Source organism: Arthrobacter sp. NPDC055585 (assembly GCF_053619115.1).
On record NZ_JBSHIT010000001.1, the window covers coordinates 124,080 to 181,750 of the forward strand.

Sequence of the window (57,671 nt, forward strand, 5' to 3'; positions counted from 1 at the left end):
GTTCGGATAGAACGCACGGAAGACGAACCCGGGAACTTCGTTTTTCTGGAGCTGCAAAACCGGCTCCCAGGCCCGGATTGAGAGGTCCAGCAGCGCATCCCGGTACACCGGGTCATAGGGTGCGATCCGGGGCTGGCTTGCCCTTGTTTCCACGCGATCATCCTCTCCGTGTACGCCCCGGAACACCTGCCCCGGGCAAGAACGACACTTTAGCCAAGTGGGCTAGGAGCCGAGAAGGTGCCCGGTGGGGCGGGCGGGACCGGCCGCGGCACATCCTGTGTCGCAGTAACGTCCCTCTGAGCACTTCTGGGGATCCTGTGCTGCAATAACGCTGCTATCCGACCCTCTAAACGACCGTATTGCGACACAGGATGAATGGGCACACCTCTGAAGGACGGTATTGCCACACAGGACGTCCGCCCGTTCGCCGGGTTCACATGGCCAAGCACCGTTCGACCTGCGCTGATGCCCCGCAGGCCGGTCAGACCCGCGCCAGCACCAGCCAGCCACGGGCTGGCGCGTACGGCAGCTCCCGGATCTCGACCCTGGTGAACCCGGCCTCCGCGAGGGTGGACCGCAGCCCAGACCGGGACCGGAACCGCAGGGTGCTCGTGGACTCCACCCGTTCGCCGTCGGCGCGGAAAACCGTGGGCGACTCGAACGTCACCAGCTCACCGTCGACGCCGGTCACCTGAACCCAGTGTCCAGGTCGCTGCGGCCGCCTTCGAGGGCGTCATACACGCGCGCGCACCTGGGGTGGGAGAAGATCGCGTCCGGCATGTCCTGACCCTACATCGCGCCTACTCCTTGAAGATCGCGTCCAGCACCTGGTGCGCCCACTGCAGCATCTCGGCGTCCTGCAGGTCCCGGCCACCGATCTTCGCCGTCTTCGGCTTGGGAATCAGGATCGCGTTCAGCGCCGGCTTCACCTGCGAACCCGGGTACATCCGCTGCAGGCGCATCACACGGGATTCGGGCAGGTCACCCGGTGAGAACTTGATGAAGTTGCCTTGGAGTGCGACGTCGGTCAGCCCCGCAGCGCGGGCATCCACCCGGAACCGGGCGACGTCGATCAGGTTCCTGACCTCCTGCGGCGGCTCGCCGTAGCGGTCCACCAGCTCTGCGAGGACTTCGTCGATCGCCTCGTTCGTGAGCGCAGAGGCGAGCTTGCGGTAGGCCTCCAGCCGCAGCCGCTCCCCCGGCACGTAGTCGTGCGGCAGGTGCGCGTTGACCGGCAGCTCGATCTTCATCTCGGCTGCCTTCTCCTCGGCCTCGCCGCGGAAGTCCGCCACTGCCTCACCCACCAGCCGGATGTACAGGTCAAAGCCGACGCCGGCAATATGGCCCGACTGCTCTCCGCCCAGCAGGTTGCCTGCACCGCGGATCTCGAGGTCCTTCATGGCCAGCTGCATGCCGGCGCCGAGCTCGTTGTGGGCGGCGACGGCCTTCAGCCGCTCCAGCGCCACCTCGCCCAGCGGCTTCTCCGACGGGTACAGGAAGTAGGCGTACGCCCGTTCCCGGCCACGGCCCACCCGCCCGCGCAGCTGGTGCAGCTGGGACAGGCCAAAGTGGTCCGCCCGGTCCACAATCAGGGTGTTGGCGTTGGAGATGTCCAGGCCGGTTTCGATGATGGTGGTGCACACCAGCACGTCGAAGCGCTTCTCCCAGAAGTCCACGATGATCTGCTCAAGCTTCGCCTCGCTCATCTGCCCGTGCGCGACGGCGATGCGGGCTTCCGGGACCAGCTCCTGCAGGTGCGCGGCGGTCCGGTCGATCGAGGACACCCGGTTGTGCACAAAGAAGACCTGGCCCTCGCGCATCAGTTCGCGGCGGATGGCGGCCGAGGCCTGCTTGTCCGTGTACGGGCCCACGTAGGTCAGCACCGGGTGCCGCTCCTCCGGCGGAGTGGCCAGCGTTGAGGTTTCCCGGATGCCCGTCAGGGACATCTCAAGGGTTCGCGGAATCGGGGTGGCACTCATCGCCAGCACGTCCACGTTGGTGCGCAGCTTCTTCAGCGCTTCCTTGTGCTCGACGCCGAATCGCTGCTCCTCGTCCACGATCACCAGACCGAGGTCCTTGAACTGGACCTCCTGCGAGAGCAGCCGGTGCGTGCCGATGATGACGTCCACGGACCCGTTCAGCACACCCTCGATCACTTCCTTGGCCTGCTTGGCGGTCTGGAAGCGGGAGAGCGTGGCAACGCGGACCGGGAAGCCGGAGAACCGTTCTGAGAAGGTTTCCATGTGCTGCTGGGCCAGCAGCGTCGTCGGCACCAGCACCGCCACCTGCTTGCCGTCCTGCACGGCCTTGAACGCGGCCCGCACCGCGATCTCGGTCTTGCCGTAGCCGACGTCGCCGGAGACCAGGCGGTCCATCGGAACTTCACGCTCCATGTCCGCTTTGACCTCGTTGATGGTGGTCAGCTGGTCCGGGGTCTCCACGTACGGGAACGCTTCTTCCAGCTCACGCTGCCACGGGGTGTCCTGCCCGAAGGCGTGGCCCTTGGACGCCATTCGTGCGGAGTAGAGCCGGATCAGTTCCCCGGCGATTTCCTTGACGGCCTTGCGTGCCTTGGACTTGGTCTTCGCCCAGTCGGAGCCGCCCATCTTGGACAGCACCGGAGTTTCCCCGCCCACATAGCGGGTGATCTGGTCCAGCTGGTCCGTGGGCACGAACAGCCGGTCCCCCGGCGCCCCGCGCTTGGACGGCGCGTACTCGAGCACCAGGTACTCGCGCACGGTCTTGTTCACCCCGGCGCCGGTGGCACGCTGCAGCAGTTCCTTGAACCGGCCCACACCGTGCTGTTCGTGCACCACGTAGTCGCCTTCCTGCAGCTGCAGGGGGTCGACGGCGTTGCGCCGGCGGGAAGGCATCTTGCGCATGTCCCGGGTGGAGTAGGTGCTCGCCCGGCCCAGCAGGTCCGCCTCGGTCAGCAGGCCCATCTTCAGGTTGTCGAAGACGAAGCCGCGCCCGGCGCTGGCGGTGGTGATTTCGATGATCCCCGGCTGCGGTTCGGAGTCCAGGGACTCCACGCGGGCGGCGGGAATGTCATTGTCGTGGAACAGTTCGGCCAGCCGGGAGGCCGGGCCGGGCCCTACGGTGACGACGACGAGGCGCCACTGGTCCTTGATGCGGGAGCCGATGAAGTCCATCATCTCCGCGACGTCGCCCTTGTAGCCGCGCGGTTCGCGGGCGTTGATCGTCAGGGTGTCGATGTCCAGGACGGTTTCGTCGTCCGGATTGAAGGAGGTGATGGCCCACCACGCGACGTCGTTGGCCAGCGCCGCGGAGCGCGTGTCCGTCAGGGAACGGAAGCTGGCAGCTTCCAGGTCCGCGCTGAGGCCGGCGGAGAGATCGACCGGCGCCGCACCGCCGTCGGACGCTGTGGCCCACGCAGCGGCAAGGAATTCCTCGTTGGTGGATTCGAGGTCGTGGGCGCGGGCCCGGACCTTCTCGGGTTCGATGACTACGGAAATGGAGCCGGCCGGGAGCTGGCTCATCAGCGGAACCATTTCATCCACCAGCACCGGGGCCAGGGATTCCATGCCTTCCACGGCGATGCCGCCGGCGATCTTCTCGAGCATGTCCGCGGCGGCGGGCATCTGGCTCTGCAGTTTCGCGGCCCGGCTCATCACGTCCGGGGTGATCAGCAGTTCGCGGCACGGCGGGGCGTAGAGCTCTTTGGGGTGGACCACGTGCTCGCCGGTGAGCGTGCGCTGGTCGGCGACGGCGAACCAGCGCATCGAGTCAACCTCGTCGCCGAAGAAGTCGATGCGGATGGGGTGGTCGTCGGTGGGCGGAAAGACGTCCAGGATGCCGCCTCGCACGGCGAACTCGCCGCGGTGGGAGACCATGTCCACGCGGGCGTAGGCGGCGTCGGCGAGCGCCTTGACGACGGCGTCGAACGGGCGTTCATCCCCTACCGCCAGGGATACCGGCTGCAGGTCGCCCAGGCCCTTGACCAGCGGCTGCACGACGGCGCGGACCGGCGCGACGACGATTTGAATGGGATCGTTTTCCGGATGCGCGAGCCGGCGCAGGACGGAGAGCCGGCGGCCGACGGTGTCCGAGCGGGGTGATAGCCGCTCGTGCGGCAGGGTCTCCCAGCTGGGGAACTCCTCGATGCCGGCCAGCGGCAGGTAGCTGCGCAGCGCCGCGGCGAGGTCCTCGGCTTCACGCCCGGTGGCAGTGACGGCCAGGACCACCGGCGGGTTGCCCGCAGTGTCCCCCGCAGCGCCGTCGTGCGCTTCGGCCAGCCCGTCCACCATTTCCGCCAGCAGCGCAGCCCGCATGCCCTGCGGCGCACCGATCTCCAGGTCCTGGCTGCGCTGGGCCGGACCCCGCGCGGCGTGTGCCTTCAGGCGTGAGTAGGACTTGTCCTCGGTGAGGGCGGCGCGCAGACCGTTCAGGCTCATTGCGGGGGTATCTCCTTCAGGGCAGGCAACGCAAGAACCCGAAGCTGGCAATCAACCCCGGGTAGGTAATTCCAGCCTACCCGCTGCCCGGTTCCCCGCACGGGGCATACCGCTGAGGGCGAATTCCTCCCCCTCGAGATGACAGAAACTGCACGTTAGAGGGGGTCATACGTGCAGTTTCTGCCATTTCGGGGACGAGCGGACGCCGGGCAAAGGAAAAGACCGCCCGCAGTTTCCTGCGGACGGCCTTCCCTAGTGGGTGCGAGAGTTGCTCTTAGCGCAGGGCCTCGTGGCCCTTATAGGCGGGACCGGAGCTTGCCGGAGCCGACGGCAGGGCACGGGCCGAGGAGACCCCGGCTCCGCCGCGGATATCCGCATCAGTCTGGGCGAAGGTCAGCGTGGTGTGGGCCACCGCGTCCGACATCTCCTCCAGGGCCTGCTTGCTGATGTTCCCCAGGTCGTCACAAGCTGCGTGGTAGCAGGGGTCGTAGGGCTCGCCGGCCGTTCCGCCGAAGAGCGCTGCTTCCTCTTCCGTCTTGATGCCTTCCGCACCGGTGAAGAGACCGCCGGCGGGGATGCCCCGGTCAATGAACGCGAAGTAGTCTGACCGGCCGTCGAACTCAGTAGGGGCCGTTGTCAGTCCCTGCGAGACGAAGTAGTCCTCAAAGACCCCTTCAATGACGTCCGAGCCGACGGGACCGGTATCCCCGAAGGCGTCGCCATCACCGTCATAGACAAACCGGACAAAGTTCGTGGAACCGAGCATGTCGAAGTTCAAGTTAAGGAGGGTGTTCGCAGCGCCCGCGTCATCCAGCTGGTCAACATAGTGCTGCGAGCCCAGGAGCCCGTCTTCCTCTGCACCCCAGAAGGCGAACCGGATCTGGTTCTCCAGTTTGAACTTGCCTGTCTTGCCGAGCTGGATGGCCGTTTCGAGGACGGCTGCGGTTCCACTGCCGTTGTCATTGATGCCCGGGCCTTCCGCGACGGAGTCAAGGTGCGCGCCGACGACAACCTGGCGGGTCGGTTCTCCCTTGGGGGTGTCGGCAATGACGTTGAATGTCTCTGTCTCCCGGACCTCGGAGTCGACGACCAGACGCAGGATGGCCCCTTCCGTTGCGGCCAGTGACTCGCCGAGGGCAAACGTGGCGCCGACGGCGGGGATCGCTGCCCGCTCGTCGCCCACCGTTCCGTTGATGAGGCCGAAGCGGTCTCCGGGTTCGGTCGAGTCGCCCTGGTTGAAAACAATCGCCGCAGAGGCTCCCGCAGCGGCCGCGTTGGCAACCTTTTCCCCGAAGGAACAGCCACCTCCGCGCTGCATCAGCGCGATGTTCCCGGCAGTGAAGTCCGCGAAATCCTCAGCCTGGCAGCCCGACGTCGCCGCCCGGTCGCCCTCGAGGTTGATGTCTACGGCGGACACCTCAGCGGTGACATCGCCGGCGCCGGAGTTGCTCATGGTCGAGTAATCAGTTCCGGCCACGTACTCGGCGGCATTCGGAGAGATCTGTTCCAGCGACTCGGAGTTGAGGACGAACTGCTCGTAGGTGAACGGCTGGCGGAACGGCTCGTAGCCGGCCTTGCGCAGCTGGCGTTCCACATACTGTGCACCGGCTTCATAGCCGGGTGTTCCGGCGGCACGGTTTCCGCCATTCCGGTCCGCTGCATCCTGGAGGCCCTCCAAATGACGGTAGACGCCGTTGAGGGTCACCTTGTCCCGCAGCTTTTCGGAATCGGACTTTCCCGGCTTGCCGGGATGCCCCGGCTTTCCCGGACCGTGGCCCGGCTTCCCGGGCTTGTCGGGTTTTCCGGGCTTGTCCGGCTTGCCGTTGCCGTGTCCGGGCTGGTTCTTCCCTGGCCCCTGGTGCTGACCGCCCTTGCCGCCGGAGTTCAGCTCCGCGGAAAAGGCAGCCGGCGCACCGGCTGAGAGCGTGAGGACAACGGTGGCGGCCAGGGCAGCCCCGCGCATGGATTTACTGAGTTTCATCGTTCTCCTACTAAGAGTGCGAGTGAATGAATGGCCTGCTGCGCGCCGCCCCCGTGGCACAAGCCGTGCCGCGATGCTACGGCAGTGTTTTGGCCTCCTAACAGAGCGCCGGCGGAACTGTGCCCGATTTCCGCAGGCCCCCTTTCCAAAGCCTGCGGATTCGGCTAGGTTTCCCGCCCGTGTGAGGGCACCGACTGTGGCTTTTCACCGCCCCGACTGCCACGCTTGGATGGCACGTGCATCACTGGAACCGCCTCATCCCAGCGCATCGGAGGCCTGCCCCATGGGACGTTCACCGGGACTCACCAGCAAAACCCTGTTCCTGCTCGCAGCACTGACCGCGGTCTCGCTTTTCTTCGCAGCCTGTTCGAACGCCGGAAACCAGGAAGACACGGCGAACAACGCCACTTCCTCTGCCGGGACCCTGCCCAGTGACTGCGAATCCGGACCCGAGGCGACGTCGTCGTCCTGCCAGGCTGCCGGACCGGGCCGTACCGTCGCCGCCGACCGGTGCCCGGACACGTCCCCGACGCCGCTGGACGGCGGGGTGATCGAGGGCGCCTTCGGGCCGTGGTGCGAGAATGCGATTGCGACGTCGTATCCCACCGAAGACAGGGAGTCCCTGATCCCGGAGGGGGCCGAGACGGAGCTGACCATTTCCGGAACGGACATGGACACCACCGTGGAAATGCAGGTCCAGGACTTCCCGGCGGGCACCACGTACCAGGGTATGCTGCACGAGGGCCCGTGCGCCGAGAACCCCGGGGATCTTGGGCCGGCGTACATCCACCAAGGCAGCGGGGACAACCCCAATGCCAACGTGGTGCTGGACTTCACCACCGAATCCGACGGCTCGGCAACCACCACAGTCACTGTGCCGTTTGTAGTGCCGGACAACGCTTCGGGCGACTCCGTCGTGCTGCAGGACGCAGACATGCAGATCGTCGGGTGCGTGCGAATTCCCTGACCTTGGCCGCACGAGGCGACTTTGGGGACTGCACCGGTAGAGCGACTAGGATGTTTGGCGGGTCCGGTACTGAAACACCGGTCCTGCCGCTCATTTCCCTACCGGAGGACCCCATGGCCCTGTCTGCTTCGACCACCCTGCCCTACGACGCCGCCACGCTGACCAAAACCTTCACCGATGAGGGTTTTGTCCGCAGCATCAGCGAGCACGTTGGCGGCTCCCTGGTTTCCCTGACGGTCGACGGCGACACCTCCGGCCCCTTCACGCTCACCGCGGTGCGCCAGCTGCCCACCGACCGCCTGCCGGACATGGCCAAGAAGCTCGTGGGCTCCTCGCTGACCGTCACCCAGAAGGAAGCCTGGGATGCCCCGGCTGCCGACGGCTCGCGGACTGCGTCCGTTGACCTCTCAGTAGGCGGCGTGCCGCTGAAGGTCAGCGCCGTGCAGCGCCTGGTTGTGCTGGCTGAAGGCACCCGCGTCGACGTAGAAGGAACCGTTACCTCTTCCATTCCTTTCCTCGGGGACAAGATCGCCAAGGCTGCTGAGCCGATGATCGGCAAGGCCCTCACCATCCAGGCGGCCCAGGCCGGCAAGTGGATCGAAAACAACTAGCCGCCGCCCCTCAGTAGCAGGAGTATTTCCGTGGACCTTCCCACCCCGCTTGCCCTTGTCCTGGTGATCGCCGGTCTCTGGTCGATCATCGTCTGGCCCGTCTTCCTCAAGCGCGTCCTGAAGGACCCGCAGGCACGTGATGCCAACGGCGCCCCCACCCGGTTCCTGACCACCAACCTGATGATGATCAGCACTGCGATGATCTTCGCGCTGGCCACCGCGGTGATCGGTGTCCGGGGCCTTATCGGCTAGTTTTTCGGTGCTGTGGTCCGGTCCCCGGACCGCAGCGCCGGTAAGGTAGGAGAGGTGAGCCGGGAAGTCTGGTCGGCAGGAAATCTGCCGTACCCGCTTACCTTTTAGGAGCCTTAAATTCATGGCCTCAAACGAGCCAAACCCGCAGCCATCAGGATCCACCAAAGTCTTTTTTGGCCGCTCCAGCTACAACGAACACCTGCGCATCGGAGCCATCCTCCGCAAGGAAACCGTGGGCGGCGTCCTGCTGCTCATCGCCACCGTGGCAGCCCTGATCTGGGCCAACTCCCCGGCGTCGGAAAGCTACTTCGCCATCCGGGATTTCACGTTCGGCTACGAACCCTGGCACCTTGAACTCAGCGTCGGTGCCTGGGCCGCGGACGGGCTGCTGGCCATCTTCTTCTTCCTGGTGGGCCTGGAGCTCAAAAAGGAATTCGTTGCCGGTGACCTCCGGCAGATCAGCAAGGCGATTGTGCCGGTGGCCGCTGCCTTCGGCGGCGTCATCATCCCTGCCCTGATTTACGTGGGCATACAGATGGCTACCGGATCCGACGGCATACGCGGCTGGGCCATTCCGACCGCGACGGACATCGCCTTTGCGCTGGCTGTGCTGGCCGTGATCAGTTCCCATCTGCCCACCGCGCTGCGCATCTTCCTGCTGACGCTTGCCGTGGTGGACGACCTGATCGCCATCACCATCATTGCGCTGTTCTACTCCGAAGACGTGAGCCCGCTGATGCTCGGCCTGATGCTCATTCCGCTGGCCGCCTTCACGCTGCTGGTCCAGCGCGGACAGCGGTTCTTCGGCGCCCGGCGCTGGGCATTCTGGGTGTTCCTCGCACCACTGGCGATTGCCGTCTGGATCCTGATGCATGCCTCGGGTGTGCACGCGACCGTGGCTGGCGTGCTGCTTGGCTTTGCGGTCCCGGTGCTGCGCCGCGACCCGTCCGGAGGAACGCTCCCCCACAGCGAGGACAAGCCCGGCCTGGCCGAGCTTTTTGAACACCGCTTCCGTCCCATCTCCACGGGCTTTGCCGTTCCCCTGTTCGCGTTCTTCTCTGCCGGCGTTGCGTTTGGCGGCATCGAGGGCCTCGGCCGGGCACTAACCGACCCGGTAGCCGTGGGCATTGTTGCTGCCCTGGTGCTGGGCAAGCCGATCGGCGTGCTGCTGACCACCTGGGTGCTGACCTTCTTCACGAAGGCCACGCTGGACAAGGCCGTGAAATGGGTGGACCTGACCGGCATCGGCATCCTTGCCGGCATTGGCTTCACGGTCTCCCTGCTGGTCAACGACCTCAGCTTCGGACTGGGCTCTGCTCATCACGAGGACGCGAAGATCGCCATCCTTACTGCATCAGTCCTCGCCGCTGTCCTGGCGTCCATCCTGCTGACCATCCGCAACCGCCATTATGCGGTTCTGGAGAAGGCTGAGCGGGTCGATGCGGACAACGACGGCATCCCCGATGTGTTCCAGGACGGCAAGGGCCCGCAGGGGCTGTAGTCTCTCTCTTCCCTGGTGGATTCGCGCTGACCACGGGTCAATGCGTCCCGTTGGGACAGTTGAACCAGTCCCCGTTTTCCTTGTACTGAAAACCGCCGACGGTGAGGGCTGCGGAGGGGGCTCCCGCCGCAGTTACCGCTCCCCCAAGCCGTGTGGGTGCCGAGACCGCGGAGGTGAGCCAGGCGTTCCGGACAGAGACATCGAACTTCGTGTTGTTGCCCTGGGCTTCAGCCAGGAACGCCTCAACTCCGGGGAACGCTGCCAGGCGGACGGTGCCGGAGCTCCCGGGCACCGCGTAGCTGAGCGAACCGGTCACCCGCTGCCCGTTTTTGCTCAGGAGAATGATCTCCACAATCGTCGAGGTCCCCGTGGGAGCTCCCGCAGCTGCCCAGGAGATTGTGGTTTCCCGACCCCCGTTGCTCCCCCCGCCGGGACCCCGGGAACAGGTCAGTGCGGTTGGCAGAACCGGGAGGGCCGGCGCGGCAGTAGGCGTGGGTGTTGGTGTGGGCGCCGAAGGCGTGGGCGTGGGCGTCGGCCCCGGCGGCGTCGGCGTGGGCGTGGACGTGGGTTCTGGAGACGGAACGGACGGCACCGGTTTGCCGGCCGTCACGGTAATGACGGCAGTCCCTTCCTGGTTCCAAAGCGCCCAGGCTGCGGGCGCACCGAGTCCCGCGATAACAGTCACGGCGAAGGCCGCTGCAGCAATCCGGGACCCCGGCAGCTGCCGGAACTTTTCCAGCACACCGGCGTCTTTGCGGGCATTACGGTGTTCTTTGGTCATGGCTCCCCCAACCTCTTTCGGACGGCAGCCTGGTAAGAGCTGCCGTAGTGAGTGTCGACGCATTGCTGGTCTGGGGGAACCTCAGCGTCTACCGGCGTACCCTCAGGCAGCACCGAAGAATAATAGCGAAACCAGCCCCGCTCCGGGCACTTACCTAAACGTTTCACCGGTAACTTCGCATCCGTGGTCATACATGTTGCCCATCCGGTACGTGACGTAGGCGGGGTCACCGGCCGAGGTGCCGTTCATGGGCTGGACCCGAACGACGTATTTTCCGGTGGTATCTGCTATCGGAAACCGGAAGGACGCCGAGGTGGATGCAGTCACGACGTCGGCGCCATGGGTGCGGGAGGAACCTGCCGCCGGCCGGATACTCACCCGATACGACGTTGCCCCGGGCACGGGGGTCCAGGCCAGCGGCAGCTCAGCCGTGGGACTGGTGTTGTTCAACGCGGCCAGACGGCAGGTCAGGGCAGTGAACGGCAGTGGTGACAGGACTACGCTCCGCTCGGTGTCCCTGGGGTCAAAACAGTTGTTGGTTTCATAGGCACCATGCTGGAACGTCAGGTACAACGGATCACCGCCGGTTGTTCCCTTCATAGGCATTACACGGATGACATACCTGGTGTAGAAGGGTGCCTCCTGCACCGCACGGTCATCCGGGAAGACGAAGGTCGCGTGCGGAGAACCTACGGTCTGGCTCGGCCCGGGATACGTGTATCCGGCGGACAGAGACTGCACACTTACCACGTAGCTCGTTGCGGTAGACAGGTTGGGCCAGGAGACCCTCAGGCCAATGGACTTTGGTTCCTGGACCTGCACCCGGCCGCAGGTAATCCCCGACGGCTTGCCTGCCCACGCGGTTTGGATGTTCGGTGTGACGGCCCCCGGTGCTCCGGGAGCCGGTGTCGGTGCAGTTGTCGGGGCGGGCGTCGGAGTCGGTGTGCTTTGAGGCGCACCAGCCACCACTGTCACCTTTGCGTCGCCCCGCTGGCTCCAGAAGGCGTAGGCAGCCGACCCGCCGGCCGCCAGAGCGATGGTCAGCACGAACGCAACCGTCGCCGTGCGCGAGCCGGGCAGTGCCCGCAGACGGGCGAGGGGGCCCCCGTTCCTGCCGGAGCTGCGGTCACGCTCGTCGTTCATGAGGTCCTTCGGGTAGTGCTGATCCTCCGGTATGCGGTGCCGGCAAACGCGGCAGTTACCGCAATCAGCAGGGCCCCCACCAGGGTTCGGGTGATGGGTTCCACTGTACTTTCAATGAACGACGCCGGGACCGGCACCGTCACCTCGCCGATCCGCTTGGGCAGGACCCCCGGGACACCGGGCGCCGGAAGCGCTGCCGGTCCGTTGAAGGCGGGCCGCATGGCGGGGGCACCAGCGACGACGGCGACGGCAGAGTTCCGGTCAACCCGCGGACCCGGAGCAGCCTGGCTGACGGGCATGGCTGCCGGGTTGCCGGGAACAGGGCTTACGCCGCTGCACGCTGACCTGCCGCCGGGACCGGCGGAGTCCAGCAGCAGCCGAAAATCGAATTCTGCCTGCTTGTTTCGTGTCTGGTTGCCGGCTTCGAGCACCAGCCCGGCCGTGAAACTCAGCTTGACGGCCTCGCCCGGTTCGAGCGGTTCACGGACTCCCAGGTCCAGGCAGGAGCCGGCGTCGCCAAGGGGCTGCTGTCCTGAGAGGGAAACTCCGTCGACGGCGCGTTCCAGCACCAGTGCCCCGGAAAGCTCCGGGTCCATGGCGGTGGTGACAGCTGCTACGGACAGGTGGGCCCGCTCCCGCCCGGCGTTCCGGACCCAGAGTGTTCCATCGGATGATCCACCCGGTATGTACCGGAGAGCGCTGTCAAAAACAGTGCCGGCGGCGGTGGACCCGAAGTTGCTGCCGTCCAGGCTTAGTTGCAGAAACTGATCGTCGGCGGCTGCGGCAGGTGCCCCGGTAAACGCGGCGGCAGTGAGAAGTGCGGTTGCGGCTGCCGCGCCGGCAGCCCTGGCCCGGAGGCGGCTGCGGGCTACGGAACCAGGATTCATCAGACCCGGACGCCTTGGCCTGCGGCCGCAGTTGTCGCCAGATGATGGCCGTGTTCGCAGTCGTCGCAGTCGAAGAGGACCAGGTCATGGGCGTCAACCAGACCGGCATCGGAATGCGCGGCGCGGTGCCGCGGGCTGTGGCCGGTTGGAACGGTGATGACCGGGCTGAAGCTGTCCGGAGTATCCAGGACTTCCGGCGTCCCGGGGGTCTCGGGGAATTCCGATGACGACGCCGGGGTCTCCCCGCGGCGGCGCTTGGCCTGCAGGGTTCCGCGAACCATCGCTACAACGCCGTAGCCGAGCAGCCCGACGGCAGCCCACTGGACGATCTCGCCTCGGTCGCTGTTGCCCAGGCTGTTGGCCACGAATCCCACGTAGGGAACGGCGTACCAGAGCTTCCCTCGGATCTGGACTTCCTGGACCGGGAACTCGTCCGCAACTGAGTTGTTGTCACCCTGGGTGGTGAAGGAGCGTTCGCCGTTCTGGCCGGCGCTGATGCCGATGATGCGGTGCGTGATAACCGTGGGCTTGCCGGATTCAATCTGGAAGGTGATCACGTCACCCACTTGGAGTGTGTCGACAGGCGTGGGCTTCACAACCAGGAACGTGCCCGGAGCGTATTTGGGTGCCATGGAGCTGGTCAGCACGGAGTAGGTCTGGGAACCGGTCAGGAGAGGCACGACGACGAGCACCAGGGCGGCCAGAGCTGCGAAGCACAGTGCCACGAAGCTGGCGGCGCTGCCGGCCATCTTCAGGACCCGGACCATGGGGGCGTCGGTGCTGTTTCCAGTTGACATCAGCGTTCCTTACCTATCTGTACGACTTCAAGCGGGACGGTCAGAGCTACTTGCTGACCTTGAATACTGGCCGTTTCGGCCAGGCTGATCTGGAAGCAGAACACGCCGGCCCCGCCTTTGGGGATATCGGCAGTGTCCGCTGTGGAGGCCTTGTACGCTGCGGCGGTGCAGGCCGCCGGGTCGGTTCCGGGAACAATCCGGTGTTCGACTCTCCAGGGGCCGGAGGTGATCGGGGTGCCGGCCGAGGCCCGAATCGTGAACTGGCCGCCTGCATTGGATTTATTCGCCAGTTGCACTCCGGTGAAGGCCGAGGCGCCGGCGTTGACCGTACCTGCGTTGAGTGGCACCGTGCCTTTGGCACCGCTGTCCAATGTCATAAGTGAGGTACCGGCCGAACTCGTCATCTCTACGTCGAAGCTGGCTGCCTGGATGGTGCCGGCGTTTGCGGAAACGGCTTTGTTCCAAAGTGCGTAGCTCCCCTGGACGGTCAGAAGCCCGAGTACGACGGCGGCGAGGACGAGTCCTGCTGCTTTCAGTACTCGAGTGCTTTTCATGAAATGACTCTCCGGGGAACAGGCTGTGCGCGGAGCGTGTGCGCCACGCACAGCCAGGGGTTAGAACAGGATGGAGCGGCGGGATCAAGACCGCTTGTTCGGGTCCATCTGCGAGAGCTTGTAGACGATGTTGGCCAGGTTCGCCGTCGCATTGACACTGCTCTGATTTGCAGCGTCGAAGGCGAACGTAGCGGATGCGGTCACCTTGCCTTTTTTGGCATTGTCGGGGGTCAGCACGCCGTCTTTGAGAACAACGCCACCCGCGTCCGTGAACTTGGGACCTTCAACCCTGACGTCACCGTTGGCGAAGGTGCTGGCAGGCACGCCGTCAATTCCCAGCGTGGCCTTCATCTGGTCACCGACGAGCGTCACATCCAGCTGCTGGGTGTAGGTGAGCGTCTCACCCGGAACGATCTTGTACGTCGTGATGTCCACCACGGTGCCGCTGATGTTGCTGGTCCAAGTGCCCTTCGCGGGTTCTTTCAGATCCAGGGTGCCGGCAGCGATGGTTCCGGCCTGTGCATTGGCGGTGTCATTCCATACAGCAAGCGTTCCGCCGCCGCCGAGGAGCAGTGCCACGCCTACGCCGGTTGCCAGTGCGCCTTTAGCCATCTTGTTCATTGTGTTCCCCTTGTTCCTGATTCCAACGCCCGGTCGGGCGGTTGAGACTTTTCGGCCCGGGAAGGTTTTCCCTGCCGCTGAGGAATACTTTGCTGGGCCGAACTCAAGGAATTTGGCGGTCTAGCCACAGGGTTCCGAAAACATTCGGTCAAAGCTCAAGGCCCCCGCAAGCGCCCCTCAACATCGGCGCAATCCGAAGCTCAAGTCCATCCCAAACCACGGATTCCGTATCCAGAAAGCCTCTGCAGTACGTCACCATGCGGAATTTTCTTCCCTCAGCACCCTTTTCCCGGCAGAATGGCAAGCACCCATATACATGCGTAAGGAGTACGGACGTGAGCACCGCTTCCACTACATCGGCGAAGTCCTACCGGGTCATCAACCCGGCAACAGGCGAACCCGGCGAAGAGTTCCCCCTGGCCACCGATGCCGAAATCCAGGACGCACTGGCGGCGTCGCAGGCTGCCTTCGATTCCTGGCGCGAAGTTCCCATCGAGGAACGCAGCAAGATCGTCACCCGCATCGCGGAGCTGTTCACCGAGCGCAAGGATGAGCTCGCTGCAATCATCACCGAGGAAATGGGCAAGCCCCTGCCGGAGTCCGCAGGCGAGGCCGAGTACTGCACGGAAATCTTCGAATACTTCGCCACCGAGGGCCCCTCGCTGGCCGCGGACCAGGAGATCAAGGCGATCGGCGGCGGCCGCGCCGTCATCCAGAAGCTTCCCGTAGGCCCGCTGCTGGGCATCATGCCGTGGAACTACCCCTATTACCAGGTGGCCCGCTTCGCAGCTCCCAACCTGATGCTGGGTAACACCATCGTCCTTAAGCACGCCGAGTCCTGCCCCAAGTCGGCCCTGGCGATCCAGCAGATCATGGACGACGCCGGTGTGCCCGCAGGCGTGTACCAGAATGTCTTCGCCAGCCACGGCCAGATCGCTGACATCATTGCCGATCCCCGGATCCAGGGCGTCTCCCTCACCGGCTCCGAGCGTGCCGGTGCCATCATCGGCGAGCTGGCCGGCAAGAACCTCAAGAAGGTAGTGCTGGAGCTCGGCGGATCCGACCCCTACGTGGTGCTGGACACCGACGACGTCAAGGAAGCAGCTGCCAACGCCTGGGCCACCCGCCTGGAGAACACCGGCCAGGCCTGCAACTCCAACAAGCGCATGATCGTCGCCGAGGACATCTACGACGACTTCGTCGCCGAGCTGACGAGCCTGGCCAAGGACCTCAAGCCCGGCGATCCGGCCGAGGCAGCTGAGGGCACCTACGGGCCGCTCTCCTCCCGCTCCGCAGCAGAGGGCCTGGCCGAGCAGATCCAGGACGCCGTCTCCAAGGGCGCCACCCTGCACGCCGGCGGCACCCTGCAGGACGGCCCCGGCTCCTACCTCGCCCCGGCTGTGCTCACCGGCATCACCCCGGAAATGCGCGCCTACCGCGAAGAGCTCTTCGGCCCGGTGGCCGTGGTCTACAAGGTCGGCAGCGACGAGGAAGCCATCAAGCTCGCCAACGATTCCGACTACGGCCTGGGCGGCGTCGTCTTCTCCACCGATGAGGAGCGCGCCCGCAAGGTTGCCCAGCAGCTTGAGGTGGGTATGGCCAACGTCAACGGCGTGGGCGAAGGCGCCGGCATCCCGTTCGGCGGCGTCAAGCGCTCCGGCTACGGCCGTGAGCTGGGCCCGCTGGGCATGGACGAGTTCGTCAACAAGCGCCTGTTCTACATCGCTGACTAAGTAACTGCAGCAGCGGACGACGCCGGCACCCGCCCTGGGTGCCGGCGTCGTCCGCGTTGTTACGGGGCTGAAATCGAAATTTCCGTGATCTTGAGCCTGCGCCGGGTCAGTTCCTGAGCTTGGCCTGTCAGTGTCTACGTATTGATCGGCCCCGGCTCCTCCACAAAGGGAGCGCACCCCCAGGAGGACCAGCTTGTCTCCCCACCCCAGCACACCGGCAGGACGCGCCAACCGCGCCTGCGGTGCTGCTCCCGTTTCCCGTTGCGCGGCATGATCGCGTTGGATAACCGCCCCGCCACCCGGAGACTTGTTTCCGTGCGCGCGCTGCGGGACCTGAGCGACCAGCTCGGCCCCGGAACCTGCCAGCAGTTTGTAGGCGACTATATCCAGCTCTGGGACAGCCGCTATTCCCGTCTGGTTTCCGCCCTTCACACCACGGACTTTCCGGCAGCGATGGATGTGGTGCTGAGCATCAAGACTGCCAGCCAGATGGCCGGCGCCGAGCGCCTCGCCCGGCTCGCGGCTGATGCCCAGGCTCTGGTCCGCAAACAGGACCGTTCCGGCCTGGCTGCTCTGCTGGAACCGCTCGAACAGTGCGGCCAGGAGACCATGGACGAACTGCGGCAAACCCTGCACGTTCTGTAATCTTCCGGCACATCGGCAGGCCTTCAGCCCATTTGGTTTAACCTGAAATAAACCAGCTCGCGGGAAGAGGACCGATGTCGGTGAGAACGTGGCATATTCCCCCGTCGCTGGATTTCCACCGAAGGTTCGGCCGGCTCTCGCCCCGCCGTCAGGTGCTGTGCGCCCAGCTTCCCCTGGTGGCGACGCTCGGCGTCATCGCCCTCGCCTGGACTGTCCTGTTTCCCCAGCTTTTCCACTCCCCCGGTGTCCTCGCCGGGCTGGGCATCGTCGCTGCCGCCACCGCTGTGGCCGGATGCGTGCCGTGGGGACAGCTGCCGCCCTGGTGCACCTGGGCCGTACCCCTGCTGGACCTGCTGGGCATCGGGTTCCTCTACTCGGGCGGACAGGGGCTGATCACGGGGGTGTCCCTGGTACAGCTCTTTCCGGTGATCTGGCTTGCCTGGTCCAATGTGGCTCCGCGCGCCGCCGTCGTTCTTACCGTGCTGGGTTCTCTGGTGATTGTCTGGGGACCGGTCTTTGCCTCAGACGGACCGGTGGAACTCGAATCACTCGCCGCTCCCATCCTTGTGCCTCCGATTCTCGGTGCCGTGGCCTACGGCTGCGCCGCCCTGCGGCTTGAACTGAATACGTGGCGGGAATCTTTGCTGGCCAAGGACGCTGAGCTCGAGGCCGCGCTGGAGGACAGCAAGCACCGCGCCCAACTGCTGGACGGGGTGCTGAACGCGATCGGCGTCGGCGTGCTGGTGGTGGACGCAGAAGGCCGGGACGTTCACCGCAACACCGCCCAAATAGTCCTGGACGACGCCGGGATGCGGGCGCGGGACATGGCCGGCCGGATCGTGAAAATCTTTGAGTCCGACGGCGTGACGCCGGTGCCGCCGGAGGAACTGCCCGTACGGCGCGCGCTCAAGGGTTCTTTCAAGGACCTGCAGATCTGGGCCGGCGGCCCTGAGGGCGGGATGGCACTGAGCATCTCAGCCAGGACGCTGCGTGCGGACGACGGCCGGGTCACGGGCTCGGTAATCGCTTCCACGAACGTCACCGCCATGGTTAAGGCCCTGCGCAGCAAGGACGACTTCGTCTCCAGCGTCTCCCACGAGCTGCGCACTCCCCTCACCTCCATCCTCGGCTACCTGGAGATGGCCTTGGACTCGTTGTCAGACCCGCAGGCCCCGGCCGAGCGGATTGCAGGCCATCTTCAGGTGGCCCAGCGCAACGGCGACCGGCTCCTGCAGCTGGTCTCGGATCTGCTGGCCACGGCCGGCGGCTCCGGAACCATCACTCCCGTCCCGCTGCTGCTGGCCGGACTCGTGGCGGACCGTCTGCAGGCCGCCGGGCCACGCGCCCGCGCCGGGCAGGTAACGCTGGTTAACGCCGTGCCGCCGGGTCTTACCGCGTACGCGGATCCCAACCGGCTCTGCCAGGTGCTGGATAACCTGCTCTCCAACGCGGTGAAGTACACACCCGACGGCGGCACGGTCACGGTGAGCGGCGAGATCGCCGGGAACCGGACCGTCTTCACCGTCCAGGACACCGGCTTGGGTATGACTGAGGAGGAACAGGCCGGGATGTTCACCCGGTTCTTCCGGACCGAGGCCGTGCGCCGGGCAGGCATTCCCGGAGCCGGGCTGGGCATGGCCATCAGCAAGGGCATTGTGGAAGCACACGGCGGAGAAATTACGGTGCGGAGCACACCAGGGGAAGGAACAGTCTTTTCTGTTTCGCTGCCGTCAGGCACCGATACAGATGCTGTCAACGAGTCCGGCCGTGCCCTGGCCGGCGGCGCGTAGCATTTCCCCCCGGACCGTGCCGGGGCTGGCCGGAAGCCTAGACCGTGACGTCGCCGGCCGGAGCCAGCCGGTAGCCCACGCCGCGGACCGTTTCCAGCCAGCGCGGGGAGCGGGAGTCATCCCCGAGCTTGCGGCGCAGGTTGCCCACGTGGACTTCTACGGTGCGCTCGTCTGCCTCAGAGATGTAGGACCCGGTGTGGTATTCCTCCCCGCGGAGCCGGCGGACCAGGTCGGTCTTGCTGCGCACACGGCGGCCGGACTCGAGCAGCGCCTGCAGCAGGTCGAACTCGGTGCGGGTGAGGTCAACGTGGCGTCCAGCCAGCATGGTGGTGCGGGTTCCGGCGTCGAGCACCAGTCCGTTGTGGCGGAAGACGTCCGATCCTTCCGGAGGAACCGGGGTGGCTGCCGGAACAGCCGACTGCGAGCCGGAGACCGGGGCAACGTGCTGGGCCGCCGGAGCGGAAGGGATGGCAGGCTCCCCGGCGCCGGGTGCGGCAGCGCCTTCCTTTCGTGGACGGCGCATCATGGCGGAGATCCGGGCGCGCAGTTCGCGCGGACGGAAAGGCTTGGTTACGTAGTCGTCGGCACCGGCCTCCAGGCCCATCAGGGTGTCGAGTTCCTCGGCGCGGGCTGTGAGCATCACGATGTAGGCGTCGCTGAACAGGCGCAGCTGGCGGATGACCTCAAAACCGTCGATGTCCGGCAGGCCCAGGTCCAGGGTGACCACGGCGGGATTGTGCCTGCGCACTGCCTCCACACCCTCCGACCCCGTGGGGCTGGCATGGACTTCAAAACCGGACTGCTGAAGCACCGCATGCAATAGATCGCGGATGTCTTTGTCGTCCTCAATAATGACCGCTACACGCTGCGTTTCCATACTGATGCGGTTATTCCTGTCCTGCGAGACCGAAGATAAAGCGAGACCTGCTTGTACCCTTTTGGGCATCTTACAGCCTTGGGCGATAAGCTGAAGACCCCATTAAGTTCCAACTGCAAGGTAGCGGGCCCATGTCCAGCTTTAAGGGCAGGGCCCTTTCCATGCTTGGTATCCAGAAGGATTTCCACGAGCTCAGCCTCCGCCTTCGTGTGGCGCTGAGCCAGCTGCCCCTGTTCACCGCTGTTGTGCTGCTGCTGCCGCTGGTGCTGGCCATAAAACCGTCAGCATTCACGGACCCCGTGTTCCTCACCGGGCTGGTTCTCATCGGCATTCTCTCCGCCCTTTCCGTAGGTGTGCGGTGGGACAGATATTCGCAGCCTGCGTACTGGGTCATTCCAATACTTGATTTTGCGGCGATCGCTTTTCTCTACAACGCAGTGCGTCCCGAAGTCACGGGTACGGTGCTGTTGTCCGTTTTCCCGGTTTTCTGGCTGGCCTGGTCCGGACATGCGCCGCGGACGGCGGCGGTTCTGACGGTGCTCGGTTCGCTGATGATCGTCTGGTCCCCGCCGGCACTGGCCGGCAGCACCAGGCCGGGAGATTATTTCTCGGTGCTGATGATCGCGGGCGTAAACCTGCTGGTACACAAGGCTGCCTCCGTCATGACGCTCTCCGCAGACGGACAGAAGCGGGCACTGGAGGAGAAGGACAGGGCGCTAAAGCACAGTCTGCAGGACAGCCGCCGGCGGGCGCAGCTGCTCGACGCGGTGCTGGAAGCGATCGACGTCGGCGTGATCGTCCTGGCCAAGGACGGGCACGTGATGCTCATGAACTCCCGGCAGCTGGCCACCCATTCACTGGCCCTGCCGCCTGAGGGCGGTGATACCGAACCGGACCTTCTCATCTTCCAGGAGGACGGCTGCACACCCGTTCCGCCGGAAGAGCGGCCGCTGGCCCGGGCCATGCGACGGGAAGCCTTCTCCGACTGTCTGGTCTCCGTTGGCCGCGGCCCCGGCCAGCGCGCAATGGCGGTCTCTGCCCGGCCGCTGCTGGACGAGCGCGGGGACTTCAACGGCTCTGTGGTGGCTTACAGCGACGTGACGGACATGCTCCGTGCGCTGCGGGCCAAGAACGATTTCGTGGCCAGTGTCTCCCACGAGCTGCGCACTCCCCTCACATCGATCATCGGTTACCTGGACCTCGCCCTCGACACCGGCGACGGCCAGCTGCAGCCCCAGCTGCACAGTTCCCTCTCCGTAGCGCTGCGGAACGCCGAACGTCTGCTGGTGATTGTTTCTGACCTTTTGACGACGGCGTCGGGCTCAGTGCATCTGGAGCGTACACAGCTGTGTCTCGGGGAGCTGGCAGCGTCCGCTGCCGAGGCTGCCCGGAAGCGTGCCGCCGCCGCCGGCATCGAACTGCGCACCGACATCCCGGAGCCGGTGCCGGGGTCCTTTGACCCGGTGCGCGTTCAGCAGGTACTGGACAACCTGCTCTCGAATGCCATCAAGTATTCGCCCGGCGGCGGAACGGTGACTGTCCGCGTCCGTGGCAGCCGGGAGCTGGCGGTCCTGGAGATCGAAGACCAGGGCATGGGTATGACGGAAACGGAGCAGGCCGAAGCGTTCAACCGGTTCTTCCGTTCCTCCGCGGTGAAAAAGGCTGCCATTCCCGGCGTCGGGCTCGGCCTTGGCATCACCCGGGACATCGTGGAGGCACACGGCGGGCGGATCACCGTCTCCTCCCGGCCCGGCGCCGGCAGTGTGTTCCGTGTTGAGCTGCCCCGTGAGTCCATCGCCCTCGGATCGGCGACGGCAGGGTAATCTCGTCCTCGGTGCGCTGTGCACCGGTGTTTGCGGCGGTTGCCGCCGAACCAACCGAGGTCCGAAGACATGATGCACCACGCACCGTTCCGCACGATTCGTTCGAACTGCCGGCACCGGTGAAGCCCAACGCCAGTCCGTTTGTCCGACGGCGTTTCTTTCCGGCTGCGCTCTTCGCCTTTTACCTGGCAGCCCTGGCCGTCATCGCGCTCTGGCCTTCCCCAATCGATTCAGGTGCAGCCGGCAGTTCGCTGCGCACCGTGCTGGACTGGCTCAGGGACCACGGAGCGCCGGGCTGGTTCAATTACGGCTTCGTTGAGTTCAGTGCCAACGTTGTGCTGTTTGTGCCGTTTGGGCTGATGGCCTCCGCCTCGCTTAACCGCCGCTGGGTGTGGACTGTGCCGGTTGCAGGCTTCTGCATCTCCGGTGCAATTGAGTTAGGCCAGTTCCTTCTCCGGCCGGAGCGCTTTGCAACACTAAGCGATTTGGTGGCGAACACGCTGGGGGCTGCGGCCGGAGCTGCCCTCTACGCCGGATACCGGATTGGTGTCAGCAAAACCGAAAACTACCGTAGACAACACTGATATGCGCATCTATGGTGACCCCCAAGGGGGGAACCATGCATATTTCGGTAGTAGGCTGTGGCTACCTTGGAGCCGTTCACGCGGCTTCAATGGCAAAGCTCGGCCACCACGTAGTGGGAATTGATGTCGATCAATCCAAAGTGGAGGAACTGGCCTCCGGCCGGCCTCCTTTCTTCGAGCCGGGCCTACCGGAACTCCTGGCAGAGACGCTGTCATCCGGTCGTCTGACGTTCAGCACCGAACTGTCGGCGGCCAAAGGGTGCTCAGTTCACTTCGTCTGCGTAGGGACTCCGCAGCTGAAGGGTGAATATGCAGCTGATCTCCGGCACGTCGACTCTGCATTCCGCTCTTTGACCCCCTTCCTGGCGCCGGGGGACGTGGTCGTGGGGAAGTCGACGGTGCCTGTAGGCACGGCTGCGCGTCTGGCCGAGGAACTTGCCGAAGCCGGCACCGGTGCCGTGCTGGCGTGGAATCCCGAGTTCCTCCGTGAGGGCCATGCCATCACGGACACACTGACGCCTGACCGGCTGGTCTACGGTATTTCGCAGGGAGAAATGCATAGTCAAACAGTGGCGGCCCTGGACGAGGTGTACGCTGTCCCGCTCAGGAACGGCACTCCAAGGCTCGTGGTTGACTACGCCACCGCAGAACTCGTCAAGACAGCCGCGAACTCATTCCTGGCCACAAAAATCAGTTTTATCAATGCCATGGCTGAAGTATGTGATGCCGCCGGAGGTGACGTTACGGCTCTGGCTGACGCGATCGGGCTGGATGACCGCATCGGACGAAAGTTCCTCAATGCAGGAGTTGGATTTGGGGGCGGCTGTCTGCCCAAAGACATCCGTGCTTTTATGGCCCGTGCCGGAGAGCTTGGCGCGGACCAGGCACTGACGTTCCTGCGCGAGGTGGACGCCATCAACATGCGGCGCCGCACCCGTGTAGTTGAAATGACGCGCGAAATCTGCGGAGGATCTCTCCTAGGCAAACGAATAACCATTCTTGGTGCTGCGTTCAAGCCGGACAGCGATGATGTGCGGGATTCCCCGGCGCTGAGTGCCGCGGCGCAGATGCAACTTCAGGGCGCAACTGTCACAGTCACTGATCCCGAAGCGTTGACCAATGCCAAGGGGAGGTTTCCCGAGCTGGGCTACGAGCCGGTCACCGAAAACGCGATCCAGGACGCGCACGCCCTCGTTCTTCTTACGGAATGGCGGCAGTACCGCGAGCTGGAACCCAAAACGGTTTCCGGCTGGGTGGCGGAGAGGAACATTGTCGACGGACGAAATGTCCTGGACCCGGCGGAATGGAGAGCTGCGGGCTGGACGTACCGGGGCATGGGGCGGCCCTAGCGGAGGAATCCGGCCAGTACCTTGCATATACCGAGTATGCGCCCGGCTACTCCTGTGCCGCCTGCACAGCTTCTTCGAGGGCAACCCAGGCGAGCATGGCGCATTTGACCCGCGCAGGATAGCGGGACACCCCGGAGAACGCAGCGGCGTCGCCAAGTACCTCTTCATCGGCTTCGACGGTTCCGCGCGAGCGCATCACTTCCCGGAAGTTCTCCACCAGGCTCAGCGCCTCTTCCCGGGGCATCCCGGCCATCAGGTCCGTGAGCACCGAGGCGGACGCCATCGAGATGGAACAGCCCTGCCCCTCCCAGCTGATCCCGTCAACCCGAGTGCCGTTCCCGGCGCCGTCGCCCAGCACCGCGCGCAGAGTAATCTCATCCCCGCAGGTGGGGTTCAGCTGGTGGGACTCCCCCGCTGCGGCGCCCTCGGGTGCGTCCTGCAGGCCCTCGCCGTGCCGGGTCTTGGCGTGGTCCAGGATGATCTGCTGGTACAGCTGTTCCAAATCCGAGCTCATGGCTACTTCACTCCAAAGAACGGACGCACGCCGGCTACCGCGTCCAGGAACGCGTCGACGTCGTCAGTGGTGTTGTACAGATAAGTGCTTGCACGGGTGGTGGACACCAGGCCCAGCCGTCGGTGCAGCGGCTGCGCACAGTGATGGCCCACCCGCACCGCGATTCCCTTGTCATCCAGGAACTGCCCCACGTCGTGGGAATGCACGCCCGCGACGTCGAACGCTGCCAGTCCGATGCGCTCCACGCCCGACGGCGGACCCACCACGCGGATGCCCTCGATGGCTTCCAGCCCGGAGACCAGGCGCTGGCCCAGTTCCATTTCCCAGGCGTGGATCCGGTCCATGCCGGTTTCCTGCAGGTAGTTGGCGGCTGTGCCCAGGGCCATGGCCTGGGAGATCCGCTGCGTGCCGGCCTCAAAGCGCTGCGGGGCAGGCAGGTACTCGGCACCGTCCATGGTGACAGTGGTGATCATTGAACCGCCGGTCAGGAACGGCGGCATGGCGTTGAGCAGCTCGGATTTGCCGTACAGCACGCCGATCCCGGTGGGGCCCAGCATTTTGTGGCCGGAAAACGCAGCGAAGTCCACGTCCAGTGCCTTTACGTCCACTGGCAGGTGCGGCACTGACTGGCAGGCGTCGAGCACCACCAGCGCGCCGTGGCGCCGTGCCATGGCCACCAGTTCCTGCACGGGGTTGATGGTGCCCAGCACATTGGAAGCATGGGTAAAAGACAGGATCCGGGTCCGCGGACCGATGATCTTCTCAGCCTCGTCCAGCCGCAGCGCACCGGCGTCGTCCACCGGAATCCAGCGCAGCACCGCGCCGGTGCGGGCCGCGAGCTCCTGCCACGGAATCAGGTTGGCGTGGTGCTCCATCTCGGTGACCACAATTTCGTCGCCCTCAGCCAGAGCGAACCGCCGGGCTGCTGCCCCGCCGCGGCCGGCGGTGGCATTTGAGAAGGAATAGGTCAGCAGGTTCAGGGCCTCGGTGGCGTTGGAGGTCCAGACGATCTCCTCCGGCCGCGCGCCCACAAAACCGGCCAGCGTGGTGCGTGCTTCCTCAAAGACGTCGGTGGCGGCCACCGCCAAGGTGTGCGCACCGCGGTGCACGGCAGAGTTGCGCTGTTCGTAGAACTCCTGCTCGGCCTCGATCACGCTCAGCGGGTTCTGCGACGTTGCACCGGAATCCAGATACACCAGCGGAGCGCCGTTGACCTGCTGGTCCAGGATCGGGAAGTCGTTGCGGATCCGCAGCACCTCGGCGTTATCAATGGGCCCGGCGGCCGGGCGCAGCGTTGCGGGGGTAGTCACCACGGGCACGTCTGTTACTCCTTGGACTGGGAACGCCCTGCGCAGGCATTAGGCAAGACAAATCTTCCCTAATCATCCCACGCAGCGGTTACTAAGGCATCTGAGTCTGGCCTAAGTTTGAGTTCTCCCTGCGCGAAATGCCCCTGCTCAGCTATTAAAAGCCAGTGCCGCAGGCCTGGCCGGATCTGCCTCCGGCCCCGTAGTGGTGCGCACTCCCCACAGACGCAGCCGTTCGGCGGCGGTCTGCGGCGGCACTGCTGTTGTCCTCCGGCGCTCCCCCTCGGCAACGGCTAGTGCCACCACTGTCCATAGCAGGATCGCGGCAACGGATCTCGTCGCCAGCGCACTGTAGGTCTGGGGAATGGCAATGGCCAGAAGTGCCGCCACTGCGTATCCGCTGGTAAAGGTGAAGCGCAGGCTGCGCGTTGCCAGCACCAGGAGGAGGCCGAAGTAGATTGCGCTGAAGAAAATCCCGAAGTCCACCGCATACATCAAAAACGAATTCTCAAGGCTTGTTCCCAGCCCCACTTCTTCGGCTAGACGGTAACTCGAGTTGATTCCCCCTCCGGTAAACAGAAAGTCCGGCCATTCACGCAAAAACGCGTCCATGGCCAGGGCCCTGGCCTGTGCAGAGCCGGTGTCATCCTCCAAGCGTGCAAGCACACCCGCAGCCAGCGGGCTGGAGATCACCCACGCCGCGAACGCGGCCAGCACCGCACCCAGCGCCACGGTTGAGAAGAAACCCCGACGGCGGCCCAGAAGCACATAAAGGACAACGATGACCATCACCGCCAGACCGACCCGGGACTGGGACGCAAGCACACCGGCTGAGAGAAGTCCCAGCAGCACGGCCTGCAGCCAGGTACGCCGCAGACCTGCAACCAACGGAGCGATTACGCATGCTGCGAGTGACAGCGCCAACGGCTGGTCCAACGTCCCCATCCACCGCCCGCGCTCAGGCTTAAACCAGTAACGAGTGGAAAACCCGGACTCGTAGAACAGTACTTTTCCACTGACCACCTGCGCCAAAGCCACCAGGCAGACCAAGGCACCAAGCAGCAGCAGGCCATTGCGCAGCTGCCGGATCATTTCCGGATGGCGTGCGGCGTTGGCGACGATGTAAAGAAAAAACAATCCCGGTGTCAAGATCTGGTCCATCAGGAGCACCATTCCCCCGCCGGACCCTGCCAGCTGGGTACTGGCCGCTGCCGCCGCCATCACCATAGCCCAGGCAACGACAGCATATATGTGGCGTGCGATGGCGTCTCCGAGCACAGTTGGCGCGGAGAGCACCTGGACTGCAAACACGGCAAACACAAGCCAGCTGGCCGCGTGGAAGGAAACCGCACCTGAGTTCTGGCCGGTCAGCAGGTAGCTGCCGACAGCGGGAACAGCGAACCATAGGGCAAGCACCGCGAAGGCGGCAATTGCCGGACGCCTGCGCAGAAAAACCGCCAACAGGAGGCACGCTCCGATCCACCCGATTAGCTGCATGAACTGCGCCTCAGACAGTCCGGCATCGCGCCGGACTCATCCGCGCACATCGGCGGGCTGGCTGTCCCTGCTGCCGGCAGGATCACCAGTGTTGCCGTCTGACTTCGCTGCTCTGCCGGCGGGGGTGGAGCCCACGGTCCGCGAACGGCGGAAGCGATGGTCCTCGCGCACACCGGTCAGCACCGTGCCAAGCACCGTGCAGCGGACAGAACCGAGCCGGCGCAGCGCCGTCGACACATCCGCTGCGGAGGTACGTCCCCGCGCCAGGACCAGGACAGTGCCCTCAGCTTCCGCGCAGACGATCAGGGCGTCACTGCCCTGCAGCACGGCAGCGGTGTCCAGGACTACGACGTCATAGGAAGAGCGCAGTTCTGCCAGCAGCGCCGGCATCCGCCCTCCGGAGAGCAGCTGGGAAGGCTGGCGTACCGATGTACCGGCCACCAGGATGTCAAGCTGCCCTGCAGTCTGGATGGCAGCAGCCGGCAGCGCTGTCCCCTCAAGGATGCCGGCGAGTCCCGGCCCGCTTTGCACACCGGCAGCCTCCGCGAGCACGGGATTGCGCAGATCCGCTTCGATAAGCAGCACCCGGGCAGGGGTCTCCGCGTAGGACTGGGCCAGACGTACAGCTGCGGAGGTCTTGCCGGCGCCCGGATTCGCGGCGGTAACGGCAATCGTCCTCGGCGGCGTACCCGGAAGATGAACCAGGCTGGTGCGCAGTATCCGCATCGCTTCTGCCACAGCCGCACCCCCGGAGGACCTGCCCTGCCCTCCGAATGCACCGGCCAGCTGATTCCCCGGGACTGAGGCCAGGTTCGCCAGACCGCTGGCAGCTTCGAGTTCAGATACCGAACGAATGGAGGTATCTGTGCGGACCCGTAGAAGCACCATCAGCGCGCCGGCACCCAGACCCAGAACGGCACCGATGGCTAGGTTCAGCTGGGGACGAGGCCGCACCGGCCGATCAGAGGTTGTGGGGCCGGATACAACGTTCAACACCGTTTCCGATGTGGAACCGCTTTCAAGGTCATTAACCATGTCCCCGAACGTTTCCGCTATTTGAGTAGCGATTTCGTCGGCAGTCGACTGATCCGGTTCCATGACATTCACTGTCAAGGTCAGTGTTTCCGGATCCCCGTATCCTGAAATGCTGTTTTTCACTGCAACCGGATCAAGATCCTCCTGGCTCGCGGCGGTAATGCGCTCGGCGAACTGGTCGCTTTTCAAGAGCACGGCGTAGGCCGTGATTCGTCCCCGCACCAGTTCATCTGACTGAAGCGCACTCTGCCGCTCGGTGCTCGGCGCCACGACGTAGAACTGCACTGTGCTCCGATACACCGGATCACTCGATGATGTCACCGCCCATGCCCCGGCGATTCCCGCGGCCAGGAAAAGCAGGAGCAGCCACCAGTGTCTGAGAAACGCGCGCAGGTATTCGCTGAATGTCACGGTTGAGACCCCATCTTTCACTACTTTTTCACTGCTTGAATACACCGCCGGAGAATGTGTCCGGACTCCCCAATACCGAACGGCTCTCTCTAATTAGTGACTCTTCCTACCACGGCGTACTACGTGTCAGAACCGTCTTGCTTACTCCACTTTTCTCGTGCTCCACTTGCCCGGAAACTGGGCAATTCCCCACTCTGGACGCCCGGGGCCCGGCTGCGTATCCTTGCGCTGAAAATTACTCCCAGGTCTCCGGGAACTACTCCGCTGCTCAGGTCTCGAACGTGCGGCTGCGATTTTTTTAGGGGGAATTACGCATTGCCGAATTTATCCATTCTGATGGCCCACCCAAGCGCAGACATGTACGGCAGTGACCGCATGTTCCTGGCTGCGGCGTCAGGCCTGTCAGGCCTTGGACACCACGTCACCGTCTCCCTGCCGGCTCCGGGGCCGCTCGCCGATGAACTCAAGGGCAGAGGGATCGACGTCGATCTGTGTCCCACAGCCGTGCTGCGCAGGAGTGCCCTCTCACCCAGCGGTGTGCTTCAGCTGACATGGTCTTCCGGGCAAGGGCTCGCCCGAGGTTCCCGGCTGCTGGCCCGTCTCCGCCCGGATGTGGTCTATAATTCGACGGTCACGATACCGCTGTGGAGCATACTCGGGCGGATACACCGGATCCCGGTGCTAACCCACGTTCATGAAGCCGAGGGTTCAGCCCACCCGGCGCTTAGAACCGCCCTGGCCATGCCTTTGTTCGCTGCCAGCGCGGTGATTGCCAATAGCCGCTACGCTGCTGAGGTTCAGGAACGCAGCTTTCCTCCGCTCCGGGGGCGGATGCGGGTAGTGTTCAACGGCGTCGACGGGCCTCCGGAACCAAAGTCCGCCCGTGCTGAAATCTGCGGCCCTGTGCGTCTGCTTTACATCGGCCGGCTCTCCGAACGCAAAGGAGTGGACGTAGCGGTTAGGGCCGTGGAACTGCTTCACCACCGCGGAATCGCGGCATCGCTGGCAATAGTGGGGAGCGTTTACCGGGACGATGAGCCTTACGAGCAGGCGCTGCGCACCGCTGCGCGTGAAAGCGGGCTGGAAAGCAGTGTTGTCTTTCATGGATACCAGTCCTCCGTTTGGCCGTTCCTCGAAGAGGCGGACATCGTTCTCGTCCCGTCGCGAAGGGACGAATCGTTCGGAAACACTGCGGTGGAGGCCATGCTGGCCGCCCGGCCTGCAGTTGTCAGCGACACGTCGGGACTCCGCGAAGCAGCCGGCGGCTATCAGTCTGTGAAGCTGGTTCCAGCAGGAGACGCCGCGCAGCTGGCCGGCGCAGTGGAATTGATACTCGGGGACTGGACCGGTTTCCGGGATGCAGCCGTGGCTGATTCCGCCGCTGCCGCAAACCGGCACAGTCCAGGGTCGTACCACGATGCGCTCTCCGCAGAACTTCTTAGAACTGCTCAGGGACTAACGTCACCGGGACTCAGGGTGTGAGGAACTTTCCCAGCACCTCCCGAAACAACCGGGTTTCCCGCGGAGAGGACACGCCTGCGGGCGCAGACGACCCAGTTGCCGACGGCGGTTTCGTGCAGCCAGACACATCATCCGCAGGTCCGCGCCACCGGCTTGAGCCTGAGGCACAGCCCCGCCCCCCGGAACCAGAAAACGCGGGTGAGCTGTCCGCCGCCGCTGTTGGAGACCGCACGGCCAGCGGCGTTCGCTGGAGCATGCTCTCCGTATTGGCCAAGCAAGGCTTTCAGCTCCTTTGCGCAGTGGTGCTCGCCCGGCTGCTGGGTCCGGAGAGCTACGGGATCATTAGTGTCACCAGCATCTTCGTCGTCTTTGTGACACTCCTGCTGGACCAGGGGCTCTCCGCCGCCCTCATCCAGCGGCCAGGCCTGTCCAACCGTGCTGCCGGGGCCACCTTTACGGTGAACCTGATTCTGGCCGTGCTGGTGGGCGGGCTTACCTGGCTGAGCTCCGAGGCCCTTGCCGACTTCTTCAGGGTCCAGGAGCTGGAGCTCGTCCTCAAAATACTGGCTCTGGCCATTCCACTGAAAGCCCTGAGCATTACCCCGCGGGCCATGCTGGCGCGGGATCTGCGGTTCCGTGGCATATCCACCGCAGAAATAGGCGCAGCCGTCGCGGGCAGCGCCGCAGGCATTACGGCTGCACTTCTGGGCGCCACCTATTTCTCGGTGCTTTACCAGGTAATCGTTACGGACCTGGTTACAGCCGCCGTCCTGTTGGCTGCCACACGCGGCCCTCGGCCCAATCTTCATTTCGGTGAGGTGCGGGCCCTGCTTCCCTTCAGCCTGCGTGTCTTCGCCACCAACGGGCTGGCCTACTTCTCCAGGAACATCGACAACATACTCGTGGGCCGGGTCCTCGGGGTAACTTCCCTCTCGCTGTACGGCATGGCCTACCGGGTCCTAGTGGTCCCGGTCCAGCTCATAGGCCAAACCGTGAACCGAGTCATGTTTCCTGCCTTTTCCCGCCTCGCGGCGGACCCGGAGCTGGTGGCCGGCAAACTCAGATCAGCCATGGCTTTCCTCGCACTGTGCGTGGTTCCGCTGATGGCATTCACTGCTTGTGCCGCGCCCGTACTAGTGGATCTGGTGCTTGGCGAGTCGTGGAGTGCTGCGGCACCGCTCATGAGTGTGCTGGCAATCGGCGGCGCCCGGGAAACCGTCTTCTACCTGGCATCTTCCCTCATGAAAGGGATGGGGCGGGCCGGGCTGAACCTCAAGTATGAGGTCGTGGCCACCGCTGCCCAAGTGGGAGGGATTCTTGTTGGACTTCAGTACGGTCTGCTGGGCGTGGCTTTGGGTTACACCATCGCGGGCTTCGTCCTAACGCCCGTACTGCTGGTGCTGCAGTCCCGTCTCTGCCCGCTTTCCGTCCGCGCTCAGCTGAGGGCTCTGTGGCCCCCGATCCATGCCAGTATCTGGGGCAGTGCAGCGTACCTGCTGCTGGACCGGACGGACCTGTCCTCCGTTGCGGCGTTGCCAATCGGACTCGCGGTCTTCCTCTGCGCCGCTGCGGCCACGCTTTTCCTTTTCCACCGCAGGACACTTGCTGCGTTCCCTTCCCAGCTTGCCCGGTTCGTCCGTCCGGGCAAGCGCACAGAACCCGGAGCCCAATGATGACTATTCACCGTGAACCACCTGCCGAGGCATTTCCGGCATCCGCCGTCCCAGCCGCCCTGACCGCACCGTTGGTGATCGCCATGCTGACATACAAGCGGCCTGATGACTTGGCGCAGGCTTTACCGCCCCTGCTCGCCCAGGCAGCTCGGGCGTCCCTGCCTGCGCAGGTCCTCGTGGTGGACAACGATCCTGACGGTGGTGCACGCACCGCCGTCAGTGACATCGGACACCCCGCTCTGGTGTACATTCACGAGCCTCGTCCCGGCATAGCAGCAGCTCGAAACAGGGCCCTGGCAGAGGCATCCGATTCCGCTTCCCTTCTTGTATTCATAGACGACGATGAAGTTCCTTCGCAGGACTGGCTGCAGCAGTTGGTTGATCTCCAAAGCGCCAGCGGCGCCGCTGCCGTGGTTGGGCCGGTCATCTCTGAGTATGCTCAGGCGCCGGAGTCCTGGATCACAGCGGGGGCCTTTTTCAACCGCCGGCGACTGCCAACCGGTACGCGGCTAAGTGTCGCCGCAACTAACAACCTGCTCCTGGACTTACGCCAGATCCGCTCACTTGGCCTCTCATTCGATGAACGGTTTGGCCTGAGCGGCGGATCCGACACACTCTTCACACGCCAGCTGGCACAATCCGGCGCCGTCATGCTCTGGTGTGACGAAGCAACCGTCGTGGACCGGGTGCCGGTCTCACGTCTAACCCGCTCATGGGTGCTCCGACGGGCCTTTCGCAGCGGCAACGGGCATTCACGTGTGCGTCTGGCTACCACGCCGAACAGGACGCGGCGCGTGGTTCTCCGAATCCAGCTCTGCGGACCCGCCCTGGTGCGGTGTGCAGGCGGAGCAGTGCGCTGCGCAGCCGGAACCCTGACCCGGTCCGAGGTGCACCAGGCCCGGGGAGCGCGGACTGCCGCGCGCGGGGCGGGAATGCTGACCGGCGCATTCGGCTACATCTACAGCGAATACAAGCGCTCATAGTGCATACCCGGATACGGGAGTTTTGAATCAGATAACAATTCAATTACGCTGGGGCCCGCATGCCGATCCCGACCCGCTCCGAGCGGCCGGGACAGACGTGCGCTGGGGGGTACAGGCACACACCCGGTCTGCCGCTTGATGGGTGCGTGCATGCAAGCACCCATTCCAACAAAGGCATCCATGACCATCTCGATTCAGCAGCACAAGACACAAAAACTCTCCCGATGGCCTCTGAAAACCGGTTTTCCTTCGGCTGCGGCGATCATTTGCGCGGTGGTACTCACTGCATTCAGCGCGCCGCAAGCTGCCAGCGGTCTATCGGTGGCACCCAAGGATACGACGCTGTCCGGAGCAGCGATGACCGTCTCTGAATCCGGCACCGCGCTGCAGAGCCGAGCTGTCCCTGCACCCGGAACATACAAGCCCTCGGCTGCAACGACAGGTGTTATTCCTGGTACAAAGCTGGCCAAATACAACACGGCAGGTGCGGACCTTGTGATCACCAAGGACAACACCGTACTGGAGAACCTGGAAATCTACGGTGACGTGAAAGTCCGGGCAAACAACGTAACTATCCGCAACAGCGTGCTGCGTGGTGGAGCACATGCCCCAGGCAACGCGACTGCCATCGTTGATGCAACCAGTGCCAAGGTAAAGAACCTCAAAGTGGTTGACAGCACCATCAAACCCCAGCGTCCCCACGCGTATCGCGACGGCATCACAGGCCACGACTATACTGCGGTGCGCAATAACATCTCCGGCACCAACGACGGTCTGGGAATCTTTAACCGTCCCGGCGGACCTGTCGCTGCGAACGTAGTCGCCGAAGGGAACTACATCCATTCCCTTACATACTTCGACTACTCTCCAGTGCACCGGGACGGCACCCATAATGACGGCATCCAGGTGCAGGGCGGCCAGAATATCCGAATCAAGGGAAATACCGTGGTCGCGAACGTGGTTATAGGTAAAGGCAGTGGCCCCGGGGTCTACACCCCGCACGGCGGACTCGGAATCATGCTTCAGCAGAATACCTCTCCCCTGGCGAACGTGGTGGTCGAACGAAACTACGTCGATGACGGTACGAGCAGCATCAACATTGACCGCGGCAAGCACCCGGTCATAACTGTCACCGTGAAGGAGAACCTGCTTGGCCGGAACCAGTACAAGTTCAATGGCAAGGGCATAAGTCCAATTCGGATCATCGACCGCAAAGCCAGCACTGTTCACGGACTCTCTACAAACAAGTGGGAACATTCCGGTCAACGCCTCGACCAGACATCTCCGTCCGGAATCATCTACAACAAATAGGCGTTCCGCCAGGAGCCGTTTCGGACTTAAGTGAAGCCCGGCAGCTCGAGCTGCCGGGCTTCACTGCAACACAAATCGGCCGTTACGGCACGGCAACCGTCAGGTTGTCGAAGCGGATTCTCACGGGAACGTTCGTGGAGCTGCCGGACACGTAACTGGTCAAAGCTATCGACCCTGCCGCCAACGGGGCGGAGGAATCAGCCGCTGTGGATGTCCAAGTCTCCGGCTCCGCCGAGCCTGCCGGCCAGACCTTAGCCGACACCAGCGCCGGGGCCGACTCCCTTACTTGGAACCGGATCGACAGCGCCGTGCCGGGCACTGCCGTCAGGCCCGATACCGAACGGGAAGCCAAACGGGTAGCGGTGCCGCCGGTTACCCGGTTCAGGTCCAGTACCACCCGGCCGGACGAGGAAACTTTCGCCACGGCCTGGTATTCGCCTGTGCCGGATAACCGGGCTGACGCGGTTAGATATACCCCGCTGCCGTCCGCGAGATTGTCCAGCATGCTGTCAAAGCGCATGTCCGTATCCGTCAGAGCCACGGCAGGCAGCTGCGCCGTCAGTCCCAGCCCTGGACGGTCCAGCAGCATACTGCCGGTTCCATCCACCGCCCAGTGCGCCGGGCTGCCCGTATGGCGCCAGTCCCCTCCCGTCCCCGCAGCACCCCAGTTGCCCGTGCCGGATCGATCGAAATTGTCCAAGACACGGCTGGGGCCGGGTTCAGGCGGGTCGGGGTCTTCCGGAGCGGGGACTGTTTCACCGGCGACTTGGATCCTGACTATGTCGCTCTTCACCTGGTTGCCCAGCGGATCACGAATATGGATCCGATACGTGTGCTCACCAGCAGGCAGTCCGGAGTCAACGAACTCCAGTGTGGGTCGCTGGTAGAAGCGGGAGGAGTGTCGGACTGTATGCACCGGCGCAGCCCGGCTGTCCCGGATCACCTCGTAGGTGAGCACCTCGTTGTCCCTGTCATGGTTGGCCTGCCATCTTACCCGAACGGTCCCAGGGGCTGTATTCAGCAGGGCAGGGTTCGCCCTCGCACCGGATACGCGCGGCCCGTCTTTGTTAGGCGCCAGCTGCCGGACGGCAAACCGCACCAGGCCCTGCTGCGGCTTGTTGTTAACGTTTCGAAACTCCCCGGCCATGGCGACGTAACTGGAATTCCCGGCGACGGCCCACGGGCCCTGGCTTTGACCCGTGGCTGTTCCCGTGTCCAGGTCCGGGAACCAGTTCAGCAGGCTTGGTGACGGTACTCCCGTGAATGAGGGATATCCGTGTATGTCCTTGGTCATCGTTCCTGTTGCGGCCTTGCTGAATGCAACCGCACGGTACCAGGTCCGCGGCTCGGTCTGGGGAAAGCCGCCGATGTTCCCGCAGTAATGCGGATGACCAGCCAGATAGACGGCTGTCGAAGATGCCCAGATTCCGTAGCTGTCTCCATGACAATCCTCAACCCACTTAAGACTGCCGTCTGACCAGTTACCTGAAAAGGAGCCCTCAAGGTTTCCGCCGGTCCCGAAGATGTAGCCGGTGCCGTAAAAGTTCACGCCGTCAGAGGAGAGGGAAAGGATGGCGGAGTCTTTGCCGGCGTTGCGCACGGTGTTGTTCACGCCAAGCGACATGGATGCCCCCGTGGTGGCGTTGACCCTCCCCAGGCCATAACCCGGGCGGTTCGAACCATTGAGCGTGGAGAACGCTCCGCCGACGACGACCGCGGAATTGTTCGGGGCGAGAACCAACGCGTTGACCCGGTTGTTCGCTTTGGGATTCCACGGCAGCAATGCACCGTCTGAAGCACGGAATGCGGCCAGCCGGTCCCGGGACGCAGAACCAACCGCGATAAAGCTGCCTCCGGCGTAGACGGTATCCGCGGTGGCGGCGAGCGCCCGAACAGATCCACCCGGCTTGGGGTTGAAAGCCTGGATGATGGAGCCATTCCCGGTGTTGAGGGCAACGATGCGCGAACGTGCCGTTCCGTTAACCGAGGTAAAGTCACCGCCAACATAGATTCGGGATCCATCCGGGGAAGCAGCGATGCTCAGGGCCTGGCCGTTCAGGCTGGGAGCGAATGAACTCAGCAGAACCCCGGTGGAAAGCTGATAGGCCAGAATGTTGTTTCGGGTGACTGTCTGGGCACCGGGGGCGGCATTGGCGGGCCTCGCCCTGGTGAACTTGCCCACTACGTAAACAACGTCACCGACGATCACCTGCTGCCACGCAACTCCGTCCAGCTGGGCGGTGGGCAGCGGATCGGAAGACACTGTTACCGGCGTGGCGGGGTCCCCCGGATTGAGCGGAGCAGTATCCGCCGATGCTGTACCGGTTTGCAGGCCAATGCCTGACAACACCAGTCCGGCTGCGCACATCAGTGCAAAGGCCCGGCGCTTGTGCCGTCGCGGGAGACGCCGGAGCCCCCGGCCTGTATCCATCACTGTCGGGCTGCTGAAGGCTGCGGCTCTAGAACTCATGCTGACCCCTTTTCGGGTGCTGTCTCGCTGCGTTCCTTCTCCGTGCTGAACACCTGTTCAGGCCCGGGGTGGAACCAGCGGCCGCCGTTGCCCCTCAGCTGCAGTTCTGCGGCTTCGTCCTTGGGGAGACCTTTCGGTTAGCTCACCGCCCCTTCCATGGCTCGGACATCCTCTTCCCTGTACAGGCGCCGAATCCACTCGTTGTTGCGTCCCTGCATCACGTTCGATGACTGCAGCGAAACTGCCTGGCTCCCCGGCACAACGGGAAAGTGCCTGGGTGTCCCGGTTACCTGCCGCACCGCAAAGTGGTTCCGAAGTGCCTGCCAGTGCAGCCAAATGTCATCCGCCGTCGGACTGAGCTCCCGGAAACCCGCCCCTGCCTCTGCCAGCTTCTGGATAAAACCGGGCGGGTAAAGAACGCCGGATACGCCCAAAGCCAACTGGTCGCGGCGCGGTTCCGGGGTGCGGGACGGCAACCAGTTTTCATACGGAGCCACGAGCCCGTCCTTCGTCTGAATGCGGTTAGCCCAGTGGCAGCTGACAGCATCCGGGTACTTTGCATATGAGCTGCAAAGCGCCGCGAGCCAGGACCGGGGATACAGAATGTCATCGTCCGCGGTTACCAGCGCCGTCGTGTGCTGTTCCATGGAAACGGCATAAGGGTAGTACTTGGTGTGTGGCCCGAATCCCTCCGTAACCTCGATTTCCAGCCCCCTGCGCTGCAGCCGGACGAGGGCGGCGGTTGGGGCAGCAGCAAATGCCGGGTCTTCCACCCAGAGAATAAGGCGCTGCGGTTTCACCTGGCCCCGGGCAATTGACTCAATAGTGAGGTGGACAGAGTTCAGCCGGGTCCCATAGCTGGTGAGGGACACGTTCACTGGAGCGCTGCCCAGCACCGGGACGGAGGAGATCCTATTGCGCAGCGACAGCAGCGGAGCAGCTGCCCGGGCTGCGCCTCGGCGCACCTGACGCCGCGCCAGCCGGACCCAGGGCCGAACCGTCTCCAACGCCGTGGTCCGCTGACCCGATGCCCTTGGCCGCTGCCCGCTGCCGCTTTGCCCGGCTGGGGCGTGTCTGGCCGTGCTTTGCGCCTGTATCACAGTGCCTTCACCTCGAACCTGTCCCAGGAGATGGTCACGGGAACGTTACCCGCCGATCCGGAAATGTACACGAGCAACCCGGATGCTCCCGCGGCCTGGAGGGAAGGAGTTGTGTCAACGGTGCTCACCTGCCAGTCCGCTGGCTCCGCCGTTCCCTCTTTCCAGGCCTTGGCCTTCAGCATGGTCCCTCCGTCTCCGGTGCTGACGGCGGAGAGCTTCAAGTGAAGCTGCTCCGATGGCGCCAGATTGAGTCCGCGAATGAACTGGCTTGCCAGCTGGGTGTTACTACCCTCGGAGGTACGCGTCAGGTCGAGCGTGACTGCCCCGCTCGCTGCAATTTTCGCCACAGCCCGGTAGTCATTCCGGTCATCGACCCTTCGGCCCACGAGGGATAGCTGTGCTCCTCCCCCGGTGGGAATCTTATCCAGAGAGACGCTCGTACTGCTTTCCGTATCAATCCCGGTTCCGGCTGGCAGGAAGGCATTTAGCCCGCTGCCGGCTCTGGGTACCTGCATCCGGGCGGCGCCCTGAGACACCGAAAAGTTGGCTGCTGCTCCGGCAAGAGACCAGGCGCCGCCCAACTCGGCGTCGCCCAGTCCGGAAGCTACCTCTCTGTCGAATCCGTCAAGAGCCAGCGCCCCTCCGGTTTCGACGGGTGCAACACTCACGCCGGAAACGATCTGGCTGGTTGCCCCGCCGTCGTCGGTGACCGTCAGTGCAACCGGATACGTTCCTGCCCCGGTGAAGGTGTGCGTCGCCTGCATTCCGTCACCGGAAGCGCCGTCGCCAAAGTCCCATGCATAGCGCGCGAGGGTGCCGTCCGGGTCCGACGATTCAGACGCGTCGACGCTTACCGTGAGTCCGGAGACACTGGTTTTGAAACGGGCCACTGGCGCAGCGTTCGGCAGTTCCACGCCGGGCACACGTGCTGCCAGATCATCAAACCGTGCCACCACCGGTGCATTCGTTGCTGATCCTGCCAGGTACGTCTGCAGTCCAACGCCACCGGGCATCTGGAGCGGCGCTGAAGCATCCTCTGACTGCAGCTGCCAGTCAGGCTCAGCGGTTCCCGCCTTCCATGCCTTGCCGGCGATATACGCCGGTGCTGTGCCGGTGACCGAGACACGCAGGTTGAGAACCTCTCCGGCGGCCAGGCGGACACCCGACAACGTCCGGGTTGCCAGTGTGGTCTCTGTGCCGCTGACGGTCCGTGTCAGTGAAAGAACCAGGTTGCTCCCCTCCGCTGCTTTCACCTTGACGCGATAGTCGCCTGCTCCTGGCACTGACCGGCCCACGAGTGAAAGGAAGATGCCTCCGCCGTTTGCAGCCTTATCCAGGGAAACCGAGACTCGCGCATCGGTATCGGTGGACAAGCGGTTCAGCAGAAGCGCACTGGGGCCGGCTCCCGCACGAGGCAGCGTGATCCCTGCTGCGCCGTCTCTTACCGAGAAGGAGGAAGCCGCTCCGGCGAGGGTCCAGTCACCACCCTCATCGGCGGTGCCGAGCCCGCCGGAGACCACCCGCTCAAAGGTGTCAGTTGCAGCGAACGGTTCAGCAGGTACGTCCTCAACCGTGACTTCAGACTCGGCAGTTCCTTGAGCTCCTCCATTGTCCGTGACCGTGAGAACAGTACGGTACGTTCCAGCTGCCTGGTAGGAATGCTGCACTGTTTCTCCGAGCGCTGTGTTCCCGTCCCCAAAGTCCCAGGCATGCTCGACGATGCTGCCGTCAGTATCATCCGATTCTGACCCGTCAAAGCTGACGGAGAGCCCTTCAACCGAGTTCTTGATGACCGCCGCTGGTGGAAGGTTGGCGATGATGCCCCTCCCGGCGTCAAAGTGCCGCGTCACCGTTTCGGCACTCAGCTGGGCGGGGTAAACAGCTACCTCATCGATTTGCCCGGTGAAGTAGCGGTTGGTCGGGCGGCTGCTCCAGTTTTGGAGGTTGTCTCCGCCGACCCGCCAATAGCCGTCGTAGGCCTCCCCGTAGGTGGTGTCTGCCCTTGATGCCGCCAGCTTGCCATCCACGTAGAGCCGCATTCCCCCGTCACCAAGGGTGGCTACAACGTGGTGCCAGGCGCCGTCGTTAAGCGCTGCTGCCGTGTTCACGGTTCGGCGAACGCCGCCGGGGCTGACTCCAAAATAGAGTTTGCCTGCGTTGTCCATGTAAACGTGCCGGTCATAATTGCTGGACAGTGTCTCTGCCATATTGCCAAAGCCGACGATTTTTCCGCCGGTCCGGCTTGTGGTCTTGAACCAGGCTTCGGCGCTGAACGTATTCGGCCGCTTCACCAGCGTGGGGTTGGCAAGAATGCCGGCTGTGGTGCCCGAAAGAGTAACCGCACTGTTTGCATCCTGTTTGACGGCTCCCTCCGTACCGAATTTCACTCCGGTTCCGGCCTTCAAATCATCTTTCCCAGCCAGATCGAAGCCCGTACGGGATCCGGCTCCCTCGCCCAGCCGCCAGTAATTCATTGGCTTATCGGCAAGAATCGTCCGCTCGTAGCCGCTCGCTTCAGGGACCGTAGCCGGCGCCGTGATATCCACCATGTCCGACCGGACAATGTTGCCATGCGGGTCCTGGGCCGTGACGCGGTACCGGTAGGTGCGTCCTGGCCTCACACCGGTATCGATGTACGTCATGGACGGGCGTTCCCAGAATGTGGATTCCTGACTGGTGCGGTATATCTCCACGGAGTCACGCAACACCGTGTAGGTCAGGTTCTTATTGTCCTGGTCCCAGTTGGCCTGCCACCTCACTCGCACTGTTCCGGGTGCGGTGGAGACCACGGTGGGGTTGAAGTTGGCGCCGGTGACGCGGGGGCCCCGCAGGTTGGGCGCATTCTCCTTCTTCGCGAAACGCACCAGTCCCTGCTGACGGGTTCCGTTGACGGAGGGGAATTCGCCGCCCATTACTATGTAATCGCTGTTTCCGGCAACGGACCACGGCCCTTGGTTCTGTCCCGTATAGGTACCGTCCAGCAGGGACGGGAACCAGTTCAGCAGCGAGGGTGCCGGCATTCCGGTGTAGCTGGTGTAACCGTGCGGGTCGGCGGTCAGCGTCTGGGTGGCTTTTTTGCCGAACGCAATTGCTCGGTTGAAAGTCCAGGGGTTCTCCTGGGGGAACCCCCCGATGTTGCCGCAGTAGTGGGCGTGCCCGGCGGAGTAGACAACGCTGGCATCCGCGTAGACGGAGTATGTATCGCCGTGGCAGTCCTCGATCCACTCGGTGCCGAAGTCGGACCACCGAACAGCAAAGATGCCCTCAAGCGTACTGGTACGGCCAAACGTGTAACCCGAGCCGTAGACGTTGGTTCCATCAGAGAAAAGACTGGTGATGGAACCATGGGTGCTGCCGTTCCGCACCACGTCATTGATGGGGAACGGAAGGCTGGCCCCGGTGGCCGTGTCCACTGCACCCAGGCCGAAACCCGGCCGGTTGGACCCGTTCAGCGTTGTGAAGGCGCCGCCGACCACAATCTTGGAGCCGTCCGGCGAAACTGACAGCGCATTGACCCGGCCTCCGCTGGCTGCCGGCGCCCAGTCAAGCAATGTGGCGTCCGCTGCCTTGAAGGCCGCCAGGCGGCTTCGCGGTGCGCTACCAACTGCACTGAAGAGTCCTCCGAGGTAAACGGTATCTCCGACCGCGGCGATGGCCCGGACACTGGCATCCATTTTGGGAGCGAAGCTGGGAATCAATGCCCCAGTGGACGCGTTGAGTGCGGCGACCCGCCATACCCGCGCACCATTGACCGAGGTGAAGCTGCCTCCCACATAGATGCGTTTGCCGTCCGGAGACGCGGTGATGGCGACCGCTTCGGCGTTCAGGTTCGGCGCGAACGATTCGATGAGCTGACCGGTCCGGATGTCGTAGGCCAGAATGTTGTTGCGCACCACTGTGCCGGTACCCGGCGCTGCTCCCGCCGGACGAGCGGTGGTGAAGCTGCCCGCTGCGTAGACCGTGTTGCCTACCACCACCTGCTGCCAGACGACGCCGTCTATCTGGACAGTAGGAAGTGCATCAGCGGTGACCGTTACCGGCGTTCGGGGATCCGCCGGGTTAACCGGCGCCGAATCGGCAGCTGCTCCGGGGATTCCAACCAGCATCCCCGACGCCGCAAGCGTGGCAGCGGCAGCCAGGGAAACCACTTTTCTCATTATTCCGGCGGGCCTGCGCCGCAGCGCCGTCCCTCGTGCTGTGTCCATCAGGTTCCTCAGGGTTTCGGCACTGCTCCGGAGAACGCCGCCATTGGCACGTCCACGGAGTAGTTCAGGTAAATAAAGACTTGATCCCGGCTTTCAACCGGGATCAGGAATACAAATGCTCCGCTGACGGTCTCTCCCGGTTCCACGGCTGGTGGAAACGGCTCGGCCCCCGGTCCGCTCAGTTCGGTGGCCGGCAGTCGCTCATCTCCCGACTCCACCATGACGACGGCGGATCCCAGGTCGATTGCTGCGCCAGTGTTGTTAGTGACGCTGACGGTGAACCGCACTGCCGGACCGGCGATTTCGCCGATGCCCCGTGCTTCGCCGTCAACGGCTTCCATTCCCGTAACACGTACTTCTGCCTGATCGGAGGCAGCTACGCCGTCGACCACCGGGACGGCAGGTGCAGTTTCCCTGTCCCGGGTGGCCAGCGACGCGTCGGTGGCTGGTTCAGAGCCCTCCTGCGGTGCCGTGGCTCCGTTGGCGGGGGACTCCTGTTCCTCTGCGGATTCCTCAGCGTCGACGGGCTCCTGGGTGGGCTCCTGGGAGGGCTTGGCGCCCGACGGTACGGGTGCCATAGTCTTGGATACCGCCTCAGGTGAGGAACTGTCCGTTCCGCTTGAGCCATCACCCATGCTGCTCAGGAAGAAGGCCACCGCGGCCACGGCAACAACTGCCGCGCCTGCTGCCAGGGCCTTGCGCCACCTGCCGTTCTTTGCTGCCTTTCCACTTTCGGGGCCGCTTGGTCCGGAGGCCTGTGCAGTGCCTCTCATGCCCTCACCTGCAGCTTCCGCATGTCGATGAACCATTTGGGGGCAGCCGCGGCAAGGTATCCAAGACTGGCCGCGAAGAGCGCAGTGTAAAGAACCACAAACACCTGTGGCATGCCCAGGAACAGGAACACAAGGCACAGGACGCCGTAGTCAGTTGGCAGCAGGATCACTGAACGGCGCCAGTTGCCGCTCCGTTTGGCGGGAGCGGCCCCTGTCCTCAGCACGTGGCCGGCTTTGAGCTGGTCATTGAGGATCATGGCAAAGAACGTCACCGTGGAGACAGCAGTAAAACCGAGCGGGACCAGCAGCCATGCCACGTTCTCAAGATCGAAAAAGCGGAAAGCGGAGACCGCAACAGCCAGGTGCAGGCAAGCGAGCTTGATGCTGTCCAGGAAGTGGTCAAGCCACTCCCCCGCCAGGCTTCCGCCGCCCTGCAGCCGTGCAACCTGGCCGTCCGCAGAATCGAACGCATACCCCACGGCGAGGCAAAACCACACAGCTGCGGCTGCTGCCCAGGACGGCGGTACCAGCGCAATGCCGAGGACGCCTGTCATGGTCAGCGCTGCACTGACCATGCTCACCGTATTCGGCCCCAGCCCTGCCCGGTAACACGCAGCCGCCAAATAACGCCCCGCCCGGCGGTTGACGAATACGGAATAGGCAGGCGCACCGGGTGCTGCCGTCTTTTGGGCTGTGCTCAGCGACGCAACCGTGTCACGGTAGGAGGATTGCCTCCCCGGGTTGGTTTGCAGTGCCTGGCTCACGGGGCACCAACCTGGGGAAAGCCTGCACCGTGTGTGTACACCGGGACGTCGGCGTCCCTTCGTCCTGGTCCGGGGACCGGCAGCGGCAGATCCGGAACGACGTGCGCCCTCTGGTTTCGGCGCTTACGCCATCCGCCGGAACGGCGTACCTGGCGCGTGGCAAGCCGCCGGGCGAGTTCTTCGTACTGCAGCGCTACCTTGTCCCAGTCGTATCCCGCCGCATACTGCCTGCCCAGCACTCCGCGGGCCCTGGTCCCGGCAGCGTCGCTCTCAGCGGAGTGCAACAACAGTCCCACGTCTTCAGGAACCCTGAAGTACTTACCTGCGTCCGCAAGCACCTCACGGTTGAAATTAACGTCATAGGCGTTGACGGGGGCCCCGGCACCGATTGCCCTGAGGAGCGACGGGTTAGTACCGCCGACGGAATGACCGTGCCAGTAAACCCTGGCGTTTGAGTACAACTGGTCCAAAAGCTCACCGTCCCAGACCCCGCCCAGCATCCGGACCCGTGAGTCCGCGAGTGCCGCCAGCTGTCGCGTGTAGGCATCGGCGTATGGTGCACTGCCCACCACGATGAGGGGCAGTGCCGCGCTGCTGCGGACGTAGCCCTCGATAATCCTGTGCACGTTGTTTTCAGGTTCGAGCCTAGCCACCACCAGGTGGTAGCCATCGGGCAGCAGATCCAGCTCGGAGAGGCGGTCCTTCCTGCCGTGCTCAAGCAGCGGGGCCCCATAGGAGATCAGCTCCGTGTCGGCGTCGAACTCTTCGCGGTAATAATCGCTGATGCCTGCGGCATCTGCGATCAGCGCATCGGACAACAGCACAGCGAGCTGCTCCGCAGTCCGGTAATACCTGCGTCCCGCCGCTCCCCATTTGGCCCGTTTCCATTCGAGTCCGTCGACGTGGGTAGCCACCGGAATCCTCGCTGCTCTTATGGCTGGCAGCCACGGCGCATTCGCTGCGTTAAAGACAATGGCGGCGTCGGTGCGGTTGCCCACCAGATGCGCCGCTGAAAGACCGCTGTGGCTTAGCGTCTCGAGCGTTCTGGTTTTTAGCGCAGGCCGCCACACGAGCTTCATGCCCAGATACTCTTTCTCCCGTGTGTCCGTTGCCTGCGTGGTTCGGCAGTACACCGTCACTTTGTGTCCGCGTTCGGCTAACCGCCGGCCGACTTCTTCGACACACGTCTCAAACCCGCCGTAACGGGCGGGCACTCCGCGTGTGCCCAGCAGGGCCAGACTCATAGGTCCGTTCGCGGGTGGATAGGTCCCCAGCATGCTTATCCTCCGGTGCTCATAGTTTCGGTTAGCTCGTGATCGAGCGGGCAGGCGGAGCGCTCAGCCGTTCCAACGCAGCCCGGAGGGCTGTCGAAGACGTGTGAACGGTGTACGGGAAGTAGACGACTTCCACGCCAACGCGTGCGAACTGCGCTTCAATGCGTTTGCCTTTCGCGGTGCCCTTCCAGTCGTCTCCCTTGAAGAAGACGTTGAATCCCACCTCTCTCCAGGCGTCGAGGCGGTCCCGGGTTGTCTCCGCGACGGCATCGTCCACGTATTTGATGTGACTGACTATCTCCAGCCGCTCGCCCAGCGGAACGACCGGCAGCCTGCCCTTGGTTGCCAGGCAGACCTCATCCGAGACCACTCCGGCCACAAGCACGTCGCAGAGGCTCTTTGCCTGGCGCAGAATGTTGAGGTGGCCTACATGGAACAGGTCAAAGGCTCCGGCTGCGTACCCGACGACGGCCATCAGTACGCTCCCTCAGGACTGACCATTACCTTGACCGTGCGCCACATGATGATCAGGTCTCCGGTCAGCGACCAGTTCTCCACATAGAAGAGGTCCAGGCGAATGGATTCGTCCCATGGCAGGTTCGATCGGCCGTTGATCTGCCACAGACCGGTGAGACCCGGCTTGATCAGCAGCCGGCGGTGGGTCGAGCCTTCATAGCCTTTTACTTCCGAGGGCAGGGGCGGCCGGGGACCGACCAGAGACATGTCGCCCTTGACGACGTTCCAGAGCTGAGGAAGTTCGTCGAGGGAGAATTTGCGCATCCAGCGTCCACAGCGGGTGATGCGGGGATCATTTTTGACCTTGAACAGCACACCTGATCCCTGGTTCAGCGTCTTCAGCGAAGACAGCCGCGCTTCCGCGTCGACCACCATAGACCGGAACTTCAGCATCTGGAACGTCTGGCCCCTGCGGCCAACACGCTGCTGCCGGAAGATCACCGGGCCGGCACTGTCAAAACGCACAATTGCGGAGAGCAGTATCAGCACGGGTGCCAGCGCGATGAGCGCAGCTGAGGCCAGGGTGATGTCGAGGCAGCGTTTCAGTACGTGCTTTCCGCCGCTGTATTGCGGCAGCTCCACATGCATCAGAGGCAGTCCTTCAACGGGACGCCAGTGGATCCGTGGACCTGCGACGTTGGTCAGGCTGGAGGCGAGGATCAGTTCGGTAGACGTGTTCTCCAGACGCCAGCCCAGTTCACGGATATACCGGTTTCCGCCGGGCACCGGTCCCGCGACGATCACCGCATTGGCGCGGTGCTCGCGGACCAGGCGCGTGATGTCCTCCGGGTCCGTCGCGACCGGAAGATCTTCGGCCAGAATCCGTTCAAGCCCCGAGGCGGCACCTCCGGGAACGACTGCCCCGGCCACCTGGTACGTTGCCGATGCATGCGCCGAGATCTGTTTGACAACGTATTCGACGTCCTCTGACTCGCCGAAGACCAGTACCCGCGAGAGATAGTGTCCCAGCCTGCGCTGAACGGTCAGCCAGCGGCGCCACAGCCGGCGGCCCAGCATAAGCCCGCCCAGTCCTGCAGGCAGGGATACTGCCAACGCGATGCTGGGCATGTCACGCTGCAGAAGGACCATCGCCAGGGCCACCCCGCCGAACATACGCAGGCTGCTGGTCGTTACGCGCTTATATTCGTCAGAGCCGGTTCCCAGCAGCCTCTCTTCCCTGGTCCGGTAGACAGCGAGACCCAGGTTCCACGCCACCAGAAGAAACACCAGGAACCCGACATGGCGAATTGCCGATGGGCTGGTGACCGAGGTGCCGGTCAACGCGAGCGTCGCAGCCCAGCCGCAGGCAACAGCCGCGACGGTGATACTGAGGTCAGTTACGAAAAGACCTGCCCGGTACCGCCTGCGCCATTTGTCTTCTGCGCTGAGGACGCGCTTTCGCGGGTTTGCCGCTGTTTCCCAGTGCTCAGTGAAGACATTGGGCTCGGAGGGAAGGATCCTCTGAGCAGGCAGGTCGTGAACGACCGCGTTCCCGTACCGGCGATTCCTACGGGTACCTGTCCGGGGCGCCTTGACTGGTGTGCTCATTTGGGGGAATCCTTCGAACAAGAGGCAGGAAAAGGAGCCGGCGACGGCTGGGGGGAAGTCTGGGTCTCAGCAGACTTCGACGCCGCCGGCTCCGCTTTTGGGGGCCCCGGCCAGGCGGATTGCCTGGCTTGGCCTGCGGATTTCCTGCATTTTTGAGGACGGTCCTCCCCGGATCCTGCTGACCCCTGGGGACGAGATATGACGAGCATGTGAGACCCTCTTCGCACTTCATTCCTGCTGACGGGGTCAAGTCAACGCATCAGTGACCGGACCTGCATCAGTAGCTGTCACCCCAAAAACACCTGCGGCCACTCGGCGCAAAGGGGGTGGTACCCGGATCGGCCGGCGGCCCTACTTGGGCGCGGACGCGTGCGTCATTACTTGCAGTAAGGGGGTACTCGAGTGGCCTGGCGATGCCGGCGGCGGGCTGGGGGAAGCCCCGGTCTCAGAGGGCTTCGACGCCGCCGGCATCGGTTCAGGGGATGGTCCGCTGACACAGCAGAACTGCAGGGACCACCTGCCTGGAACGCATGGTCCAGACGGCAGAAACGGTAGGGGCTATCCCCTGCAGCAACACCCGTAGCGGCTACCCGATGCAAGAGCGCCCCCACCTGCTGGAGGGGCCGCGGATACCCGCGGCCCCTCCAACAGTTTCGTGCTGTTCGTAGATCTACAGTCCGGACTGCACCTTCGGCTCGGCTTCCAGGGCCCGGTACACCGCTTCCAGTTCAGTGCGCTTGCTGATGCCCAGCTTCACGTAGATCCGGTAGACGTGCCCCTCTACTGTTCGCTGGGAGAGCGTGAACTTCGCCGCTATGTCCTTGGTGCCGGCCCCATCGAGCAGAAGCTCGACGATCTCATGCTCCCGTTTGGTGAGCCGGACCTGATGGACACTGGGGCTGAGGTAGGAAACGGTCACGCCTGCCAGTTCCTCCCGGCGGCGGCGCAGCTGCTGGATCAGGGCACGCTGGCGGCGCAGATTGTTGTGGGCTCCGTAGTAGCGGATTGCGTGCCCTATGCATTCCACGGCGACAAGGTATTTCCGGCGCCGGACTGCTTCATCCGCTGCGGCAACCATACGCTCCGGGTTATCCGCAGCCACGGCCGCTGCATACGCGTGCAGCGCAGCTGCTTCTCCGCCCTCGAAACCATCCGTGAGGTCCACCAGCCGTTTCGCCTGCTTCAGGTCGCCGACCGCGAGTGCCAGTTCAAGGATGTCCTTCTCCGCAGCAAACTGTCCCAGGGCCCGCGCTTCCTCTGCCAGCGCCCGCACCTGAGGCGGCGCTGGTTCCTCGGTGCGCTGGGGAGCTGCGGCCGCAGCAGCAAATGCCCTGGCCGTCAGCTCAAGTGCCCGCGGTCCCGAGTAGCCCAGGCCGCGAAGCTCTCCGGAGAACCGTGTGGCGGGCGAAGTGTCATCCACCACCGCCGCGGTGTAACCGGCAAGAGCCAGTGCGTACGGAAGCAGCTGCTCGGGATCTCTGGCCCGGAGCGCTTCAACAGCTGGCCGGAGTCTGAGCAGACCTTCCCGGAATCGTCCCTGGTGAATCTCAAGGGCGCCCTCCAACACGCCGATACTGCCGCCGTATGCGAGCAGATGGTGCGCCGATGAAGCCAGCTCCGTGCTGAGCAGCTCCCCGAGCTTCTCGAAGTGGCCTCCGTGCAGCAGCGCGAAGGCACGCCTGAGCCAGACGATGCCCCGCACCCTGCTGTGAGCCAGCGGCTCGGACTGCAGCTCCTTTTGGGCCTCGCCTGCGGCACGCAGTGCTTCACTGACAGCTCCCGCTGCCGTTTGCGCCTCACAGACAAGGGCATAGCCCACGGCCCGAAGTTCGTGGCGGGCTGCTGAGGTTCCAGGATTCAGTGCATCAGCATCCAGCAAATCCATCACTGCAGCTGCCGATTCCCCGGGAATCAGCAGGTTGCCCTCCGAAATCCTGGCCCACAGGGCCAGGACACCCGCTCCGGCAGCCAGCCAGGACCCTCGGTGCCCGTTCGGGTCCTGGGGTGCGAGCTCGGCGTCCCGGGCCAGCCATTCAGCGGCCAGGCTCCGCAGCCGGTCTCCTGCCCTGTCCGAGCATGCCGCCAGCTGGGCCGTGGCCAGCACAGCCTGGTCCAGCGTCTGTACATCAGGCGCCGCGGCAACTGCTTCCTCCAATCCGGCGCGTGCTTCAGACAAACGGCCCAGTGCCAACTGGGCGCTGGCAGCTTCAACCCGGGCCCGGGCCGCCAGTATGCCGGGCCGGACCGCCAGCGCGAACCGCAGCGCCAGCTCAGCATCGCCGTCCGCATTGGCGGCTTGCGCGCCCCGCAGCAGCACCTCGTCTTCCGGCGAGCTGCCGCAGTCCAGGGCCCAGACCGTGTGGCGCGGATCCAGCAGCGTCTGCACGGCAGACCCGGTGCCTTCCACCAGCCGGCGCCGGATTTCAATGCTGCGCATCGGCGGCACCAGCGAACGGATGGCATCTGCATGCAGGGGCTGCGCAATCCCCAGCCGGTCGGGTGAATCGGCAGCGGGGACAAGGTATCCATCATCAGCCAGTGACTGCACCGGTGTCTGGCCGGCAATGCTGACGAGCACCGGGCGCGGGAGGGCACCCGCCAGCGCCACCATCTCCAGCAGCGCCCGCTCTTTCTCCGCCCGGCTCGCCAGCAGCCGTTTGGCGAGGTCCTGCACCGTGGGCTCCAGGACACTGGGGATGACACGCAGATACCAGGATTCGTTGCGCTGCAGCAGCTCTCCGTGCCTGCGTGCTCCCGTCAGAAGCGCTTTGACGTACAGCGGGTTGCCGCCGGAAACCCTGGCCAGGACGGCGGTGGTGGCGCGCAGCACCGGTCCGCCAAGTTCCTGCACGCACTGCCGGTGGACCGCGTCCCGGGACAGTGGTTCCAGGTCCACCCGGGACAGCAGTCCGTCACGGGCCAGCGAGAGCAGCTCCTGGATGTTCGCGCTGCGGCTGCGGGAGAGGACCAGGAGGCGCAGTTCCCCGGACATGACCAGCTGAACCAGGACATGGCTGGAGGCTTCATCCAGGTGATGGGCGTCGTCGACCACCAGCAGTGCCTGAGGATGCCCTGCTTCAGCACGTGCCCGGAACCACTTGCGGATATTGCGCAGCACCACAAGCGGCGAATCCAGGTCCCCCGCCATTGCCTGTTCCATAAAGGGCGTCAGTGCCCCGTACGGAATACGTGCCAGGACCGGACTGCTGTGGATCCGGTACGGCGTTACGATTCCGTCCAGCCGGCGCAGCACTTCCTCTGCCAGGGCGCTTTTGCCCATTCCTTCCGGCGCCACGACTATTGAACCCCGGAGCATGGGATCCAGCAGGTGGTTTGCCACTGCCTCAGCTTCCGCGCCCCGCAGCACCGCGGGGGTATTTGGTACCTGCTGGACCTGCATTACCGAGCCCCCTGTACAGCGCCGGATGTAGCTGCGGTTCCGGTCTGGCCCGCGCTCAGCAGCCGGGCCAGCTCCCTGCGGCTGCCCACGTGCAGCTTGGAGTAAATCTGGTAGAGGTGTCCCTCCACGGTTCGGACGGAGATGGACAGCTCCGCAGCTATCATCTTGTTACTCGTCCCGGCAGCTGCCTGCCGGGCGATCACCCGTTCCCGCGCGGTGAGTCCGCGCAGGCAGTCCTCCACCTCGGCGTCGCTCTCCGTCTCACCGGACTGAAGCCTGCGGGTACGATGAATAAAGCGAACCGTGGCCCGGTCCCCCGATCCGGCGGCGATCTGCAGGGCCCGCTCACCCGTTTCCCGGGCGAACAGTTCGTGGCCCAGCGCCGCTGCGGCATCCGCTGCGAGCAGCAGCTGCTGCGGGTCGCACCCCGCCGCCCCCTTGGCATAGTCCTCGCAGAGCCTCGCGAAGCGTCCCTGCAGCCCGGAGGCAACATCAAGCAGCTGCTGAGCTGCCCCGGTGTCTCCCAGGCGGACGGCACTGAGCAGGCTCAGCAGAGTGTAGGCGCAGGCACCGCGTTCCTCATCCCGGGCCGCCAGCTCAGCCAGCGCTTCGGCTGATTCCTCCGAACCGAGCAGGTTGCGGGCCAGGACCGTGAAGTGTGCGGCGGTGCGCTGAAGCGCCCACGACGGCGTTGCGGGCGCAGAATCCGCTGTTAGCAGGTGTCCCTCGGCGCGCTCACGCTGCCCCTGCAGGGCCGCTGCGTAGGCGGCGACGGCGCTGACGGTGTGCAGCAGACCGCCGGGGTCCGACGTCGTCAGCTGCCTCGCCGCAGGCAGCAGTCTTGCTGTGGCGGCGGCTCCGCGGCCGGCAAAGGCGTGGAGCACGCCCTCACAGACTTCATGCAGGGTTCCGCCAAAACTTCCGGCACCTTCTGTTCCGGCACCGCGGGCGAGGAACTCCTCGGCGGCGCCGAGCGCTCCGGTCACCATCAAGACGTGCAGGATCCGGGCCTGGGCCTCGGCGGATTCCACCTCGTCCAGATCCGGCTGCCTTCCGTCGGAAAGCATGGGCCACAGTGCAGCGGCCAGTTCCAGTGCGTCGGACTGCCGGTCAGTCATGCCCCAGGCCACACAGAGCCAGGAACCTACGACGGCGCGGAAGCCGCGGCCGTTTTCATCACCGCGTGCGTACACTCCGGCCAGGAATCCGGCTGCCTGGCGGTACTGACCGTGCTGGGCCAGGCACCGGGCCCGGGCCAGGACCAGTTCCCGTCCCAGCTGTGCTGCTTCACCGCGGGGCAGTCCGGCCGCGTTAAGCGTGGCGAGGATTCGATCCGCCTCATCGAGCCGGGCGCCGTGGCCGTCAGCCGCACCGCTGCTGACGAACTGCTGCACTGCGGAGGCCCGGCACCCAGCGGCAGCTTCGAGCAGCAGCAGCCGCACGGTGTCAGGAGACGCCGGCCCGGATGCATCGAAGGCACGGTGCTGGGCGATGACGCGTCCGGCACCGTCGGCATCGCCGCTCCCCAGAAGTGCACGGACCAGCTCTACCGCCGCCGGAGCGCTGGAGAGGTGATTGGGATCGGCAGTGATGAACTCTTCGGCCGCATCCGGGTCACCGGCCGCGTTTGCTGCCCGACCCGCGGCCAGGGCCAGCGCGGGCGGGACTTTCGCACCGGCCGAGAGCAGCCAGCCCGCAGCATTCAGCGGCCAGGAAACCTCCGGGTCCGGCGGGAGCGTATCGAGCAGCTCCCGACGCCGGCCATCGTCCAGCTGGCCCCTCAGCACAGTGCCCAGCCCCGGATCAACCAAAGACAGTGCCGGCGCCCCCTGGTGCTCCAGTTTCAGCAGACCTGCTTCCTGCAGGGCGTCGACTTCCCGGCTGTCGAGCTGCTCCAGGACCTGGGTGAGCGGCAGAGCACCGGCAAGCGCCAGCAGCTCAAGCAGCTCCCGCTGGTCCTGGCTGAGTCCTGTCAACCGGGCTCCCATCGCCTCATAGAGCCGGGGAAAGGCACACGGCCTTGCTTTGTCCAGCACCCACACACCGTCAATCCGGGTGACCCTGCCGGCTTCACGGTAGTCCGCAGCAGCGGCCAGAAGCATGTTCGGGTTTCCGCCGCTGACCCTGGTCAGGTCCTCGGCAGCAGCACGGCTGATCGGGCCCCTCAATTCGGCTTCGAGCAGGTGGGCGCATTCGGACGGCAGCATCGGTTCCAGGTCCAGCCGGGTCAGGAGACCTTCCCGCCACAAGCCCATGAACTCTGCGGGTGCTGCACTGAAGTCCCGGAAGGCTGCGAACATGTGCGCGGACCGGTTGACCACCATCTGGCTGAGTACCATTGCGGAGAACTCGTCGAGCTCCTCCGCGTTGTCGACGGCGAGGATCACCGGACGCCCGGCGGCCCGGTTCGAGATGAGTTCGGTGAGTCCGCGCAGGATCAGCACCGGGTGCGAGGCTGCTTCGGGTTCAAGTTCGGAGAGCATAAAGGTCAGGGCGCCGAAGGCCGTCCTGCCGGCAAAGGCGGAGCCCCTCACGTTGACGACGTAGGCGTCCCTGGCATGCACGGCAAGCACGTGGCGCATCAGGGCGCTCTTGCCGCTGCCGGCTTCGCCGATGATCAGGCAGCCGGCGGCCGGGGAGTCTGGATGCAGGCGGTCAGCCATGGACTGGATCAGGCCGGCGCGGCCCAGGAACGGTGACTCCTGGCCCTGGGCGGCAGCGGCAGAATCCTGGGGCGCGGAATGATGCGCCATAAGTGCGTAGGCGCCGGACGAACGATGCTTCTCCACAATGAGACCTCTTCCTAGCAAGCCATCTTGCCCGCGGCAGCAGGCGCTCAACAGACTAGGTAGGGTAAGTGGGCTCTGCCTGAGTAGGAATCACCAGTAATCAGCAGTTCCTACTCGGGTTACACCGGTGTTATTCCATCCCGCTACTTGGATGAAAATTCGAGAGACTGCCTCGGCTACTTGAAATACTGTCCCGCTGCCCGCTCACGGGACCCGTCCCCCAGAAGACGCCGCAGTTCGGCCCGGCCCGAGACGTGGAGCTTCTGGAAAATGCGGCCCAGGTGCCAGTCGACCGTCCGGGGCGAGAGATGCAGTGCGCTGCCAAGCCGGGCGCTGCTGGCGCCCGACGCTGCCCGCTCAGCGAGATCCCGTTCAAAGGCGGAGAGCAGCGCCAGCCGGCTTTCGAGGCTGTTCGCGTCGGCCAGCATCCGGTAACACTCGTTGGCCGTCATGCGGGCCTGGCGGGCCAGCTCCCGGTGGTTCTCCGTCTCGGCTGCTTCCTGTGCAGCCAGCGCTGCCTTGTAACCATGCCCGTAGAGTCCGCGTGCCAGCAGTGCTTCGGCTGCCTCGAAAAGCGCCCTCCCGGATCCCTGCCACAGCCCGGTTCCGAGCCGCTGCCACATGCGGGCAGCCGGTCCGTCCCCAGCAGAGGCGGCAGCCTCAAGCAGCTGGGCAGCGGGGGAATCGCCGGCCAGGGCAGCCGCGGAGAGGCACAGGACGGCGGCCGGAAAGTTGCCACTGGCCGAGGCCCTGCGTCCCTGGCTGGTGAGCTGCACGGGCAGGTCCCCGTCGGCGCGAAGGCGAAGCGCGGCTCCCAGCTGGAAATAACGAGTTGCGGTGAGCACGTGCGCCGCCGGTGCCCCTTTGAAATCCGGTACGGCGGAGAGGTGTTCACTCATCTGTTCCCACTCCTTGCGCTGCGCATAGCAGTACGCCATGGCGGCGAGCGCCAGTGGAAGAAGTTCCTGCGGGTCCTCGACTTCCAGCTGGCGGTGGGCGGGGATCAGAGCAGCCAGGGCAGCGTCTGCACGACCTGAAATCGCGTGGATGACTCCCGCGGGCAACTCTGACCAGGCACTGAGGTGGGTCTCCAGGTATCGCACCCGGCGTGCCTGTTCCAGCAGCCCAAGGGCACGGACAGGCTCAGCGCACATGATGTAGGTGCACAGGATGCCGTCCAGTACGTCGGCTCCGGCAGCGAGCGGAAGATCCTGGGCCTGCTGCAGGCTCTCCCAGAGTTTGGCAGCCTCCTGGTATGCCTCCTGCGTTCGGCCGGCGAGGGCCAGCAGCTGGCAGCGGCTGGCCCTGGCGGGCAGGACCAGGGCTGCGGGCGCTGTCCAGTCCAGGCACAGTGCACCCAGCTCTGCCGGTGCCATGCCGGGCGCGGCGTCGAGCGCGGCTAGGGCCGCGCGCGCCGCGGTCACCTCCTGAAGGAGCTCGGTTCGCCCGGGTTCAGCCAGCTGCGCCGCCGTTTCCTCGGCCCGTGCCAGTGCCTGCGGGGGCGTCAGATGCGGACGGGGCAGGGCACGTGCAGTGCGGGCCAGCTCCAGCAGCGTCTGGCCGAGGGTTCCCGGATCCCGGAGAGCCAGCAGGCTTCGCAGCTCTTCTTCGGCCGCCTGCGCCTGGTTCATTATCCGCAGTGCGCGGGCCCGCTCCAGCTGTACCCGGGGATGCGGCCCGGGCTCCTGGACAGCGGCGGCAATTGCCAGGGCGGCAGCGGGCTCCCCATCCCGGTTGGCCGCAGCGCATGCCCGGGCGGCGAGGGCAGCAGGCACGGGGTTTCCAGCGGCCGCGGACCATTCTGCGAATGCCCGGGCCGGGCCGTCTGCCCAGGACGAGGGATCCAGCCGGGCTCCCAGCAGTTCCTGCCAGAGGTCGAAGAAATGCCCCATGGGAACGCGCTCCGCAACCAGCCGGGCATACAGCGGGTTCCGCAGCCGGACTGAACCTTCCCCGTGGCTGACCTCCAGCACGCCCTGCTCTTCCAGGCTCTCCACAGCCTGCGCATCGGTCACGTCAAGCAGGACAGACAGTGGTATGCCCGGGCACAGCGACACCAGGTCCACGATCCGGCGTTCCCGTGCTCCGATGTCCCGGTACCAGGATTCCAGCCAGTCGGATATTTCCCCGTTGAAGGACAACGTGCCGGACAGCGTCCAGACCCCGCCGCGTTCCTTCAGCCGGCCGGCGCTCACCTGGTCCCGGCAGAGCAGGGAAGTGAACAGGGGGTTGCCCCGTGTCTGGCGCCAGATCGAGTGGGCTGCCAGTGCCGACAGCCGTCCGCCGGCAGTCTGCTCCATGAGCGCCAGTGAGTCTGAGGGCTCCAGCGGGCCCAGGTCGATCCGGCGGATCATGCCCTCGGCCCACAGCCGTACCAGCTGTTCGCCGCAGCGCAGCAGGTCGGGCGTGGTGGCGAGCATCGCAGAGGAAGACTGCCGCATCAGCTGTACGGCTGCGGTCTGGCTCAGGGGATCAAGTTCGTGGACGTTGTCCACCACCAGCAGCGTACGCCGGCCTTCAGCCCTTTCCTCCAGGTGGGCTCTCAGGGCACGAAGCACCTGCACCGGATTCCCCAGCGGCGTGTCCGGCATCTCGCTCAGCAGCCATCCCAGCGCACCATACGCCGTGCCGGAGGAGAACCTGCTGCCCCGGAGGTGCACTACGTGAAAGCCTTCCTGCACGGCCCGGGCGGCAGCATTGGCCAGAGCTGTTTTCCCGATCCCCTCCGGGCCGACGATCACTGCCCCGCCGTTTGACTCAACGGAAGACACCGCAGCATTTAGTTCATCAGCCCGGCCGATCAGCCTGGTCTGCGTGCCGCCTGCGGCTCGGCCGGGGTACAGCTGTGGGGGTGCAACGCGCATTGATTCCTGCCTCAAGGTCATGGGCCCGAGGATGAGCGTAGGCAGGCGGATTCGCGGCGCCTATACGTAGTCGGTACTGGCTTTGGACCACTTGGTCCCGCCCACCCCGAGGCCAGCAGGCCGGGACTACTTGTGCCTGAAATGCCGATACCCGTGCTGGGGGCCGTAACGGTAGGGTGTGGCAGGCACAGGGACAAATAGCATGCGGGGCTTGAAAGGATACTTTCCATGGACAACAGGATCGAGGCCACGGCGGACGTCGCGGCGAGCGCGGCTGTAGGCGCGGGAACCCTCATCTGGCATCTGGCACAGGTGCGGGAGGACGCAGTCATCGGCGCGAACTGCATCATCGGCCGCGGTGCCTACGTAGGTCCCGGAGTGCGGGTCGGGGACAACTGCAAGATCCAGAACCATGCACTGGTCTATGAGCCCGCGGCGCTTGCCGACGGAGTGTTTGTTGGCCCGGCCGCGGTGTTCACCAACGACACCTATCCGCGCGCTGTGAACCCGGACGGGTCACTCAAAAGCGCAGAAGACTGGACGCCGGTGGGTGTCAGGGTGGAGGAAGGGGCCGCTATCGGTGCCCGTGCGGTGTGCATCGCCCCCGTGCGGATCGGCGCCTGGGCCACCGTGGCGGCCGGAGCGGTGGTGACACGCGATGTTCCTGCCTATGCCGTCGTCGCCGGTGTTCCAGCACGGCAGGTCGGGTGGGTGGGGCCGGCCGGGCACCCGCTGGTGGCCGGCGCCGGCCCGGATGAATTCAGCTGCCCGGTGACCCGGGACAGTTTCCGGCTGCAGGACGGAGTACTGCGGCCGCTTCCCCGGCGTTCAGCGGATGTGGCCGCAGCACTGGATTGACCCGCCGCCCTGTAATCGCCCGGGTTCTGCCTGATCAGTGCCCCTACCCGCGTATGGTCAAGCAGAATTACCCCCCTCCGCCTGTACTGACCGCGCAGAGACCAGTAACCGATACCCAGTGCCGGGTATGAGCCCACTCCTATTCTCGCTGGCGGTAGCAACGAGGTGGAGGAGAGGGACTTGGCCAAGCAAGTCGAGAGAAACATGGGAACGGACACCGCGGTGTCCATGGAGCAGGATTCCTACTCCAACCACAGCGGCAAACGGCTGGTCCTGGCAGACATGCAGATTGACCTGCTGACTGCTGAACAGGCTGTCAGCACAATTGTGGGCCGCGCGCGCACTGCAGTTCAGCCGCCGCTGGCCGTGGCCTCAGTGAACCTGGACCACGTGCATTACTTCGGCACTGGCGGACGGTGGGCCGGAGCCCTGGACGGCTGCGGCCGCAGCGGGCCGGTTGAGTGGCTGAACGTAGTCGACGGCGCTCCTGTCGCTGCACGTGCAAGCACCCTCACCGGGCGCCAGTGGCCGCGTCTGGCCGGCAGCGATCTGATCAATACGCTGCTGGACCAGTGCGAGGAACACGGACTCAGTGTCGGCTTCCTCGGCGGAGCACCGCAGACCCATGAACGGCTTCAGCAGGTCCTTCCCCGGCTCCGCCCAGGACTTCGGATTGCCGGATGCTGGGCCCCCAAGCGCGAACAGCTTGGAGACCCGGAGGCAAACCGCTCCCTTACCGCGGACATCGCCCGCTCGGGCGTGGACGTCCTGGTGGTGGGGCTGGGCAAGCCCCGGCAGGAACTATGGATTGCCGAGAACGGCGCAGCGACCGGCGCCCCGGTGCTGCTGGCCTTCGGCGCGGTCGTTGATTTCCTGGCCGGACGAGTCCAGCGCGCACCCTACTGGGCAAGTGCCAACAGTCTGGAGTGGGCCTGGCGGCTGGCACTTGAACCGCGACGGCTCGCCCGGCGCTACCTTCTGCAGGGCCCGCCCGCCTATGCCAGGCTCCAGCGCCCCGCAGGCGACGTGATGCCCGCGGCTCCGGTGCGCGAAGTACCGCCTCCCGCAGCGCCGTCTCCGTCCTCCGTTCCGACCCGCTTTGCACCGGCCACCGGCTACGCGGATGTCTGTGTCCTGGCCGTGACCCACAACAACGCCCGTGATATCCCGGACCTGATCGCGTCCCTGCGCGCTGAAACGGAGGACCTCTCCGTCCGTGTGGTCGTCGCGGACAACTCCTCCACAGATGCCACAGTGTCCGAACTCGCCGCCCACCCCGATGTGCTGGTGATCGAAACCGGAGGGAACCTGGGCTACGCGGGAGGGATCAACGCTGCTGCACGGCACGCCGGGGACGCCGGGGCCGTGCTCGTACTCAACCCGGACCTGCGGGTTCGCCGCGGCGCCCTGATTACCATGCTGGAACGGCTTCGGCAGCCCGGTACGGGGATTGTGGTGCCGCTGCTCGCTGATGAGGACGGTTCTACCTACCATTCCCTCCGCCGGGAACCGACGATCGCCCGTGCCCTGGGCGATGCGCTGGCCGGACGGCGCCTGGCCCGCCGCCCGGGCTGGCTTTCGGAGATTGAGTACGACGCCGAAGCCTA

Annotated in this window: 42 protein-coding genes (2 of these 42 cut by a window edge); 16 read left to right on the forward strand and 26 right to left on the reverse strand. The window is 64.8% G+C overall.

Features of this window, described 5'->3' with window-relative positions:
• From ACWGQ2_RS00550 to ACWGQ2_RS00565, 4 genes are all read right to left on the reverse strand, one after another.
• Positions 1–153 carry the start of a GNAT family N-acetyltransferase gene (locus tag ACWGQ2_RS00550; protein WP_452013193.1) on the reverse strand. 354 nt of this gene lie to the left of the window's left edge, so the window shows 153 of its 507 coding nt (coding positions 1–153); the start codon lies at positions 151–153; its stop codon lies off the left edge, out of view.
• Positions 154–481: 328 nt separating this feature from the next.
• A complete protein-coding gene (locus ACWGQ2_RS00555) occupies positions 482–691 on the reverse strand; it encodes a hypothetical protein (RefSeq protein WP_452013196.1) in 210 nt (69 codons plus the stop codon).
• Between the two features lie 109 nt (positions 692–800).
• The gene (gene mfd, locus ACWGQ2_RS00560; protein WP_452013198.1) at positions 801–4,415 is read right to left on the reverse strand and encodes a transcription-repair coupling factor; all 3,615 of its coding nucleotides are present in this window, start codon (positions 4,413–4,415) and stop codon (positions 801–803) included.
• A 274-nt stretch (positions 4,416–4,689) separates the two neighbouring features.
• Entirely contained in the window at positions 4,690–6,396 is a 1,707-nt protein-coding gene (locus ACWGQ2_RS00565; RefSeq protein WP_452013201.1) for a M28 family metallopeptidase, read from the reverse strand.
• Between the two features lie 283 nt (positions 6,397–6,679).
• Between ACWGQ2_RS00565 and ACWGQ2_RS00570 the strand changes: the two genes are divergently transcribed.
• The 4 genes from ACWGQ2_RS00570 to nhaA all read left to right on the forward strand — a co-directional run bounded on the left by ACWGQ2_RS00570 (position 6,680) and on the right by nhaA (position 9,727).
• Entirely contained in the window at positions 6,680–7,363 is a 684-nt protein-coding gene (locus ACWGQ2_RS00570) for a hypothetical protein (RefSeq protein ID WP_452013203.1), read from the forward strand.
• A 113-nt stretch (positions 7,364–7,476) separates the two neighbouring features.
• Entirely contained in the window at positions 7,477–7,974 is a 498-nt protein-coding gene (locus ACWGQ2_RS00575; RefSeq protein WP_452013206.1) for a DUF2505 domain-containing protein, read from the forward strand.
• Between the two features lie 30 nt (positions 7,975–8,004).
• A complete protein-coding gene (locus tag ACWGQ2_RS00580; RefSeq protein ID WP_452013208.1) occupies positions 8,005–8,226 on the forward strand; it encodes an SCO4848 family membrane protein in 222 nt (73 codons plus the stop codon).
• 121 nt (positions 8,227–8,347) lie between these two features.
• Positions 8,348–9,727 (forward strand): Na+/H+ antiporter NhaA, encoded by a 1,380-nt coding sequence (gene nhaA / locus ACWGQ2_RS00585; protein WP_452013210.1) that lies wholly within the window; start codon positions 8,348–8,350, stop codon positions 9,725–9,727.
• Between the two features lie 37 nt (positions 9,728–9,764).
• Here the strand turns inward: nhaA and ACWGQ2_RS00590 are convergent, their stop codons facing one another.
• From ACWGQ2_RS00590 to ACWGQ2_RS00615, 6 genes are all read right to left on the reverse strand, one after another.
• Positions 9,765–10,508 carry a hypothetical protein gene (locus tag ACWGQ2_RS00590; protein ID WP_452013213.1) on the reverse strand — a complete coding sequence of 248 codons (744 nt, stop codon included), beginning with the start codon at positions 10,506–10,508 and terminating at the stop codon, positions 9,765–9,767.
• A 150-nt stretch (positions 10,509–10,658) separates the two neighbouring features.
• Positions 10,659–11,651 (reverse strand): hypothetical protein, encoded by a 993-nt coding sequence (locus ACWGQ2_RS00595; protein WP_452013215.1) that lies wholly within the window; start codon positions 11,649–11,651, stop codon positions 10,659–10,661.
• Positions 11,648–12,538, reverse strand: coding sequence for a hypothetical protein (locus ACWGQ2_RS00600; protein WP_452013218.1), 891 nt, complete (start codon positions 12,536–12,538; stop codon positions 11,648–11,650). The genes ACWGQ2_RS00595 and ACWGQ2_RS00600 overlap by 4 nt, the downstream gene beginning before the upstream one ends.
• The gene (locus ACWGQ2_RS00605; protein WP_452013220.1) at positions 12,538–13,335 is read right to left on the reverse strand and encodes a signal peptidase I; all 798 of its coding nucleotides are present in this window, start codon (positions 13,333–13,335) and stop codon (positions 12,538–12,540) included. The genes ACWGQ2_RS00600 and ACWGQ2_RS00605 overlap by 1 nt, the downstream gene beginning before the upstream one ends.
• On the reverse strand, positions 13,335–13,889 hold the full coding sequence (locus ACWGQ2_RS00610; RefSeq protein WP_452013222.1) for a hypothetical protein: 555 nt from the start codon (positions 13,887–13,889) through the stop codon (positions 13,335–13,337). The genes ACWGQ2_RS00605 and ACWGQ2_RS00610 overlap by 1 nt, the downstream gene beginning before the upstream one ends.
• Before the next feature lie 84 nt (positions 13,890–13,973).
• Positions 13,974–14,501: an alternate-type signal peptide domain-containing protein gene (locus ACWGQ2_RS00615; protein ID WP_452013225.1), complete on the reverse strand. Its 528-nt coding sequence runs from the start codon at positions 14,499–14,501 to the stop codon at positions 13,974–13,976.
• 344 nt (positions 14,502–14,845) lie between these two features.
• Between ACWGQ2_RS00615 and ACWGQ2_RS00620 the strand changes: the two genes are divergently transcribed.
• The 3 genes from ACWGQ2_RS00620 to ACWGQ2_RS00630 all read left to right on the forward strand — a co-directional run bounded on the left by ACWGQ2_RS00620 (position 14,846) and on the right by ACWGQ2_RS00630 (position 18,678).
• Entirely contained in the window at positions 14,846–16,243 is a 1,398-nt protein-coding gene (locus ACWGQ2_RS00620) for an NAD-dependent succinate-semialdehyde dehydrogenase (protein ID WP_452013227.1), read from the forward strand.
• 315 nt (positions 16,244–16,558) lie between these two features.
• Positions 16,559–16,888: a hypothetical protein gene (locus tag ACWGQ2_RS00625; protein WP_452013229.1), complete on the forward strand. Its 330-nt coding sequence runs from the start codon at positions 16,559–16,561 to the stop codon at positions 16,886–16,888.
• Positions 16,889–16,968: 80 nt separating this feature from the next.
• On the forward strand, positions 16,969–18,678 hold the full coding sequence (locus ACWGQ2_RS00630; RefSeq protein ID WP_452013232.1) for a sensor histidine kinase: 1,710 nt from the start codon (positions 16,969–16,971) through the stop codon (positions 18,676–18,678).
• Between the two features lie 37 nt (positions 18,679–18,715).
• Here ACWGQ2_RS00630 and ACWGQ2_RS00635 read toward each other — a convergent pair whose 3' ends face one another.
• The gene (locus tag ACWGQ2_RS00635) at positions 18,716–19,555 is read right to left on the reverse strand and encodes a response regulator transcription factor (RefSeq protein WP_452013235.1); all 840 of its coding nucleotides are present in this window, start codon (positions 19,553–19,555) and stop codon (positions 18,716–18,718) included.
• A 131-nt stretch (positions 19,556–19,686) separates the two neighbouring features.
• On the opposite strand from ACWGQ2_RS00635, the gene ACWGQ2_RS00640 reads away from it, so the two are divergent.
• The 3 genes from ACWGQ2_RS00640 to ACWGQ2_RS00650 are packed head-to-tail and all read left to right on the forward strand — an operon-like array spanning position 19,687 to position 23,311.
• On the forward strand, positions 19,687–21,378 hold the full coding sequence (locus ACWGQ2_RS00640) for an ATP-binding protein (protein ID WP_452013237.1): 1,692 nt from the start codon (positions 19,687–19,689) through the stop codon (positions 21,376–21,378).
• A gap of 11 nt (positions 21,379–21,389) precedes the next feature.
• Entirely contained in the window at positions 21,390–21,962 is a 573-nt protein-coding gene (locus ACWGQ2_RS00645) for a VanZ family protein (protein WP_452013239.1), read from the forward strand.
• A 35-nt stretch (positions 21,963–21,997) separates the two neighbouring features.
• Positions 21,998–23,311, forward strand: a complete 1,314-nt coding sequence (locus ACWGQ2_RS00650; RefSeq protein WP_452013241.1) for a UDP-glucose dehydrogenase family protein — start codon at positions 21,998–22,000, stop codon at positions 23,309–23,311.
• A gap of 46 nt (positions 23,312–23,357) precedes the next feature.
• Here ACWGQ2_RS00650 and sufU read toward each other — a convergent pair whose 3' ends face one another.
• The 4 genes from sufU to ACWGQ2_RS00670 all read right to left on the reverse strand — a co-directional run bounded on the left by sufU (position 23,358) and on the right by ACWGQ2_RS00670 (position 28,075).
• Entirely contained in the window at positions 23,358–23,825 is a 468-nt protein-coding gene (gene sufU, locus ACWGQ2_RS00655; protein WP_452013243.1) for a Fe-S cluster assembly sulfur transfer protein SufU, read from the reverse strand.
• Positions 23,826–23,827: 2 nt separating this feature from the next.
• A complete protein-coding gene (locus ACWGQ2_RS00660; protein ID WP_452013246.1) occupies positions 23,828–25,144 on the reverse strand; it encodes an aminotransferase class V-fold PLP-dependent enzyme in 1,317 nt (438 codons plus the stop codon).
• A gap of 138 nt (positions 25,145–25,282) precedes the next feature.
• Positions 25,283–26,629 (reverse strand): O-antigen ligase family protein, encoded by a 1,347-nt coding sequence (locus tag ACWGQ2_RS00665; RefSeq protein WP_452013248.1) that lies wholly within the window; start codon positions 26,627–26,629, stop codon positions 25,283–25,285.
• 36 nt (positions 26,630–26,665) lie between these two features.
• Positions 26,666–28,075: a Wzz/FepE/Etk N-terminal domain-containing protein gene (locus ACWGQ2_RS00670; RefSeq protein WP_452013251.1), complete on the reverse strand. Its 1,410-nt coding sequence runs from the start codon at positions 28,073–28,075 to the stop codon at positions 26,666–26,668.
• Between the two features lie 315 nt (positions 28,076–28,390).
• Between ACWGQ2_RS00670 and ACWGQ2_RS00675 the strand changes: the two genes are divergently transcribed.
• From ACWGQ2_RS00675 to ACWGQ2_RS00690, 4 genes are all read left to right on the forward strand, one after another.
• Entirely contained in the window at positions 28,391–29,557 is a 1,167-nt protein-coding gene (locus ACWGQ2_RS00675) for a glycosyltransferase (protein ID WP_452013254.1), read from the forward strand.
• A 92-nt stretch (positions 29,558–29,649) separates the two neighbouring features.
• Entirely contained in the window at positions 29,650–31,209 is a 1,560-nt protein-coding gene (locus tag ACWGQ2_RS00680; protein WP_452013256.1) for a lipopolysaccharide biosynthesis protein, read from the forward strand.
• Positions 31,206–32,192: a glycosyltransferase family 2 protein gene (locus ACWGQ2_RS00685; RefSeq protein WP_452013258.1), complete on the forward strand. Its 987-nt coding sequence runs from the start codon at positions 31,206–31,208 to the stop codon at positions 32,190–32,192. The genes ACWGQ2_RS00680 and ACWGQ2_RS00685 overlap by 4 nt, the downstream gene beginning before the upstream one ends.
• A 180-nt stretch (positions 32,193–32,372) precedes the next feature.
• Positions 32,373–33,503 carry a right-handed parallel beta-helix repeat-containing protein gene (locus ACWGQ2_RS00690; protein ID WP_452013260.1) on the forward strand — a complete coding sequence of 377 codons (1,131 nt, stop codon included), beginning with the start codon at positions 32,373–32,375 and terminating at the stop codon, positions 33,501–33,503.
• Positions 33,504–33,585: 82 nt separating this feature from the next.
• Here ACWGQ2_RS00690 and ACWGQ2_RS00695 read toward each other — a convergent pair whose 3' ends face one another.
• The 11 genes from ACWGQ2_RS00695 to ACWGQ2_RS00745 form a co-directional block, all read right to left on the reverse strand.
• A complete protein-coding gene (locus tag ACWGQ2_RS00695) occupies positions 33,586–35,973 on the reverse strand; it encodes a PKD domain-containing protein (RefSeq protein WP_452013263.1) in 2,388 nt (795 codons plus the stop codon).
• 137 nt (positions 35,974–36,110) lie between these two features.
• Entirely contained in the window at positions 36,111–36,980 is an 870-nt protein-coding gene (locus tag ACWGQ2_RS00700; protein WP_452013265.1) for a hypothetical protein, read from the reverse strand.
• 89 nt (positions 36,981–37,069) lie between these two features.
• A complete protein-coding gene (locus tag ACWGQ2_RS00705; RefSeq protein WP_452013268.1) occupies positions 37,070–41,278 on the reverse strand; it encodes a PKD domain-containing protein in 4,209 nt (1,402 codons plus the stop codon).
• 8 nt (positions 41,279–41,286) lie between these two features.
• The gene (locus ACWGQ2_RS00710; protein WP_452013271.1) at positions 41,287–42,051 is read right to left on the reverse strand and encodes a hypothetical protein; all 765 of its coding nucleotides are present in this window, start codon (positions 42,049–42,051) and stop codon (positions 41,287–41,289) included.
• Complete coding sequence (locus ACWGQ2_RS00715) at positions 42,048–42,632, reverse strand: CDP-alcohol phosphatidyltransferase family protein (RefSeq protein WP_452013274.1); 585 nt, start codon at positions 42,630–42,632, stop codon at positions 42,048–42,050. The genes ACWGQ2_RS00710 and ACWGQ2_RS00715 overlap by 4 nt, the downstream gene beginning before the upstream one ends.
• Before the next feature lie 179 nt (positions 42,633–42,811).
• Positions 42,812–44,059, reverse strand: a complete 1,248-nt coding sequence (locus ACWGQ2_RS00720; RefSeq protein WP_452013276.1) for a DUF1972 domain-containing protein — start codon at positions 44,057–44,059, stop codon at positions 42,812–42,814.
• A 61-nt stretch (positions 44,060–44,120) separates the two neighbouring features.
• Positions 44,121–44,564: an adenylyltransferase/cytidyltransferase family protein gene (locus ACWGQ2_RS00725; RefSeq protein WP_452013278.1), complete on the reverse strand. Its 444-nt coding sequence runs from the start codon at positions 44,562–44,564 to the stop codon at positions 44,121–44,123.
• The gene (locus ACWGQ2_RS00730) at positions 44,564–46,153 is read right to left on the reverse strand and encodes a sugar transferase (protein WP_452013280.1); all 1,590 of its coding nucleotides are present in this window, start codon (positions 46,151–46,153) and stop codon (positions 44,564–44,566) included. The genes ACWGQ2_RS00725 and ACWGQ2_RS00730 overlap by 1 nt, the downstream gene beginning before the upstream one ends.
• 670 nt (positions 46,154–46,823) lie before the next feature.
• Entirely contained in the window at positions 46,824–49,553 is a 2,730-nt protein-coding gene (locus ACWGQ2_RS00735; RefSeq protein ID WP_452013283.1) for a LuxR C-terminal-related transcriptional regulator, read from the reverse strand.
• Positions 49,553–52,342, reverse strand: coding sequence for a helix-turn-helix transcriptional regulator (locus ACWGQ2_RS00740; RefSeq protein ID WP_452013286.1), 2,790 nt, complete (start codon positions 52,340–52,342; stop codon positions 49,553–49,555). Before ACWGQ2_RS00740 ends, ACWGQ2_RS00735 begins: the two co-directional genes overlap by 1 nt.
• A 176-nt stretch (positions 52,343–52,518) precedes the next feature.
• Positions 52,519–55,206: an AAA family ATPase gene (locus ACWGQ2_RS00745; protein WP_452013288.1), complete on the reverse strand. Its 2,688-nt coding sequence runs from the start codon at positions 55,204–55,206 to the stop codon at positions 52,519–52,521.
• 228 nt (positions 55,207–55,434) lie between these two features.
• Here ACWGQ2_RS00745 and ACWGQ2_RS00750 point away from each other — a divergent pair, with 228 nt between their 5' ends.
• Together ACWGQ2_RS00750 and ACWGQ2_RS00755 are read left to right on the forward strand one after the other, a co-directional pair.
• Entirely contained in the window at positions 55,435–56,064 is a 630-nt protein-coding gene (locus ACWGQ2_RS00750) for an acyltransferase (RefSeq protein ID WP_452013291.1), read from the forward strand.
• A 180-nt stretch (positions 56,065–56,244) separates the two neighbouring features.
• Positions 56,245–57,671, forward strand: partial view of a WecB/TagA/CpsF family glycosyltransferase gene (locus ACWGQ2_RS00755; protein WP_452013294.1) — the 5' portion only. 1,303 nt of this gene lie beyond the right edge of the window; 1,427 of the gene's 2,730 nt are visible here — the first part of the coding sequence; the start codon lies at positions 56,245–56,247; its stop codon lies off the right edge, out of view.

What these genes read in the sequence shown, in the direction of transcription:
- mfd (WP_452013198.1), bottom strand. Translation starts at nt 4,415, where the DNA reads ATGAGCCTGAACGGTCTGCGCGCCGCCCTCACCGAGGACAAGTCCTAC.
- ACWGQ2_RS00565 (WP_452013201.1), bottom strand. Translation starts at nt 6,396, where the DNA reads ATGAAACTCAGTAAATCCATGCGCGGGGCTGCCCTGGCCGCCACCGTT.
- ACWGQ2_RS00570 (WP_452013203.1), top strand. Translation starts at nt 6,680, where the DNA reads ATGGGACGTTCACCGGGACTCACCAGCAAAACCCTGTTCCTGCTCGCA.
- ACWGQ2_RS00575 (WP_452013206.1), top strand. Translation starts at nt 7,477, where the DNA reads ATGGCCCTGTCTGCTTCGACCACCCTGCCCTACGACGCCGCCACGCTG.
- nhaA (WP_452013210.1), top strand. Translation starts at nt 8,348, where the DNA reads ATGGCCTCAAACGAGCCAAACCCGCAGCCATCAGGATCCACCAAAGTC.
- ACWGQ2_RS00590 (WP_452013213.1), bottom strand. Translation starts at nt 10,508, where the DNA reads ATGACCAAAGAACACCGTAATGCCCGCAAAGACGCCGGTGTGCTGGAA.
- ACWGQ2_RS00595 (WP_452013215.1), bottom strand. Translation starts at nt 11,651, where the DNA reads ATGAACGACGAGCGTGACCGCAGCTCCGGCAGGAACGGGGGCCCCCTC.
- ACWGQ2_RS00600 (WP_452013218.1), bottom strand. Translation starts at nt 12,538, where the DNA reads ATGAATCCTGGTTCCGTAGCCCGCAGCCGCCTCCGGGCCAGGGCTGCC.
- ACWGQ2_RS00605 (WP_452013220.1), bottom strand. Translation starts at nt 13,335, where the DNA reads ATGTCAACTGGAAACAGCACCGACGCCCCCATGGTCCGGGTCCTGAAG.
- ACWGQ2_RS00610 (WP_452013222.1), bottom strand. Translation starts at nt 13,889, where the DNA reads ATGAAAAGCACTCGAGTACTGAAAGCAGCAGGACTCGTCCTCGCCGCC.
- ACWGQ2_RS00615 (WP_452013225.1), bottom strand. Translation starts at nt 14,501, where the DNA reads ATGGCTAAAGGCGCACTGGCAACCGGCGTAGGCGTGGCACTGCTCCTC.
- ACWGQ2_RS00635 (WP_452013235.1), bottom strand. Translation starts at nt 19,555, where the DNA reads ATGGAAACGCAGCGTGTAGCGGTCATTATTGAGGACGACAAAGACATC.
- ACWGQ2_RS00640 (WP_452013237.1), top strand. Translation starts at nt 19,687, where the DNA reads ATGTCCAGCTTTAAGGGCAGGGCCCTTTCCATGCTTGGTATCCAGAAG.
- ACWGQ2_RS00650 (WP_452013241.1), top strand. Translation starts at nt 21,998, where the DNA reads ATGCATATTTCGGTAGTAGGCTGTGGCTACCTTGGAGCCGTTCACGCG.
- sufU (WP_452013243.1), bottom strand. Translation starts at nt 23,825, where the DNA reads ATGAGCTCGGATTTGGAACAGCTGTACCAGCAGATCATCCTGGACCAC.
- ACWGQ2_RS00665 (WP_452013248.1), bottom strand. Translation starts at nt 26,629, where the DNA reads ATGCAGCTAATCGGGTGGATCGGAGCGTGCCTCCTGTTGGCGGTTTTT.
- ACWGQ2_RS00685 (WP_452013258.1), top strand. Translation starts at nt 31,206, where the DNA reads ATGATGACTATTCACCGTGAACCACCTGCCGAGGCATTTCCGGCATCC.
- ACWGQ2_RS00690 (WP_452013260.1), top strand. Translation starts at nt 32,373, where the DNA reads ATGACCATCTCGATTCAGCAGCACAAGACACAAAAACTCTCCCGATGG.
- ACWGQ2_RS00695 (WP_452013263.1), bottom strand. Translation starts at nt 35,973, where the DNA reads ATGAGTTCTAGAGCCGCAGCCTTCAGCAGCCCGACAGTGATGGATACA.
- ACWGQ2_RS00705 (WP_452013268.1), bottom strand. Translation starts at nt 41,278, where the DNA reads ATGGACACAGCACGAGGGACGGCGCTGCGGCGCAGGCCCGCCGGAATA.
- ACWGQ2_RS00710 (WP_452013271.1), bottom strand. Translation starts at nt 42,051, where the DNA reads ATGAGAGGCACTGCACAGGCCTCCGGACCAAGCGGCCCCGAAAGTGGA.
- ACWGQ2_RS00720 (WP_452013276.1), bottom strand. Translation starts at nt 44,059, where the DNA reads ATGAGTCTGGCCCTGCTGGGCACACGCGGAGTGCCCGCCCGTTACGGC.
- ACWGQ2_RS00725 (WP_452013278.1), bottom strand. Translation starts at nt 44,564, where the DNA reads ATGGCCGTCGTCGGGTACGCAGCCGGAGCCTTTGACCTGTTCCATGTA.
- ACWGQ2_RS00730 (WP_452013280.1), bottom strand. Translation starts at nt 46,153, where the DNA reads ATGAGCACACCAGTCAAGGCGCCCCGGACAGGTACCCGTAGGAATCGC.
- ACWGQ2_RS00735 (WP_452013283.1), bottom strand. Translation starts at nt 49,553, where the DNA reads ATGCAGGTCCAGCAGGTACCAAATACCCCCGCGGTGCTGCGGGGCGCG.
- ACWGQ2_RS00745 (WP_452013288.1), bottom strand. Translation starts at nt 55,206, where the DNA reads ATGCGCGTTGCACCCCCACAGCTGTACCCCGGCCGAGCCGCAGGCGGC.
- ACWGQ2_RS00750 (WP_452013291.1), top strand. Translation starts at nt 55,435, where the DNA reads ATGGACAACAGGATCGAGGCCACGGCGGACGTCGCGGCGAGCGCGGCT.